The sequence below is a fragment of the Pseudomonas sp. B37(2017) genome, assembly GCF_002112885.1.
In the GTDB taxonomy this organism is placed as follows: Bacteria; Pseudomonadota; Gammaproteobacteria; order Pseudomonadales; family Pseudomonadaceae; genus Aquipseudomonas; species Aquipseudomonas paraglycinae.
The window spans coordinates 1-56,868 of the sequence record NZ_NEIX01000013.1 but is presented as its reverse complement, the minus strand read 5'-3'; the positions used below and the strand labels follow the sequence as shown (position 1 = coordinate 56,868).

Genomic DNA, 56,868 nt, shown 5'->3' with positions numbered 1-56,868 from the left:
GGAGGGCCATCGGTAACTTGATTCGGGTCACTGATTTGCAGTGATCGGGTTTAGTAGCCCGAGGGTTCGCGAGGCGTATTTGCACTCCTGACAGTGAGATATCTCGATATCTGCGCTTGATGGTAGCTGTACGCAGGGCGCTTTCGGGCGCGCCGGTTCGCGTCTCCCCGGTCTACTAACCTGCGTTCAGCTGCCACCCCATCGTTTAGTAGCGATCCGGTGTCGGCTCCATTTCCCGGAGACGAAACATGATTCAATCGACGCCTCATCCGCCGGTCACAGACCCGGCCTCCCCCTACGATTCCATCGACCCCAAAAAACTCAACGAAGCCGCCGAACGCGCCCTCGACCACTACCTCTGCCCCGGCTCCCGCATCATGGCCACGGTCAACGAACCCGACCGCATGTACTTCGCCAATCCCGCCTACAACACCGAATCCCTGCTGGCCAACGCCAGCGAAACCCTCGGCTCCGCCAGCGAAATGCTCAACAACTTCGCCGCCACCCTCGCCCCCGCCGACCGCAAAACCGCGATAGGCATTGCGCAACTGGTGATGCTTGGAGAACTGGCGGTGAATCAGGCGCTGGATCACGTCGAGCCGAAATAATCCGTTCTATCTAAAAAAACCCGCTTCACGGCGGGTTTCTCGAAGTGAAATGTTGTGTTTGCACAACATGAATCTTCAAATGTTGCGGTAGCGGAACATGGACTACGTCCTATTGATCAGCCGTCTAGGTACTCAACTACGTTGGATAATTCTTACCCCACGCAAAAATCACCTCCCGTAAAAATCCGTAGACGGACTCCGTTGCAGCTTACTCATCGTGTTCAACCAGTTCCGCCAAGGATTTGATATCTATCCGGTTATCCACGATATCAAGCGTCATTCCCAGCGCTGTCAAAACCCTGAACACGGTGTATAGGGCCACATTCCCTCCCGCTTCAAGGTCAATAATGGTCTTACGGCTGCACGCCGCTCTCTGCGCCAACAGCGCCTGGGTATAACCCTTCGCACGCCTGTACTGACGGATTCGTTCACCAAACAGCGGCGGGTTGTACAAGATCATCAATGTCACCTATATCGGACTTCAGTAAGCCGTTCCGGCTTTTTGTCCGTTATAGGTGACATCTCACGCAACGTATATATGAGCTAGACATAAAAAACCCAGGCAAAAAGAAACCCGCCTCACGGCGGGTTTCTTTCAAATCAGCTAAACCCCCAGTCTCAATTGACCTTGGCGTTCAACTCACCTTTCAGATAACGCTGATACATGCTTTCCAGCGAGATCGGCTTGATCTTCGAAGCGTTGCCGGCAGTACCGAAAGCCTCGTAACGAGCGATACATACATCGCGCATGGCCTTCACGGTTTCGCCGAAGAATTTACGCGGGTCGAACTCGCTCGGGTTGGTGGCCATCAGGCGACGCATGGCGCCAGTGGATGCTAGACGCAGGTCGGTGTCGATGTTGACCTTGCGCACGCCGTGCTTGATGCCTTCGACGATTTCTTCAACCGGTACGCCGTAGGTTTCTTTGATGTCGCCGCCGTACTGGTTGATGATCGCCAGCCACTCTTGCGGAACCGACGAGGAACCGTGCATCACCAGGTGGGTGTTCGGGATGCGCTTGTGGATTTCCTTGATGCGGTCGATCGCCAGCACGTCACCGGTAGGTGGCTTGGTGAACTTGTAGGCGCCGTGGCTGGTGCCGATGGCGATGGCCAGGGCATCAACCTGAGTCTTCTTGACGAAGTCAGCAGCTTCTTCCGGGTCGGTCAGCATCTGGCTGTGATCCAGAACGCCTTCGGCGCCGATGCCGTCTTCTTCACCGGCCATGCCGGTTTCCAGCGAACCCAGGCAGCCCAGCTCGCCTTCAACCGAAACGCCGCAGGCGTGAGCCATGGCGACGGTTTGTTGGGTAACGCGGACGTTGTATTCGTAGTCGGTCGGGGTCTTGCCGTCTTCGCCGAGGGAGCCGTCCATCATCACCGAGCTGAAGCCCAGCTGGATCGAACGCTGGCAGACGTCAGGGCTGGTGCCGTGGTCCTGGTGCATGCACACCGGAATGTGCGGGAATTCTTCGATTGCCGCCAGGATCAGGTGACGCAGGAACGGGGCGCCGGCGTATTTGCGGGCACCGGCCGAAGCCTGAACGATCACCGGGGAGTCAGTCTTGTCAGCGGCTTCCATGATGGCGCGCATCTGCTCAAGGTTGTTGACGTTGAAGGCTGGAACGCCGTAGCCGAACTCGGCTGCGTGGTCCAGCATCTGGCGCATGCTGATAAGTGCCATTGTGTGTGTCTCTCCCGGTTTGGGTCGTTAATCGTGCCAGCCTGCCGGAGCGGCGGCGGCTATTCAAGTGATTGCAGATCGGGGGTTGAGGCCCGGCCTGGTGATTCGATAAAGCAAATTCTGTTTTATTCGGCTTTGCAGCCCCGGCCGATCAAATCATTGGTGGCGACCCAGTAAACCAGGCCTTCCTCACCTTTCATGTGAAACGCCAGCATGTCATCGCTGTACAACGCGCCCGAGGCGCCCGGCTCTTCTTTCAGGCGATAGACCTGATCGCCGCCGCCCAGACGCACATCGACTTCCTTGCGGGCGGCATCGGTGAAGCGCCACAGCACCTTGGCCTGGCTGTCGCAGGTCCAGGTGGTCCAGTTATCCACAGGGGCGGACGACTGGAACGGGTTCCACTGCGCGCAACCACCCAACAATCCCAGTGCCGCAACGGCGATCAAGCCTTTCATCCGTGTTCCTCGACCGGCAGCGCACGCCGCCGGACTTGAGTAAAGAGTCAGACCGGTCAAGGACAACCATGTTCCTTGGCCGGGGTTTGCGTCTCGTATTTGTCCAGACCGTCCGGACCCGAGCGCTTGTTCAGCACCGGGTTGGTTTCGGCCTGCCAGTCGGCCTGATAGCAGCCTTTCTGTGCCTCGCCGGGTGCCGGTGTCGGCTCGGCCTTCGGGTTACTCCCGCAGGCCGCCAGCGTACCGGTCAGCAGCAACAGCGCTAACGACTTGACCATCTGAACACTCCTTTGCCTGGCCAATCGGGCGGCCTCAGGCCTTGGCCCGGCTTTCCAGGACTTCAACGGCCGGCAGCACCTTGCCTTCGACGAATTCGAGGAACGCGCCACCGCCGGTGGAAATGTAGGAGATCTTTTCTGCCACGCCATATTTATCGATGGCCGCCAGGGTGTCGCCACCGCCGGCAATCGAGAACGCCGCGCTTTCAGCGATGGCCTGTGCCAGCACTTTGGTGCCGTTGCCGAACTGGTCGAATTCGAACACGCCGACCGGGCCGTTCCACAGGATGGTTTTCGACGACTTCAGCAGTTCGGCGAAGTTGGCCGCGGTTTGCGGGCCGATGTCGAGGATCATGTCGTCGGCAGCGACGTCAGCGATCAGCTTCACTGTTGCTTCAGCGCTTTCAGCGAATTCCTTGGCAACCACCACGTCGACCGGCAGCGGCACGCTGACCTTGGCGGCGATGGCGCGAGCGGTGTCCAGCAGGTCCGGCTCGTACAGCGACTTGCCGACCGGGTGACCGGCCGCAGCGAGGAAGGTGTTGGCGATGCCGCCGCCGACGATCAGTTGATCGCAGATCTGGCTCAGGCTGTTCAGCACGTCGAGTTTGGTCGAGACCTTGGAACCGGCAACGATGGCCGCCATCGGCTTGGCCGGGGCGCCCAGGGCTTTGCCCAGTGCGTCCAGCTCAGCAGCCAGCAGCGGGCCGGCAGCGGCGACTTTGGCGAACTTGGCCACGCCGTGGGTCGAGCCTTCGGCGCGGTGAGCAGTACCGAAAGCGTCCATCACGAACACGTCGCACAGGGCGGCGTATTGCTGGGCCAGCTCGTCGGCGTTCTTTTTCTCGCCTTTATTGAAGCGCACGTTTTCGAACAGCACGATGTCGCCGGCCTTGACGTCAACGCCGCTCAGGTAATCAGCCACCAGCGGCACTTCGCGGCCCAGGGCCTTGCTCAGGTAGTCAGCGACAGGCTTGAGGCTGTTCTCGGCGGAGAATTCGCCTTCGGTCGGACGACCCAGGTGCGAGCAGACCATCACGGCCGCGCCTTTTTCCAGGGCCAGCTTGATGGTCGGCAGCGAAGCCAGGATACGCGCATCGCTGGTGACAACACCGTCCTTGACTGGGACGTTGAGGTCTTCGCGGATCAATACGCGCTTACCTTGCAGATCGAGGTCGGACATCTTCAACACGGTCATGGGTCGCACTTCCTACGGTTTTTTTGAAGTCGCTGTTTGCAGATAGTGTTCTGCAACATCCAGCATTCGGTTGGCAAAACCCCATTCGTTGTCGAACCAGGCCAGGATGTTCACCAGCCGAGGGCCGGAAACGCGGGTCTGACTGGCATCGACGATGGCCGAATGTGGGTCATGGTTGAAATCACAACTGGCGTGAGGCAATTCGGTGTAGGCCAACAGACCTTTGAGCGGGCCGCTGGTGGCGGCGTCGCGCAGGATCCGGTTGACCTCGCCGGCGTCGGTGTCGCTCGCGGTCTGCATCGTGATGTCGAGGCAGGACACGTTGACCGTCGGCACGCGTACGGCTTTGGCCTGAATTCGCCCGGCAAGTTCCGGCAGCAGGCGCTCGATACCACGCGCCAGACCGGTGGACACCGGGATCACCGACTGGAACGCCGAACGGGTGCGGCGCAGGTCTTCGTGGTGATAGGCGTCGATCACCGGCTGATCGTTCATCGCCGAGTGAATAGTGGTGATCGACACGTAATCCAGACCGACCGCCTGATCCAGCAGACGCAACAGCGGCACACCGCAGTTGGTGGTGCAGGAGGCGTTGGACACCAGCAGTTCGTCGCCAGTCAGGCAATCCTGATTGACGCCGTAGACGATGGTGGCGTCGACATCCGCCTCGCTGGCCATCGGCTGCGAGAACAGCACACGCGGCGCGCCGGCGTCGAGGAAACGCTGGCCGTCTGCGCGGGTGTGGTAGGCGCCGGAGCATTCGAGCACCAGATCGACGCCCAGCGACGCCCAATCGATGCCTTCGGGGGTGGCACTGCGCAGGACCTTCACGCAGTCGCCATTAATATGCAGACAATCGCCATCGACCTTCACTTCGCCGGGGAACCGGCCGTGAGTGGAGTCGAAGCGTGTCAGGTATTCGATGCTGGCCATGTCGGCCAGATCGTTGATCGCGACAATTTCAAACCCTGCCGCCGAGCCTCGCTCGAACAACGCACGCAAGACGCAACGACCAATCCGGCCGTAGCCGTTGAGTGCAACTTTGTAGGGACGCGGTTGAGGCATGGGGTTCTCGATTACCGTGGTGAATCAGGCAGTGCGATGTTGCCCGAACCACCGCTTTCGCGGGCAAGCCCGCTCCCACAGTGTTCTAGGCTGGTCACACATTTTGTGTACACCAAAGAACCTGTGGGAGCGGGCTTGCCCGCGAAGGCGTCAGTTCAGGCGACACCTTTTCTGGATCAGTCTTCCAGCAGCTCTTCAGCCTGACCCAGGATGTTTTCCAGGGTGAAGCCGAACTCTTCGAACAGTGCCGAAGCCGGAGCCGATTCGCCGTAGGTGGTCATGCCGATCACGCGACCTTCCAGACCCACGTACTTGAACCAGAAGTCGGCGTGGGCCGCTTCGATCGCGATACGCGCGCCAACCTGCAACGGCAGGACCGATTGCTTGTAGCTGGCGTCCTGAGCGTCGAACGCGCTGGTGCATGGCATGGAAACCACGCGTACCTTGCGGCCTTGCTCGGTCAGTTTGTCGTAGGCCTGAACGGCCAGGCCGACTTCCGAACCGGTAGCGATCAGGATCAGCTCAGGCTCGCCTGCGCAGTCCTTCAGCACGTAACCACCACGACGGATGTCGGCGATCTGGCCGGCATCACGGGTTTGGTGCTGCAGGTTCTGACGGGAGAAGATCAGCGCCGACGGGCCGTCCTTGCGCTCCAGGGCGTTTTTCCAGGCCACGGCCGATTCAACGGCATCGGCTGGACGCCAGGTGTCGAGGTTCGGCGTGCTGCGCAGGCTGGTCAGTTGCTCGATCGGCTGGTGCGTCGGGCCGTCTTCGCCCAGACCGATGGAGTCGTGGGTGTAGACGTGGATCACGCGCTGCTTCATCAGAGCGGACATGCGCACTGCGTTGCGGGCGTATTCCATGAACATCAGGAAGGTCGCGCCGTAAGGCACCAGACCGCCGTGCAGGGCAACGCCGTTCATGATCGCGGTCATGCCGAATTCGCGCACGCCGTAGTACATGTAGTTGCCGCTGGCGTCTTCGGCGCTGACGCCTTTGCAGCCTTTCCACAGGGTCAGGTTGGAACCGGCCAGGTCAGCCGAACCGCCCAGCACTTCCGGCAGCAGCGGGCCGAACGCGTTCAGGGCGTTCTGGCTGGCTTTACGGCTGGCGATGGTTTCGCCTTTGGCCGCAACGTCGGCGATGTAAGCGTCAGCCTTCTCGGAGAAGTCGGCCGGCAGCTCGCCGCTCAGGCGACGGATCAGTTCGTTGGCTTCGGTCGGGAACGCGGCGGAGTAGGCAGCGAAACGCTGATCCCACTCGGCTTCGGCGGCGCGGCCTTTTTCCTTGGCATCCCACTCGGCATAGATGTCGGCCGGGATTTCGAACGGGCCGTGGTTCCAGTTCAGCGCCTGACGGGTCAGGGCGATTTCCGCGTCACCCAGCGGGGCGCCGTGGCAATCTTCCTTGCCTTGCTTGTTCGGCGAACCGAAACCGATGGTGGTCTTGCAGCAGATCAGGGTCGGCAGCGGGCTCTTGCGAGCGGTCTCGATGGCGGTCTTGATCTCTTCCGGGTCGTGACCGTCGACGTTGCGAATCACTTGCCAGTTGTACGATTCGAAACGCTTCGGCGTGTCGTCGGTGAACCAGCCTTCGACTTCGCCATCGATGGAGATGCCGTTGTCATCGTAGAAGGCGATCAGCTTGCCCAGACCCAGAGTGCCGGCAAGGGAAGCGACTTCGTGGGAAATGCCTTCCATCATGCAGCCATCACCCAGGAACACGTAGGTGTGGTGGTCGACGATGTTGTGGCCAGGACGGTTGAACTGCGCGCCCAGTACCTTTTCAGCCAGGGCGAAGCCCACAGCGTTGGCCAGACCCTGACCCAGCGGGCCGGTGGTGGTTTCAACGCCCGGGGTGTAACCGAATTCCGGGTGGCCCGGGGTACGGCTGTGCAGTTGACGGAATTGCTTCAGGTCGTCGATCGACAGGTCGTAGCCGGTCAGGTGCAGCAGCGAGTAGATCAACATCGAGCCGTGGCCGTTGGACAGCACGAAGCGGTCACGGTCGGCGAACGATGGATTGCTCGGGTTGTGCTTGAGGTAGTCGCGCCAAAGCACTTCGGCGATATCTGCCATACCCATAGGGGCACCGGGATGGCCGCTGTTGGCTTTTTGCACGGCATCCATGCTGAGGGCACGAATGGCGTTGGCACGCTCACGACGGCTAGGCATCGCTGATCTCCTGGGTGTGAATAGATTGAAACGGAAAAAAGGAGGGCATTTTCCCTCACCCGAGCGCCTCGGGGCAATGACAGATAGTCATCCGGAGGCGTTTTTCCCATGGATAACATCGGTTTCGGTTGGTGAAACCTTTCCGCTGTTCGTTTGTAGAGTTAGCCGGGCGGTGAGAAGTGCAATCGAATGCGCCATCCATCGAGCAATATCAAAACTTTTTGATATAGACCTTGCGATGCTTTCAGGCCGTCACTAGACTGCCAGCCCTATGAACTTACGTGTGCCTTCCATTCGCCATGACGATTGCGACGAGCTGGCGGCCCTGTGCAAGGCCGGCGGCGATCCGCTGCGGCTGAATGTATTGCGCGCCCTGGCCAACGACTCGTTCGGCGTACTGGAACTGGCGCAGATTTTCGATATCGGCCAGTCCGGCATGAGCCATCACCTTAAAGTGCTGGCGCAGGCGGATCTGGTGGCGACTCGCCGTGAAGGCAATGCGGTGTTCTATCGCCGCGCCCTGCCCCACACCGAGTTGCTGGGCGGCAAGTTGCACGCGGCGTTGTTAGAAGAAGTCGACAATCTGGCGCTGCCAGCCGACGTGGAAGCCCGGATCGCACAGGTTCACGGGCAACGCGCGGCCAACAGCCAGGACTTTTTCGCCCGGGTCGCGGAGAAATTCCGCGCCCAGCAGGATTTGATTGCCGGCCTGCCGCAGTACCGTGAAAGCGTGCTGGCCCTGCTCGACAAACTGAATTTCAATGGCGCTGCCACGGCCATTGAAGTCGGCCCCGGCGATGGAGCTTTCCTGCCGGAACTGGCGCGTCGCTTCGGCACCGTAACCGCACTGGACAACAGCGCGGCGATGCTCGAACTGGCCCGCCAGGTATGTGAACGTGAACAGCTGGCTAACGTCAGCCTGCAATTGGCCGATGCATTGAATGGCACAAGCCTTCAGGCCGATTGCGTGGTGTTGAACATGGTGTTGCACCATTTCGCCGCGCCGGCCGAAGCGCTCAAGCACATGGCCAGCCTGCTGCAACCGGGCGGTAGTCTGCTCGTGACAGAGTTATGTAGCCACAACCAGAGTTGGGCCAGGGAGGCCTGCGGTGATCTGTGGTTGGGGTTTGAACAGGACGATCTGGCCCGTTGGGCCACCGCTGCGGGACTCGTTCCCGGGGAAAGCCTCTATGTAGGCTTACGTAATGGTTTCCAGATCCAGGTCCGCCATTTTCAGCGACCGGCTGGCGACACTCACCATCGGTAAATTCAGGAAAACATCGAGATGAGCGAATACTCCCTCTTCACCTCCGAGTCCGTGTCTGAAGGACATCCGGACAAAATCGCCGACCAGATTTCCGATGCAGTGCTGGACGCCATCATCGCCCAGGACAAGCACGCACGCGTTGCGGTGGAAACCCTGGTCAAGACTGGCGTGGCCATCGTTGCCGGTGAAGTGACCACCAGCGCCTGGGTCGACCTGGAGCAGATCGTTCGTGACGTGATCTGCGACATCGGCTACACCAGCTCCGACGTCGGCTTCGACGGCGCGACCTGCGGCGTGATGAACATCATCGGCAAGCAGTCCCCTGACATCAACCAGGGTGTTGACCGTGCCAAGCCTGAAGATCAGGGCGCCGGCGACCAGGGCCTGATGTTCGGCTACGCCAGCAACGAAACCGACGTGCTGATGCCAGCACCGATCACCTTCTCGCACCAGCTGGTGCAGCGTCAGGCCGAAGCCCGTAAATCGGGTCTGCTGCCTTGGCTGCGTCCGGACGCCAAGTCGCAAGTGACTTGCCGTTACGAAGGCGGCAAGGTTGTCGGTATCGACGCCGTGGTTCTGTCGACCCAGCACAACCCTGAAGTGTCGTACAACGACCTGCGCGAAGGCGTGATGGAGCTGATCGTCAAGCACGTGCTGCCTGCCGAACTGCTGAGCAAGGACACCCAGTTCCACATCAACCCGACCGGCCAGTTCATCATTGGCGGCCCGGTAGGTGACTGCGGTCTGACCGGTCGCAAGATCATCGTCGACAGCTACGGCGGCATGGCCCGTCACGGCGGTGGCGCGTTCTCCGGTAAAGATCCATCCAAGGTTGACCGTTCGGCTGCCTACGCTGGCCGTTACGTTGCCAAGAACATCGTGGCTGCCGGCCTGGCCGAGCGTTGCGAGATTCAGGTTTCCTACGCGATCGGTGTGGCCCAGCCTACCTCGATCTCGCTGAACACCTTCGGCACCGGCAAGATCAGCGATGACAAGATCATCAAACTGGTCCGCGAAGTGTTCGACCTGCGTCCATACGCGATCACCACCATGCTCGACCTGCTGCACCCGATGTACCAGGAAACCGCAGCCTACGGCCACTTCGGCCGCGCTCCGCAGACCAAGACCGTTGGCGAAGACACCTTCTCCACCTTCACCTGGGAAAAAACCGACCGCGCCGACGCTCTGCGTTCCGCTGCCGGCCTGTAATTTTCCTGGCGGTACAAGAAGCCCCGCACGGGTTCGCCGTGCGGGGCTTTTTCATGGCCGAAACAACCGGCAAAACAGCCGCCCGGCCCACTTCAAAATCCCGGCTAGCCTTCAAGCATCTCCCTGAGCAAGGACGCTCACAATGCTTGCCACACTGCGCCTGTTTCTGTTTTTCCTGCCGGCTTTTCAACTCAACGCCTTCGCTGCCGACTGCCCCGACTGGACCGCCGCCCGGGCTTCGAGCGAAGTCGCCGCCCTGCAACAACAGATCGATCGCTGGGACGACGCCTATCATCGCGAAGGCCGCTCGGTGATCGCGGATGAGCTCTACGATCAGTCCCGCCTGCGCCTGAACCAATGGCGCCGGTGCTTCAAACTTCACTCACCGCCCGAGCCGTTGCGCACCGCATCCGGCCCGGTTGCGCACCCTGTCGCACACACCGGCCTGGATAAACTTCACGATGCGGCGGACATCGCCACCTGGTTACGCGACCGCCAAAGCGTCTGGGTACAACCCAAGATCGATGGCGTAGCGGTGACCCTGATCTATCGCGACGGTCGACTGCATCAGGCGATCAGTCGCGGGGATGGAGTTCGCGGGCAGGACTGGACGACTTCAGCAAAAAAGATCGGAGCCATTCCGCAACAGCTGACGCAACCGCAGGATCTGCTGGTGCAAGGCGAACTCTATTGGCGCTTGAGCGGACATAAACAAGCACTTGCCGGCAGCGCCAACGCCCGCGCCACCGTGGCCGGGCTGCTGGGGCGCAAGGATCTGGACGCGGAACACGCTGCCGGCATCGGGCTGTTTGTCTGGGACTGGCCGCAAGGGCCGAGCGAATTACCCGAGCGGATCGCCGCTCTGGCGCAATTCGGTTTTCCTACCACGGAGCCCTACACCCAGGCCGTCGCCAGCCTGAACGAAGCGCAACACTGGCGCGATCACTGGTATCGCTCGCCACTGCCATTCGCCACGGACGGCGTGGTCCTGCGTCAGAGCCTGCGGCCACCGGCGGAGCGCTGGCAGGCCCGTCCGCCCTACTGGGCTGTCGCCTGGAAGTACCCTTTCGCCCAGGCGCTGGCCGATGTGCGCAAGGTGAACTTCAAGATCGGCCGCACCGGGCGCATTACACCAGTGCTCGAACTGTCGCCGGTGATGCTCGATGACCGGCAGATCAAACGGGTCAGCGTCAGTTCACTCAGACGCTGGCAGGAACTGGACATTCGCCCCGGCGATCAGGTCGCAATCAGCCTGGCCGGGCTGACGATCCCGCGCCTCGACAGCGTGGTACTGCGCAGTACCGAACGCGCCGATTTGACCATTCCGCTCGCCAGCGACTTTCACGCCCTGAGCTGCTGGCAACCGACGCCGGGCTGCGAAAGCCAGTTCCTCGCGCGCCTGACCTGGCTCAGCGGCAAGCAGGGACTGGCCATGCCCCATGTCGGTCGCGGCACCTGGGAGAAACTTCTGGAAACAGGCCGCCTGAACAGCCTGCTGGATTGGTTGACCCTCGACGGGCCGGAGCTTGCTAACATTGCCGGTCTCGGCGAGCGCAGCAGTGCCCGCCTGCTGCACAGTTTTCACAGCGCCCGCCAACGGCCGTTCCTGCAGTGGCTCAAAGCCCTGGGATTGCCACCGACCGGTCAGGCAACACTCGCCGATTCATGGCAGGCGCTGGCACAACGCAATACCGAACAATGGCAGGCAGAAGCCGGAATCGGCCCGGGCCGCGCGGCGCAATTGAGCGCCTTTTTTCGCGACCCGCAGGTACTGGCCCTGAGTGAAACCCTGCAAGCCGCCGGCGTCGACGGCTTCTGAACACGCGATCCCCGGCCCGCCGGGAACCCAATGTCCGCCGGAGCGCTCCAACAGCGCAGTGCTTCACCGACCCGATTGCTTTTGCACATGGAGCTTTTATGAAATTTCTCGCACCGCTCGCCCTGCTGTCTTTCTGCGCAGTCCTCGCCGCCCCAGTGATGGCCGACGAAGACGCGCCGGGCCTGACCGGTTGTGCCGCCAAGAAGCAGGGCATCATCAACCAGATCGAACAGGCCAAGTCCCGCGGCAACGCCGACCAGCAGGCCGGCCTCGAAACCGCCCTGCGCGAAGTCACCGAACACTGCACCGACGCCGGCCTGAAGAAAGAACGCGAAAACAAGGTGCTCGACGCCAAGCACGAAGTGAGCAAGCGTCAGGCTGATCTGGACAAGGCCATGAAGAAAGGCGATCCGGAGAAGATCGACAAGCGCAAGAACAAGCTCGCCGAATCGCGCAAGGAATTGCAGGACGCGCTGGACGAACTCGACAAGTAAGAAAGCCGGGGATCACAGCCAAAAAAGCCGTGATCCCTCGAACATCAGTGGTCGCGAAACTCTTTGTGGCAGGCACTGCAGGCATCTTCGACTTTCTGCACGGCCGGCCCCAGGTTACTGGCCTTGTAGGGTTGAACCTTGCTGGCGATCACCAGTTCACCGGTGGCCGTTTCAAGGGTGCGGGCCATTTCCTGGAAGCGGGCCTGTTTCTGCCAGACATCGTCCTTGGCGCTGGTGTGATCTTCTTCGCGCACCTGCGGGAAATGCTTCCACGGCTCATGGGACAACGCATCGAGCTTGACCGCACCTTCCGCAAATTTCGGCCCGTCGAAGGCAATGCGTCCGCGCAGCATGCCACCCAGGTCTTCGCCGGTCTTGAGCATCTGCTTGAAGATCGCCTTGCGCTGACCCAGCGGGGAGTTCGGGTCGACACCGCCACAGGCGGACAAGGTCAGACAGGCCAGCAATACAACAGAAATTCTTTTAAGAGTCATGGTGGCTTCAGGTCACGGAAATCGGCGGCCAGTATCCTCGGGTCACCGCCAAACACCAATAGCCCTATTAACAATAAGGGTTGCTTGAGCGCATGGAGCACTTCTGCAACCGGCACAGGAAATTCTCCATGAACAGCCGTTTCAAGGCCTGGCGTCATCCGCTTATCGCTACCCTCCCGCTGCTGGCAATCCTCGCCGGCTGCACCGGTGGCGACAGCGCCAAGCCGAAAACCCACGCCCTGGCCACGTATTCCAGCGCCACCTGGGAAGCCCTGCCGGCAGTGTCCGATAGCGACCTGGTGGCCGGTTTCGGTTCGTGGCGCAGCGCCTGCACCCGGCTCAAGGCTGACCCGGTCTGGGGCGCGACCTGTGCGGCAGCCGCCAACGTGCCGCAAAAAGCCGGCGACATCCGCGCCTTCCTCAAGCAGAACCTCGACGTGTTCGGTCTGCGCGCCGAGAACGACAACCCCAACGGTCTGATCACCGGCTATTACGAACCGGTCTACCCCGGCAGCCTGACGCAAACCGCCACCGCCAACGTGCCGGTGTACGGCGTGCCCGAAGACATGATCATTGTGTCGCTGGACAGCATTTACCCGGAGCTGAAAGGCAAGCGCCTGCGCGGCCGCCTCGAAGGTCGTGTGCTCAAGCCTTACGACGATGCGGCGACCATCGAGAGCCAGGGCGTCAAGGCGCCGGTCGTGGCCTGGCTGACCGACCCGATGAACCTGCAATTTCTGCAGATTCAGGGTTCGGGGCGGATCCAGACCGATGACGGTCGCCAGCTACGCATCGCCTACGCCGACCAGAACGGTCATCCGTACAGGCCGATCGGCCGCTGGCTGGTGGAACAGGGCGAGTTGAAAAAAGAAGAAGTGACCATGGGAGCGATCAGCAACTGGGCCAAGGCCAACCCGTCGCGCATTCCGGAACTGCTGGCGAGCAACCCGAGCTACGTGTTCTTCACCCGCAACCCGGACAGCAACGAAGGCCCGCGCGGCTCGCTGAATGTGCCGCTGACCGCCGGTTACAGCGCGGCGGTGGATCGCAAGGTGATTCCGCTGGGCAGCCTGTTGTGGCTGTCGACCACCCGCCCGGACGGCACGGCACTGGTACGCCCGGTGGCTGCGCAAGACACCGGCGGCGCGATTGCCGGCGAAGTTCGTGCGGATCTGTTCTGGGGCACCGGCGATGCCGCCGGGCAACTGGCCGGCGACATGAAGCAGCAAGGGCAGATCTGGATGCTCTGGCCAAAAGGTGCGGCGTTGCCGCAAGTGCCGCAGGTTGAAGATAAACCCTGACCACGACTTCGGCGGTCAGACCGCCATCGCGAGCAGGCTCGCTCCCACAGGGAAATGAACTCAAGCGTGGGAGCGAGCCTGCTCGCGATGAGGCCAGTAGCAGCGCTCAAGAATCAGACAGACACAAAGAAGAACGAAGCGATCAGCCCCATCCCGACAAACCACACCAGCGATCGCAGAATCGCCCAGTCCGCCAGATAGCAAATGATGTAGAGCAGGCGACTGGTGATGAACAGCACCGCCAGCACGTTGACCGTCACCAGCTCTGCCGTGCCGACCAGGTGCGCAACGATCACCGCCGCCGCAAACGCCGGCGTCACTTCAAAACTGTTCAGTTGCGCCGCATGGGCACGTCGCGCCACGCCGTTCAGGCTTTCGAGAAAATCCCGGGGATCGTGATTGTCGCTCAGCCGATACCCACCGACAGCCTTGGCCACGCCCGTGCACAGATACGGCAGAAAAATCGCAATCAAAACGCACCACAGAGCCACCGTCATAACGCCGTCCTTTTTTCGAGTTATAGAGTTGCCAGGCGGTCAGAACTTCATGACCAGCATGCCGATCAGCACCAGCCCACAGGCTAAGAGCCGCGGCCGGCCGAAAGGTTCTTTCAGGTAACGCATGCCGAACAGCACCACCAGAATCACGCTGATTTCACGCAACGCCGCCGCTTCGGCAATCGAGCCCAACTGCATCGCCCACAGCACCAGAGCGTAGCTGAACAACACGCAGAATCCGACCGCCAGTCCCAGCTTCCATTGCTCTCGCCAGAACAGCATGAACGCCGGACGCTTGGCCACCCACGCCAGCATCGGGAAAGGCCAGGCACTGAGCAGCGTGACCCAGACCAGGTAATCCAGCGGATGCGACCAGCGCCGCAAGGCCTGGCCATCGATGTAGGTGTAGCAACCGATGCACAAGCCGATCAGCGCCACCACCGGCAGCATCGACCACGGCAAGTGTTTCCCGCCGCCGCCCTGCCAGAGCAGGCAAGCCATGCCCAGCGGGATCAACATGATCCCGAAGATCTGCTGGGTGGTCAGCACTTCGCCGGCGAAGATCAGGGTCAGCGCCAGCACCACCAGCGGCGACAATCCGCGCATCAACGGATAGACCAGCCCCAGATCGCCGACCCGATAGGCCTGGATCAGCAAATAACGATAGAGCAGTTCGAACGCCGCCGACGCCAGAATCCACGGCCAGATTTCCGCCGGCGGCAGGCTGATGAAAGGGAACGCCAGCGCGACGAACAACAGCGCCACGGTGTCCATGCAGGCCACCACCAGCAAACGCTCGGCGCTGAACTTGATCAACGTATTCCACGCTGCGTGCAACAGCGCCGCTACCAACACCAGAGCTGTCGCCAGCACGTGCCACTCCTTGATTCTTGTTGTTGAGCCTGAGCCAATTAGTCAGATTATTGATTCGCGATGTGTCAGCAGCTGTTTATACTGCAAGCGACCACGCCGCACTCAGTTGCGCACAGATAAATTCCAATAATTCCTGCCTGCCCCGTTCTCGTCCGAGACCGGTCGCCGGCCTGCGTATGCCTGATCAAAGCGTCAAGACTACCGACAGAGACCTTGCGCATGCCACTCGCCTTGCTTGCACTCGCTGTTGCCGCTTTCGGCATCGGCACCACTGAATTCGTCATCATGGGTCTGCTGCCCGATGTCGCCCGCGACCTCGCAGTGAGCATTCCCCACGCCGGCCTGTTGATCACCGGCTACGCCCTGGGCGTGGTGTTCGGTGCGCCGATCCTGGCGATCGGCACCGCCAACATGCCGCGCAAGGCCACGCTGCTGGGCATGACGCTGATGTTCATCCTCGGCAACGTGCTGTGCGCACTGGCGCCGAACTACGCAACGCTGATGGCGGCGCGGGTGGTCACCGCGCTGTGCCACGGCGCGTTCTTCGGCATCGGTTCGGTGGTGGCCGCCGGGCTGGTCGCGCCGAACAAGCGGGCGCAGGCGATTGCGATGATGTTCACCGGCCTGACCCTGGCCAACGTGCTCGGCGTGCCGCTGGGCACTGCGCTCGGCCAGTACGCCGGCTGGCGTTCGACCTTCTGGGCGGTCTCGGTGATTGGTGTGATCGCCGCCCTCGCCCAATGGCTGTGGTTGCCGAAACACATCCCGATGGACAAGGCCAACCTCGCCAGCGAGTTCAAGGTGCTGGGCAAGGTCAACGTGTTGCTGGCGCTGGGAATGAGCGTGCTGGCCTCCACCAGTCTGTTCAGCGTGTTCACCTACATCGCGCCGATTCTGCAGGACATCACCGGCGTCAGCCCTCACGGCGTGACGGTGATGCTGCTGTTGTTCGGCGTCGGCCTGACCGGCGGCAGCATGCTCGGCGGGCGCCTGGCCGACAGCCGCCTGTTGCCTTCGCTGGTGGGTGTCGCACTGGCGGTGGTGTTGATTCTGGCGGCGTTCAGCCAGACCAGCCGCTCGGTGGTTCCGGCGGCGATCACGCTGGTGCTGTGGGGGATTTTTGCCTTCGCCCTGTGCCCGATCCTGCAACTGCTGATCATCGATCAGGCGCATGAAGCACCGAACCTCGGTTCTACCCTGAACCAGAGCGCGTTCAACCTCGGCAATGCCGCCGGCGCGTGGATCGGCGGATTGGTGGTAGCCAGCGGCGCGGACCTGGCGGACTTGCCGTGGACCGGCGCGCTGGTGGGCGTGCTGACCGTGCTGACGGCGCTGTTTTTCATCTACCTGCAACGTCGGGGTGTCGCTGCGGTCAATGTGTCCGGCTGATTTTCCCGGGGGACACAATTGTGTCCCCACCCGGCGTCAGCCCATCCAACCCTTGCGTCCATGAATGGGCGCGCTGTCTTTCACCCCCCATCCAAAGGACCCCGGATGCTTGAACTCGTCGCCGCTTTCATCTGCCTCACCACCCTCCTCACCTTCGTGAATTTCCGCTTCATCGGCCTGCCCCCGACCATCGGCGTGATGGTTACCGCACTGATGTTTTCCCTGTTGCTGCAAGGCCTGAGCCTGCTCGGTTACCCCGGCCTCGAAGAGCGTGTACAGCAACTGATCGGCCAGATCGACTTCGGCGATCTGCTGATGAACTGGATGCTGTCGTTCCTGCTGTTCGCCGGCGCCTTGCACGTCAACCTGAACGACCTGCGCAGCTACCGCTGGCCCATCGGCCTGCTGGCGACCTTCGGCGTACTGATCGCCACCGCCGTGATCGGCAGCCTCGCCTATTACATTTTTGCCCTGTTCGGCTGGCACGTGAGCTTCCTCTACTGCCTGTTGTTCGGCGCGCTGATTTCCCCGACCGACCCGATTGCGGTACTCGGCGTGCTGCGTACGGCCAACGCCTCGAAGCCGCTGAAGACCACCATCGTCGGCGAATCGCTGTTCAACGACGGCACCGCCGTGGTGGTGTTCACCGTGCTGCTGGGCATCGCGCAACTGGGCGAAACACCGACCGTCGGCGCCACGGCGATGCTGTTCGTCCACGAGGCGGTGGGCGGCGTGCTGTTCGGCGGGCTGATCGGTTATCTGGTGTACCTGATGATCAAGAGCATCGAGCAGCACCAGATCGAAGTCATGCTGACCCTGGCGCTGGTGATCGGCGGTTCGGCAATGGCCACCGAGCTGCACGTCTCGGCGCCGATTGCGATGGTGGTCGCCGGTCTGATCATCGGCAACCTCGGTCGCAACTTGGCGATGAACGACATGACGCGCAAATACCTGGACGGTTTCTGGGAATTGCTCGACGACATGCTCAACGCCCTGCTGTTCGCGCTGATAGGCATGGAGCTGTTGCTGCTGCCGTTCAACTGGCTGCACGTGGCGGCGGCGAGTCTGCTGGCCCTGGCGATTCTGCTGTCGCGACTGCTCACCGTGGCCCCGGCCATCGTCCTGCTGCGGCGCTGGCGCACGGTGCCGCGCGGCACCATTCGCATCCTGACCTGGGGCGGATTGCGCGGCGGTGTTTCGGTGGCACTGGCCCTGGCCCTGCCGTTGGGCCCGGAGCGCGATCTGCTGCTGAGCATCACCTACATCGTGGTGCTGTCGTCGATCCTGTTGCAGGGCCTGACCATCGGCAAACTGGTCAAGCACGCAACGCGCGACGAGCCGGCGAGCGCTGCCGAGCCCGTGCAGCACTGATCATTTTTTGATCTGCTGCGGATCGGGTTTTTCAACCTGGTCCGCAGACTCTTTCGGAGCGCCGCTTTCACTGCGGATCTGCGCATGACTGATCAGGGCGAAGATGAAACTGCCGCCGATGATGTTTCCCGCCAGGGTCGGCCCGGCAAACACCGCCCAGAAATCACTCCACGGCAACTCGCCGGCAAACACCAGATACGACACCTCCGCCGACCCCACCACGATGTGAGTGAAATCGCCCAGTGCCATCAGATAGGTGATGAGGATGATGATCCACATCTTCGCGCTTTCCATGGACGGGATCATCCAGACCATGGTGGCGATCATCCAGCCCGAGACGATGCCCTTGGCGAACATCTGACTCGCGTGGTTCTCCATGACCTTGCGGCCGATTTCGAGGAAGGCCTCGTCGGTCTTGCTGTCGAAGATCGGCAGTTCGAGCATCACGTACGCCACCAGAATCGTCCCGCACAGGTTGCCGAACAGCACCACCGTCCAGAGCCGGATCAGCCGGCCGAAATTGCGGATCGTCGGTTTGGTCATCACCGGCAGCACGGCGGTCAGGGTGTTTTCGGTGAACAGTTGCTGGCGGGCGAGGATCACCGCGAGAAAACCTGCGCAGTAACCGAAGCTGGCGATCACCTTGAATTCGTCGCCCTCGGGCAGACGCGAGTTGAGCAGACCCATGCCCATCAGCGACAGGCCCATGGTCAGCCCGGCCGCCAGCGCCGACCACCACAGCGCGGCGATGCTGCGCTCCAGTTCCTGGTCGCCCTGTTTGCGGATGATTTCATGCAGGACCGCCGCCCGGGGCGGCTGGTTTTTCTCGACTTCGTGTTGTTCCTTGGCCGAGAGGTCGGGGGTCTTGCCGTCTGTTGGCGTGGTCATGGCGGGAAACCGGTGGCGGGGTCATAAGGCTACGACACGCGCCGCTCGGCTTCCGTTCGCCGGGTGGTGCGATTACTCGGTAACGGGTGTTTCATCCTTGAACTGGTCTTTGACGTACTTGATCTCGGTCCGCCCGTGCGGGGCCGGCAGGCCGTCTTCGCCGAGGTTGACGAAGACCATCTTCTCGACGGTCAGGATGCTCTTGCGGGTGATCTTGTTGCGCACTTCGCAGGTCAGGGTGATCGAGGTGCGGCCGAACTCGGTGGCGGTGATGCCCAGTTCGATGATGTCGCCCTGGCGCGAGGCGCTGACGAAGTTGATCTCGGAAATGTACTTGGTCACCACGCGCTGGTTGCCCAGTTGAACGATGGCGTAGATCGCCGCTTCTTCGTCGATCCAGCGCAGCAGGCTGCCGCCGAACAGGGTGCCGTTGGGGTTGAGGTCTTCGGGTTTTACCCACTTGCGGGTGTGGAAATTCATCTTCACTCCTGAGCGTCTTGCCGAATGATGGCGCCATCTTGGCAGACTGAGCGGTCATGCTCCATGAGGCTTCTACTATGGTCGCGATTAGCGATCTTCATCTGGCCGACAGAAACCCTTTGGAAGATCAGTCTAGACGGCTATAATCGCCCCCGTTTCAAAACGGTAACCTTCACTTGTTACCGTTTTCCCGCCACCTGTCCGAGGGGCGCTGCAGCAGGTTCAACCTGTCAGGCTCGGATGGGGCGTTGACCGGCTCAGGCCGGACACTAAACGCACAACGGCGCCCATTCGCATACATTACGAATGGAGGCTCTTCATGAGCGCTGTTATCACGCCTGCAGATTTTAACGATTACAAAGTTGCCGACATGTCCCTGGCTGCCTGGGGCCGTCGCGAAACCATCATCGCCGAGTCGGAAATGCCGGCCCTGATGGGTCTGCGTCGCAAGTACGCTTCCGAGCAGCCTTTGAAAGGCGCAAAAATCCTCGGCTGCATCCACATGACCATTCAGACCGCCGTGCTGATCGAAACCCTGGTTGCCCTGGGTGCCGAAGTGCGCTGGTCGTCCTGCAACATCTTCTCGACTCAGGACCAGGCCGCTGCTTCCATCGCTGCTGCCGGCATCCCGGTTTTCGCCTGGAAAGGCGAGACTGAAGAAGAGTACGAGTGGTGCCTGGAGCAAACCATCCTGAAAGATGGCCAGCCATGGGACGCCAACATGATCCTCGACGACGGCGGCGACCTGACCCAGCTGCTGCACGACAAATACCCACAGGTTCTGGATCGCGTTCACGGCGTGACCGAAGAAACCACCACCGGCGTACACCGTCTGCTGGACATGCTGGCCAAAGGCGAGCTGAAAATCCCGGCCATCAACGTCAACGACTCGGTGACCAAGTCCAAGAACGACAACAAGTACGGCTGCCGTCACAGCCTGAACGACGCCATCAAGCGCGGCACCGACCACCTGCTGTCCGGCAAGCAAGCGCTGGTCATCGGTTACGGTGACGTGGGCAAGGGCTCGGCCCAGTCCCTGCGTCAGGAAGGCATGATCGTTAAAGTCTCTGAAGTCGACCCGATCTGCGCCATGCAAGCCTGCATGGACGGTTTCGAACTGGTTTCGCCGTTCATCGACGGTATCAACGACGGCACCGAAGCAAGCATCGACAAAGCGCTGCTGGGCAAGATCGACCTGATCGTGACCACCACCGGCAACGTCAACGTTTGCGATGCAAACATGCTCAAAGCCCTGAAGAAGCGCGCCGTTGTCTGCAACATCGGTCACTTCGACAACGAAATCGACACCGCTTTCATGCGCAAGAACTGGGCATGGGAAGAAGTGAAGCCACAGGTACACAAGATCCACCGTACCGGCCCGGGCGCTTTCGACGCTCAGAACGACGACTACCTGATCCTGCTGGCCGAAGGCCGTCTGGTGAACCTGGGCAACGCCACCGGTCACCCAAGCCGCATCATGGACGGTTCGTTCGCCAACCAGGTTCTGGCGCAGATCTTCCTGTTCGGCCAGAAGTACGCCGACCTGTCGCCAGCCCAGAAAGCCGAGCGCCTGACCGTTGAAGTACTGCCGAAGAAACTCGACGAAGAAGTGGCCCTGGAAATGGTTCGCGGCTTCGGCGGCGTGGTCACTCAACTGACCAAGCAACAGGCTGACTACATCGGCGTGACCGTCGAAGGCCCGTTCAAGCCGCACGCTTACCGCTACTAAGAGCAGCTGCGAGCTTCAAGCTTCAAGCGGCAAGCAAGGCCACAAGCCGAGCTTGCCGCGCGAAGCCCGAAAGCTCTGCCCCTATTTGTCAAAACAGTGTCAGGCCGCAAGCTTCAGGCACAAGAGACCAGCGCACCTCCGCTGCTCTTGCAGCTTGAAGCTTGCAGCTTGTAGCTGGAGGTCCCCTCCATGTCCCAAGACCGTCGCTACAGCTTCGAGTTCTTCCCGACCAAGACCGATGCTGGGCATGAAAAACTGCTCGCCACTGCCCGTCAGTTGGCCACTTACAACCCTGATTTCTTTTCCTGCACCTACGGCGCGGGCGGCTCGACCCGTGACCGCACGCTGAACACCGTGTTGCAGCTGGAAAGCGAAGTCAAAATCCCCGCCGCCCCGCACCTGTCGTGCGTCGGCGACAGCAAGGACGACCTGCGCGGCCTGCTGAACGAGTACAAGGCTGCCGGCATCAAGCGCATCGTCGCCCTGCGCGGTGACCTGCCATCCGGCATGGGCATGACCAGCGGCGAGCTGCGTCACGCCAATGAACTGGTTGAATTCATTCGTGAAGAAACCGGCAATCATTTCCACATCGAAGTTGCCGCTTACCCGGAGATGCATCCGCAAGCGCGCAATTACGAAGACGATCTCGCCAACTTCGTGCGCAAGGCCCGTGCCGGCGCCGACAGCGCGATCACCCAGTACTTCTTCAACGCCGACAGCTACTTCTACTTTGTCGACCGTTTGCAGGCGCTGGGCGTGGACATTCCGGTCGTGCCGGGGATCATGCCGATCACCAACTACAGCAAGCTCGCGCGCTTCTCCGATGCCTGCGGTGCGGAAATCCCGCGCTGGATCCGCAAGCAGCTGGAAGCCTACGGCGATGACAGCCAAAGCATTCAGCGCTTTGGCGAACAGGTCGTCAGCGAGATGTGCGAACGCCTGCTGCAAGGCGGCGCGCCTGGCCTGCACTTCTATTCCATGAACCAGGCCGAACCGAGCCTGGCGATCTGGAACAACCTGAAGCTGCCGCGCTAAAAAGACGTCACCGTAAGACCAGAAGATCGCAGCCGCGACAACGCCAACAGCGTTTTCGCCGCTGCGATCTTTTGCTTTTAACGCCCGAAACAGAGCTTCTACGGCCAGTTTCTGGCTCTTTGCCGTTTCTCGTCGTAATCTCAAGCCATGCCTTTGATCACGCAGTTATTCGCCGTGCTGGTTTTTGCTTGCCTGAGCTTTGCGGCTCGGGGCGAGAAGCTGCGTATCGTCACCGAACCGTGGGCGCCGTACGTCTATGAACAGGGCGGCAAGAACCTCGGTCTGGACTACGAAACCACCGCCATCGTGTTCAAGCGCCTGGGCATCGAAGTCGAATGGCAGTTCCTGCCGTGGAAACGCTGCCTGTCGATGCTCGAAACCGGCCAGGCCGACGGCGCGCTGGACATCTTTCACAGCGATGAACGCGACGTCACTCTGCTCTACCCGAGCGAACCGTTGTCGGACGTCGAGTTCGTGATGTTCTACGCCAACGAGCGACCACACCCTTTTAGTAGCCTGGAAGACCTCAAAGGCCTGACCGTCGGCACCTCGCCGGGCTATCTGTACAGCCCGGACTTTCGCGAATCGACCCTGTTCACTCGGGAACCGGCACCGACCCACGAAGCCAACTTCGGCAAACTGGTGCGCGGGCGCATCGACCTGCTGATCACCGATCGCCGCGTGGGTCAGCATTTGCTTGATGAACTGGGCATTCGCGACAAGATCACGGAAAACCCCACGGTCATCAGCCGCCAGAGCCAGTTTCTGGCCGTGCGGCGCAATGCCGGGATGGATCTGCTGGTGCAGCGCTTCGGCGCCGAACTCAAGCGTTTCAAGCGCGAACCGGCCTATGCCGAGCTCAGCGCCCGCTACGGCGCGGCCCCCGCCCTGACGGCGCCGCTGGGCAACGCCACCGCCAGCGGCAAAACCGTTGAGCAGCAGGAAAGCGGCGCGCAGTGATTGCTCTGTTATACTCCGGCGTTCCCGCCAGGCTCACGCCCGGACGCCCGGAACCGTAACAGGCCTCCCGACCCGCTACAGCGCAGCTTTTCAGCCCGCGCGAGCGCTCCGGACGTGCCTTCGGAACCGCAGCAGGACCGGACGGGATTGCGTCCTCTTAAACGCCATTCGCGCCAGGCAAGACTCCCATTGGGCCAAGCCCTAACTGAAACAGGATTACTCATGTCCTTTGCTTCCCTCGGTCTCTCCGAGGCTTTGGTCCGCGCTATCGAAGATGCGGGCTATACCGAGCCTACTCCGGTGCAACAGCGGGCCATTCCCGCCGTGTTGCAAGGTCGCGACCTGATGGTTGCGGCACAGACAGGTACCGGTAAAACCGGCGGTTTCGCCCTTCCGATCCTGGAGCGGCTGTTCCCCAACGGCCACCCGGACAAATCCCAGCGTCACGGCCCGCGTCAGCCGCGCGTGCTGGTCCTGACCCCGACCCGCGAACTCGCGGCCCAGGTTCACGACAGCTTCAAGATCTACGCCCGCGACCTGAAATTCGTCAGTGCCTGCATCTTCGGCGGCGTCGGCATGAACCCACAGGTTCAGGCCATGTCCCGTGGCGTGGACGTCCTCGTTGCCTGCCCGGGTCGTCTGCTCGACCTGTGCGGCCAGGGCAGCGTCGATCTGTCCCACGTTGAAATCCTCGTGCTCGACGAAGCTGACCGCATGCTCGACATGGGCTTCGTCCACGACGTGAAGAAAGTCCTCGCGCGCCTGCCGGCCAAGCGTCAGAACCTGCTGTTCTCGGCGACCTTCTCCAAAGACATCACCGACCTTGCCGGCAAGCTGCTGCACAACCCGGAACGCATCGAAGTGACGCCGCCGAACACCACGGTCGAGCGCATCGAACAACGCGTGTTCCGTCTGCCGGCCAGCCACAAGCGTGCGCTGCTGGCCCACCTGATCACCGCCGGCGCGTGGGAACAGGTGCTGGTGTTCACCCGCACCAAGCACGGCGCCAACCGTCTGGCCGAGTACCTGGACAAACACGGCCTGCCGGCTGTGGCGATCCACGGCAACAAGAGCCAGAACGCCCGCACCAAAGCTTTGGTCGACTTCAAGGCCGGTGAAGTGCGCATTCTGGTAGCGACCGATATCGCCGCCCGTGGCCTGGACATCGACCAGTTGCCACACGTGGTCAACTTCGAACTGCCGAACGTCGATGAAGACTACGTGCACCGTATCGGCCGTACCGGCCGGGCAGGTCGTTCGGGCGAGGCGATCTCGCTGGTCGCACCGGACGAAGAAAAACTGCTGAAAAGCATCGAGCGCATGACCAAGCAGAAAATCGCCGACGGCGACCTGATGGGCTTCGATGCCAGCACCATCGAGGCCGAGAAGCCGGAAGCCCGTGAGCGTCCGGACATGCGCAACCCGCGCAATGCCCGTGGCCCACGCGGCGACGGCCCGAATGGCGGCGGTGGCGGCGGTCGTAAAGACAAGGGCAAAGACAAGGGCAAGGAAAAACCGGCCGGTGAGCGTGGCGAGCGTCCAGCCCGTCAACAAAAGCCGCGTGAAGGCACTCCGGCCCGCGAACAGCGCCAGCCAAGCCAGCCGCCACGCGCCGCAGCTGACCGTGCTCCGGACGAGTTCCTCGACGACGATATCGATAACTTCGGTAACCGCGTTGATTACGTGCCGAAGCAGGCTCCGGCCGGTGGTCGCAACCGTCGCCCGGGCGCTCCGGCGCAAGGCGCAGGTTCGGGCGCAACACGCGGCAGTCAGCCACAAGGTCGCCAGAACGGTCCGCGCAACAGCAACGGTTCGAGCACCGGCACTCCGCCAGGCAAGCGCAGCGGCCCACGCAACGGTGCCCCGCGTGACGGTCAGGGTCGTCGCGATGAAAACCCGCGCAACCGCCGCCCGGCCCGTGACGATCAGCAACGCGCTGAACCGGCCGTGCAGAACCCGCGCAGCAGCGGACCGAAGATCATGCACAAGGAGTCGAAAGCCGACCGCTTCCCGACGCCTGAGCAGCTGGATCAACTGCCAAGCCGCCCACGCGGTGAAAAACCGGCCTTGCTGACCCGCAATCGCTGAGTTTTCCACTGCAATGAAAAATGCCCCGGCCTGAAAACCGGGGCATTTTTTTTGCGCGCCGCCGAGACGAGAATTACGGCAGGCCATAAAAAACGCCCCCGGTCGCAAGACCGGGGGCGTTTTTGTGTGGCCGGCGAAAATTACTTCGCTTTCACACCTTCAAACGAAACGTACAGCTCGACCGCGTCGGACTTCGGACCCAGGTCTTTCTGCTTGCCGAAATCGGAACGCTTGATGGTGGTGGTGCCTTCGAAGCCGGCACGGTAGCCGCCCCATGGATCCTTGCCTTCGCCCAGGAAGGTAGCCTTCACGACCACTGGCTTGGTAACGCCCAGGATGGTCAGGTCGCCGGTCACGTCAGCGGTGTTGGCACCGGTGGACTTGACGCTGGTGGAGACGAAGGTTGCCTTGGCGAACTTGCCTGCGTTCAGGAAGTCAGCGCTGGCGATGTGCTTGTCGCGCTCGGCGTGGTTGGTGAACACGCTGGCGGTGTTCACGTTGAACTCGATCTTGCTGTCTTCAGGCTTGGCAGCGTCGAAGCTGAACTTGCCATCGATGTCCTTGAAGGTACCGGTGATGAAGCTGTAGCCCAGGTGGCTGATCTTGAAGTCGACGAAGGCGTGCTGGCCTTCTTTATCAACCACGTAGTCAGCGGCCATCACGTTGGCGGACAGGACGGCAGAGCCGATTGCCAGAGCGGCCAGAGTCTTTTTCAACATGCTTTGTTTTCCTTTGGAGTCGAGGTTGAACATCAGGCTTTGCGTCCCAGCATTCGTGTCAGGGTCGCATCACGATCGATAAAGTGGTGCTTCAATGCTGCCAACGCATGAAGGCCGGAAAAAATTACCAGCGCCCATGCCAGCCAGAGATGAATCACACCGGCGGTATCTGCCTGATCCGGTAGTCCGGAAACCAGTGCAGGAACTTCAAACAGGCCAAACACCGGGATCCCGACACCGTCTGCGGTGGAAATCAGGTAACCGGCAATCATCACGGCGAACAGCGCAAGGTACAGAAACCCATGGCCGAATTTGGCGCCGATGCGGGTCATGCGGCTGTAGCTTTGCAGCGTTGGCGGTGGTGGGCTGACAAAGCGCCACAACACCCGCAACACCATCACACCCAGCAGCACCAGACCGATGCTCTTGTGCAGATCCGGCGCGTCTTTGCGCCAGGTGCTGTAGTAATCCAGCCCCACCATCCACAGACCCAGCGCGAACAGCCCGAAGACCACCAGCGCCACGCCCCAGTGCATGAAGATGCTGACCCAACCGTAGCGCGAAGAAGAGTTACGTAGCTGCATTGCCCAAATCCTGTGAGAACTGCGAACCAAGACTAGCGAGTTATCTATCGAATTAAAGCGGAAAATTTCGCTTTGAAATATCGAGAAATACGATCAAGAGTCTTGAACAGGGGAGTTAAGGAAAGATTAAAGACGATTTTGTGTCGCGATGTCAGGCGCAGGTTGCGCGAAATCTGCTGAGCTCGTAGGGGCCGCGCTCGGGGCAAGACCGTTTTCTCTGAAGGGGCAATGACAAGGAAAAAATTGTTTCAGCCAAGCAATATGTATAGCCACTTGTGTATTTCACCTTGATTGAATGGGTGCTCGATAACTCCTCTCAAAGGTGGAAAACATGGCTATTCGTTACATCCCATTTCAAGCAATTGGATCACCCGTATTACCGCCCAATCAGACTATGTCGCCCGGACAGTTTCTGACATCCGAGAACGGACGATTCCGCTTGATATTGCAAGCCGACGGCAACTTGTTAATCAAGGATGGAGAGGCTGTAATCTGGATCGCAGATGCGCACCAAGCTCATAGCATTACTTTGCATCAGAAAAAAATGCGTGAGCCCCTGCAGTTTGTGATCAGCAATAACGGTTTTCTTTATGATGCTTCGAGAAAACGATTATGGATTGCCGAAAGTACACACAGCATCGACAAATCGCTTTGGTACAACACTTGTCTGGTCATTCAGAACGATGGAAATCTGGTGATTTATGACCAACGCACGGGAGGCGTGCGCTGGGCGCGCTTCGGCTTCGTTCCTGGCCGCCTCCCGAAGCCAAAACCAAGATGGCTGAGAAAACTGCCGGACGGGATAGAAGTTTATGAATGGACGTTTTCCTGAATGGTTTCTCCAACCGTGGCAAGAAAACCCGGCTTCAAGAACTTTTGAACAACGGTGGTGGATCGAGACAGTCGGGCTTATATGGATCTATCCGACACTTATGGGCCAACTCTGAATCATGGCCTTTAAGTACCAACCGACCATCCACACAGCCGGACAATGCTACCAACATAGCAATCAGAACCACTGCTTTCATATCGCCCTCCAAATTTATTGAAGAACATAGAATCAAGCTGAAGCGCCCTCAATCGCCTCTTTCCTGTATTTCTGTGGGAAGCATCCGATAGATCGACGATGTATGTAGGACTGTGGTGTCCTTCAAAAACCGGCCAAAGATTCAGATATAAAAAAACGCGGCCATTGAGCCGCGTTTTTTTTAAGCCTGAAGGTTACTGAGCCTTCGTCTCGGTGGTTGCCGCCGGTTTGGCCGCTGACTTCTTCGCCGGTTCAGCTTTTTTCGCCGCAGGTTTCGCTGCAGGTTTTTTCGCTTCGGTCTTGGCCGCCGGTTTCTTCGCTGCTGGTTTGGCAGCCGCTTTCTTGGCTGGCTCGGCTTTTACCGGAGCTGCTGGCTTCGGTGCTTCCACCGGGGCTGGCGCAGGGGCCGGGGTCGGTGCAGGCGCTGGGGCGGCTGGAGCAGGTGCCGGCTCTGGCGCTTTCACTGGCTCTGGTTTCTTGTCGTCGTCCGAACCGCCGAACAGGTTGGTGAAGAAGTTGCCTTTCTTCGCCGCCACGGCTGCACCCGCTGCACCTGCCGCTGCGGCGGTGGCTGCTGCCGGGCCGACTTTGGCCGGTTCGAAGGATTTGCCCGCCGCCAGGTCTTCAACCTGACTGGCCGCGCGCTGGCCGGTGCGCAGTGCGCCTTCCAGAGTGCCCGGGTACAAGGTGTCGGTGTGTTCGCCGGCAAACGCTACGCGTTGCAGCGGACGCTCCCACAGACGCCAGTATTTGCTGATCTGGCCAGGACCGAAGGCGAGGTAAGAACCGCCGGTCGATGGATCGGTGCTGTAGCGACGGATTTCATAGCCGGTGAACGAGCCACGGGCCTGTGGATAAAACGCGTGCAGACGAATCAGCACCTGATCGACCATCTGCTTGTCGCCGAAGGCCTGCATGACGCGGGCGTTGTCGCCGGACAGGTTGATCACCACGTTCGCGCCGCCCTTCAGGGCTGGCTCGATCCACAACATGCCAAGACCGGTGTTGCTGTAGATCTCGCCGGACATCCGCGCCTTGCTTTCCCACACAGGCGTCTTGAACTTCAGCATGATCTGGTCGCGCCAGCCATAGTTGGTGCCCTTGATCGCAGCCAGGTGCTGGGCATCCAGCGCCGGGGTCAGCTGAATCTTGTTGAGGGCGCGCAATGGCACCGCCAGCACGACGTAGTCTGCCGAATAGCCCACGCTGCCGACCTTGACGGTCACGCCGTCCTTGTCCTGGGTGATGGCGGACACCGGCGAATCGGTCTTGATGGTTTTCAGCTGTTTGACGAAGGCCTGGGCCAGCACCGGGCTGCCACCGACCAGTCGCGAAGCGCGCAGGTCACGGTCGGACACGCCGCGATACACCCGGCTCTGCTGCGCGAAGTACAGCAGCGACAGGCGCGAAGGCTCGTCGTAGTGGGTGCGGATGTCCTGGTTGATCAGCTGACGCGCGGTGGCCGGCAGGTTCTGCTTGTCGAGCCAGCTCGAAACGTTGATCTGGTCCAGGGCGTGCAGGGTGTTGGTCGCGGCCGGGTTCTGCGGGTCGTCGATCGAACGCGCCAGATCGTCACGGGTTTTCTCGTAGCGCTTCAGCGCTTCGGCCGTAGCAGGCTGTTTGGTGGTCAGGTCGGCGGCGGAGAAATACTCGCCGTCGATCAGGTAACCCGGAGTCCGTACGAATTCAGGCGCTGGCGTGGTGTTCAACTTGAAGGTCGATACGTACTTGTTCAGCACCGGTTGAGTTTTGTCGTTGCCGATCCACTCGCTGGTGGCCATGCCCGAGCGACCGCCCAGGCTCGGCTTGGCTTCCAGCAGCGTGACCTGCCAGCCCTTGTTCTGCAGTTCGTAAGCCGCCGTCAGGCCCGACAGGCCGCCGCCGATCACGATTGCGGTTTTATCCTTGGCCAGCGCCGTAACGCTAAACAGCCCCAACACCACTAGCGCACAGGCGCGCAGCCAACCGACAGACATTCAGCGAACTCCGGAAAAACACGTAGGAAAATGCAGTTTTGCGGGTCAGACGACCCAAAGAACCGCGAAGAATACGTCAGCCATCAAAACGCCGCCAGCGACGTCTATCGGCCCATACAAAGTAGCTCAATCGACACAATGGGTTGTCCCGGCGCGACGCATTGCATAGGCTTGCGCGATTGTTTGCCCGCGCCTGACGCGAGCCGCCTCGAGGAGACTGAACATGGGCCTGAACAACCAGTGGATGCAACGCGATCTCGCGGTGCTGTGGCATCCCTGCACCCAGATGAAAGACCACGAACAGCTGCCGCTGATCCCGATCAAGCGCGGTGAAGGCGTCTGGCTGGAAGACTTCGAAGGCAAGCGTTATCTGGACGCGGTCAGCTCCTGGTGGGTCAACGTGTTCGGCCATGCCAACCCTCGCATCAACCAGCGCATCAAGGATCAGGTCGATCAGCTGGAACACGTGATTCTGGCCGGCTTCAGCCATCAGCCGGTGATCGAGCTGTCCGAGCGTCTGGTGAAGATGACGCCGGAAGGCCTGAACCGGGTGTTCTACGCCGATAACGGTTCGTCCTGCATCGAAGTCGCGCTGAAAATGAGCTTTCACTACTGGCTCAACCGCGGCCAGCCGAACAAGAAGCGCTTCGTCACCCTGACCAACAGCTACCACGGCGAGACCATGGCGGCGATGTCGGTCGGTGACGTGCCGCTGTTCACCGAAACCTATAAAGCCCTGCTGATGGACACCATCAAGGTGCCGAGCCCGGATTGCTACCTGCGCCCGCAGGGCATGAGCTGGGAAGAACACTCGCGCAACATGTTCGCGGCGATGGAGCAGACCCTGGCCGAGAACCACGAGAGCGTCGCGGCCGTGATCGTCGAGCCGCTTATCCAGGGCGCCGGCGGCATGCGCATGTACCACCCGGTCTATCTCAAGCTGCTGCGCGAGGCCTGCGACCGTTACGGCGTGCACCTGATTCACGACGAAATCGCCGTCGGCTTCGGCCGCACCGGGACGATGTTCGCCTGCGAACAGGCCGGCATCCGTCCGGACTTCCTGTGCCTGTCGAAAGCCCTGACCGGCGGTTATCTGCCGTTGGCCGCGTGCCTGACCACCGACGAGGTGTACAGCGCGTTCTACGACGATTATCCGACCCTGCGCGCCTTCCTGCATTCGCACAGCTACACCGGCAACCCGCTGGCGTGTGCGGCGGCATTGGCGACCCTGGATATTTTCGAGCAGGACAACGTGATCGAAAACAACCGGGCGCTGGCCCAGCGCATGGCTTCAGCCACGGCGCATCTGGTGGATCATCCGAATGTCTCGGAAGTCCGTCAGACCGGCATGGTGCTGGCGATCGAGATGGTCAAGGACAAAGCCACGAAAGAGGCTTATCCGTGGCAGGAACGTCGCGGCCTGAAGGTGTTCCAGCATGCGCTGGAGCGTGGCGCATTGCTGCGCCCGTTGGGCAGCGTGGTGTATTTCCTGCCGCCGTACGTGATCACCCCGGAGCAGATCGACTTCCTAGCCGAAGTCGCCAGCGAAGGCATCGACATTGCCACTCGTGACAGCGTCAGCGTGGCGGTGCCGAAGGATTTCCATCCCGGGTTCCGTGATCCGGGCTAAGCACGACTCGTACTCGTTCCCACGTCGAGGCGTCGAACCGTCTGCGTGGGAATGCAGCCCGGGACGCTCCGCGTCCCAAAAGCGGACGCAGAGCGTCCAACGAGGCATTCCCACGCAGAGCGTGGGAACGATCTACTTAAAGAGAACCACCATGAGACTGTCCCGCTTCTTTATCGACGCCCCGCTCAGCACCGGCGAACACGAACTGCCGGAAGCCCAGGCGCATTACATCAGCCGCGTGCTGCGCATGGCCGAGGGCGATGCGGTACAGATGTTCGACGGTTCCGGCCACGAATTTCGCGGATCGCTGGTGGAAGTCGGCAAGAAACGCGTGGTGGTGCAGATCGACGAGCAGTTCGCCGGTCAGGTCGAATCGCCGCTGCAAATCCACCTCGGCCAGGGCCTGTCCCGGGGCGAGCGGATGGACTGGGCAATCCAGAAAGCCACCGAACTGGGCGTGACCGAAATCACCCCGATCTTCAGCGAGCGCTGCGAAGTCCGCCTCAAGGACGAACGCGCCGACAAACGCCTGCTGCACTGGCGCCAGGTGGCAATCAGCGCCTGCGAGCAATGCGGTCGTTCGCGGGTGCCGGTGATTCATCCACCGGTGCTGCTGGCCGACTGGCTGAAGCAGACCGAAGCCGAACTGAAACTGGTGCTGCACCCGGTCGCCGAGCCGCTGGTCAGCCATGCCAAACCATCGACCCTGGCGTTCCTGATCGGCCCGGAAGGCGGCTTGTCCGACGCCGAAGTCGAGCAAGCCAAGGCCAGCGGCTTCCACGCCGCCCGCCTCGGCCCGCGCGTGCTGCGCACCGAGACTGCGCCGGTTGTGGCGCTGGCGGTGGCGCAGCAACTGTGGGGTGATTTCTAACGCGTCACTGCACCGGATCACTGATCGGTCTGGCGATGATTGCCTTGAGTTCGCTGGTCATCGGGAACTCAAGGTTCAAGCCTTTCGGCGGAATCGGCTGTTCGAACCACTTGCGGTAGATGCCGTTGATCTCCCCCGAGCTGTACAGGTCGGCCAGCACACCGTTGACCAGCGCGAGGAACTGCGGATCATCCTTGCGCACCATGCAGCTGTAGATTTCCCGCGATTGCTCCTCTCCCACCACGACCCAATTATGCGGATCGCGCGCCTTGGCCCGCTCGCCGTAAAGCAGCGCATCGTCCATGTAAAACGCCGCCGCACGCCCTGATTGCAGCATCTGGAATGCCTCGCCGTGATCCTTGGCGCTGATGACGAACATGTTCAGTTTATGGTCGAGGTTGTAGTTCTTCAGATAGCGCTCGTTGGTGGTGCCGGCGGTGGTCACCACGTTCTTGCCGCGCAGGTCATCGAAGCTGTGGATGCCACTGTCCTTGGCGGTCAGCAGTTGACCTTTGACGTAGATGAAACCGTAGGAGAACGCGACCTGCTTCTGCCGTTCGGCGGTTACCCCGGTGGAACCGCATTCAAGGTCGACCGTGCCGTTCTGCACCAGCGGAATCCGCGTCTGCGACGTCACCAGGTTGTACTTCACCTTCAGTTCCGGCAGCGCCAGTTGCTGCTTGATGCGCTCGACGATCTTGTCCGCCAGTTCCACCGAATACCCCATTGGCTGGCCCGTGTGATCGCCCACATACGAGAACGGCACCGACGCATCGCGATAACCCAGGGTGATGCTGTTGGTGCTGGCGATCTTGCCGAGCGTACCGGTCAGCGGCACTTCATTGGCCTGCGCCTGAGCGCCGAAAACCAGCGCCAGAGTGCAGCCGAGCAACGTGATTTTTTGCATTGTTATTCTCCGTTGTGGGTGGGGTGTTTTAGCAGAAACCGTCACGCCGCACGGGGATTGAACCCGTGCAGATCAATGGATGTGCGCTGCTCGCCAATCAGTTCGCTGAGCAACTGCCCGCTGCCACAGGCCAGGGTGAAACCCAGCGCACCATGGCCGAGGTTGAGCCACAGATTGCGATACGCCGTGGCGCCCAGCAGTGGAACGCCGGTGGGCGTGGCCGGGCGCATGCCGGCCCATTCGACGGCCGCATCGTAGTTGCCGGCGTCGGGAAAGGTGTCTCGGGCCTGGCGCTTGATCAGCGCCAGTCGCTCGGGATCCACCGCCGGGTCGAAACCGACGATGTCGACCATCGCCGCTACGCGCAGTTGTTCGCCGATACGCGCGTAGACGATCTTGCGGTCGTAGTCAGTGATGCTCACGTCCGGCGCTCGGTGCCCGTTACCGATCGGCACGGTCAGGCTGTAGCCCTTCAGCGGATACAGCGGCAGGCGCAGGCCGGGCAGCGCCAGCAACGGGCTGCGATGGCCGGCGGCGATCACCAGTTGTTCAACCGGCAGGGTTTCGTCGCCAAGCTCAATCGCCGTGACCGCGCCGTGGCTGTGACGAATGCCGGTAACCGCCTGACCGAGACGAAACTCGCAACGGCCCGACGCCTTCAAGCGCGCCGCCAACTGTTGGCAGAAACCGTGACAGTCGCCGACTTCTTCATCCGGCGTGTAGATCGCGCCTACAAACGGCGCATCGGCCAGTGCCGGTTCCAGTTGCGCACATTCGGTGGCGGACAACACCTGCTGTTGCTGCGGATCGGCGAGGCCTTTGCGTGCATGCTCGAAGCTGGCGGCATTGCGGAAGGTCACCAGTTTGCCGTTGCGCCGCCAGTTGAAACCGACCAGTCCGTCGTCCTCGCGCCAGCGTTTCAGCGTGCTCTGGCTGAACAGCGCCAGACGCAACAGATGCGCGGCGTTTTCGCGGTTGACCGAGGTGCGGCACGCGGCGAGAAACGAGGCCATCCAGCGCCACTGAGCCGGGTCCAGGCGCGGGCGCAGCTTGAGCGGTGAATCGCCGCGCAGCATCCAGCCGATCGCCTGCAACGGCACGCCGGCATCGGCCAGCGGCGCAACGTAGCGGTAGGACAACTGGCCGCCGTTGGCGAAACTGGTTTCGCTGCCCAGCGCCTGCCGCGCCTCGACCACTGTCACTTCGAAACCGTCGCGCACCAGCGCCCAGGCCGTTGCCAACCCGATCACGCCGCCGCCGATGATGCACACACGCTGAGTCATGTCCGTCCTTAATCGTTCTTGAAGACGAGGCCGAGGTTAGGGTGAGGTGACAGGCGCCGAACAATGAATAAAGATGCCAAACCTATAAACAAAGGTTATGGGATCGTCATGCGCCTTCGTCATATCGAGATTTTCCAGGCCATCCGCCAGACCGGCTCGATCAGCGCCGCTGCGCAGTTGCTGCACGTCTCGCAACCGGCGGTGACCAAGGTGCTGCAGCACGCCGAGCAGCAATTGGGCTTTCCATTGTTTCTGCGGGTGCGCGGCAAGTTGCAGGCGACCCCGGAAGCGCTGGAGCTGGAACGCGAAGTCGACAAGGTCACGGAAAGCCTGCAAGGCGTGCGGCGTCTGGCCCAGAGCCTGCGCCGCGAACCCGGCCACAGCCTGCGAATCGGCGCGACCCCGGCGCTGGCGCTGTCGTTGCTGCCGCCGGCGATCCAGCAGTGGACGGCGCAATTCCCGGACATCGCCTGCGAACTGTCGAGCGCCCACAGCCGCGAGCTGATGCAGAACCTGCTGATGCGCGAAGTGGACGTGGCCCTGACGTTGCAGTTGCCGGATCATCCGGGGCTGAAGGCCCAGGCATTGGCTTCGGGGGTACTGGTGGCGCTGGCGCCGAAAGGTTACTGGCCGGAGGACGATGCCGGTCAGCCGTTGCCGCTGATGGCGTTGGCGGGAGCGCCGCTGATCGGGCTGTCCAGCGCCGATCCACTGGCTGCCCGGCTCGACAGTTATCTCGAAGCGGTCGAGCCACCGCCCCGTGTGCGGATCGCCGTGCAAACGTATTCGCTGGCGCGTGCAATGGTGGAGTCCGGCGCCGGGGTGGCGGTGATCGACCCGTTCACCGCCCTCGGTGCCTCACCGACCAGCACCGTGATTCGCCCACTCGCCCCACCGCTGCCGATCACGCTGTACGCGGTGACTCGCGCCACCGAACCACCGCCACATACCCTCGGCGACCTGTTGCAGATATTCAGCAGCCGCGCACAGATACAACTGCAAACCTTGGTCCCCTGTGGGAGCGAGCTTGCTCGCGATAGCGGTGTAACAGTCAACAAAGATGCCGATTGAAATGACGCCTTCGCGAGCAAGCTCGCTCCCACAGGAGTTGCGATTAAAGGACGTAAAACAGAATCGCCACAAAGTGCAGCAAACTCCCGGCGATCACAAACAGATGCCAGATCCCGTGGGCATGCCGCAGGCGATGGTCGAGGGCAAAAAAGATAATCCCCACGGTGTACAACACGCCTCCCGACGCCAGCCAGGCAAACCCCGCCGTCCCCAGCGCAGCGATCAGCGGCTTGACCGCCACCAGCACGATCCAGCCCATCACCGCGTAGATCACGATCGACAGGATCCGCGCCTCGGAGCGCGGCTTGATCTCTTGCAGGATGCCGATCAGCGCCAGCCCCCAGACAATCCCGAACAGCGTCCAGCCCCACGGCCCGCGCAGGGTCACTAAACAGAACGGCGTATAACTGCCGGCGATCAGCAGGTAGATCGAAAAGTGATCGACCTTCTTCATGATCGCTTTCTTGCGCCCGCGCACGCTGTGGTACACGGTCGATGCGCTGTAGAGCACCAGCAAGGTGAAGGCATAAATCGCCACGCTGACGATCTTCCACGGGCTGCCGTCGAGGCTGGCAATCACCAGCATCCAGACGCCCCCGACAAACGCCGCTACCGCCCCGACCAGATGCGTCCAGGCGTTCAGTTTTTCTCCGTGATACATGTGTCGCACACCTCGATTTCATTACCGCAGCGCGCAAGGCTCGGGCCTTGAGCGTAAAAGCGCAATGTTTCCGTTCAACGCGGGCCTGCACCTGCCCTGATATTTGGGCACAATCGACCGATACCAAGAAGAGTCCGCGCCATGCTGATCGACGAAGAATTGACCCTGAAGAAACTCGAGGTGTTCCTCGCCTTCATGCGTACCGGCAACCTCGCCCGCGCCGCCGCCGAGTTGCAGACCAGCAACGTCAGCGTGCACCGCGCGATCCATTCGCTGGAAAGCGCCCTGCGCTGCCCGTTGTTCAAACACGAAGGACGCAACCTGACGCCGCTGGAGAGTGCCTACGTGCTCGAAGAGCGGGCGCAGAAACTGATTCAGGACGTGGTCGAAAGCGTGCGCCTGACCCGCGAAGCCGCCGGGTTCTCGGCCGAGCGCTTCAAGCTAGGCTCGCTGTATTCGCTGACGGTGAAAACCGTGCCGCAGCTGATCATGGGTTTGAAGATCCGCCGCAGCGAACTCAACATCGACCTGATCCTCGGCTCGAACATCGACCTGCTCTACAAGCTGAAGAACATGGAAGTCGACGCGATCCTGGTGTCGCTGGACGACACCGTCAACGACCCGGACTGCGAACAGATTCCGCTGTTTTCCGACGACATCTTCCTCGCTACGCCAGCCGATTCGCGCTTCGCCCAGCGCAGCGAAGTGGATCTGGCAGAGGTACGCGATGAGACCTTTATTACCCTGACCCAAGGCTTCGCCACCCATCAGGATGGTATCCGGGTGTTCAGGCAGGCGGGGTTCGAGCCGAAGGTGGCGATGCAGGTCAACGACATCTTCACCCTGCTGAGCATGGTCAGCTCCGGGGTCGGTTATGCGTTGCTGCCGGGGAGGATTGCGGCGGTGTACGAGAACCGGGTGAAGCTGATTCCGTTGCAGGAGAAGTACCGGTTGCAGCAGCACATCGGGGTGGTGTTTTTGAAGGCAAAAGAGCGGGATCCGAATTTGCTGGCATTGCTGGCGGAGTGCCGGATGTATGCCAATCGCCAGACCACCTAACGATCGTTCCCACGCTCTGCGTGGGAATGCCTCAATGGACGCTCTGCGTCCGCTTTTGGGACGCGGAGCGTCCCGGGCTGCATTCCCACGCAGAGCGTGGGAACGATCAACGATCTGTTAGCCAACGATTCCGCGAACAATGAAGAACAGCAGCGATGGACCCAGCAAGCACCCAAGCCCGGTGTGGAAGGTCGCGGTCAAAGCGCCATAAGGCACCAACCGCCGATCCGTCGCCGCCAGCCCCGCCGTCACACCACTTACCGTACCGGCCAGCCCGCCGAACACCATCGCCGAGCGCGGGTTATCCAGGCCCATCCAACGCGCCGCCACCGGCGTGCCGACCATCACCAGAATCGCCTTGATCAACCCGGTGGCAATCGACAACGCCATCACATCCGACGTCGCGCCAATCGCCGCACCCGTCACCGGCCCGACAATGTAAGTCACCGCACCCGCGCCGATGGTAGTCATGCTCACCGCATCGCGATAACCGAACGCGTAGGCCATGCACGCGCCGACAATGAACGGCAGGATCGTGCCCAGCAGCAGCGCAATCACGCCGATCATCCCGGCCTTCTTCGCCTCGGTCGCCTGCACCTCAAACGCCGTGGCAACGATCGCAAAGTCCCGCAGCATCGCGCCGCCCATCAGCCCGATGCCGGAGAACAGCGTCAGGTCCGCCAGGCCCTTCTGCCCGCCCGTCATCGTGCCGCCGACCCAGGCCAGCACCAGGCCGATGACGATGGCAATCGCCGAGCCGTGAATCCGCCCGAAGGTCAGGCGTTTGGAGAGGATCACCGAGACCCACATGATCACGCCGACGAAGGCGAACGCGGTGATCAGACCGTTGTGTTCCAGACCTTTTTCAATGAGATCCCACATATCAGCGACCTCCTACCGGTGTGCCGACCGGGGAGATTTCCGCCGGTTCGTCGGGCAAAGGCTCGCCCTTGTGGGTGCGGCTGATCAGGGCAATCGTGCAGCCACAGACCACCACCGAACCGATCGCCGCCAGCACCGCCACCGGGCCGCCGTGCAGGGCGGTGACGACGTTCTGTTGCGCGGCCATCGCCACCACCACGGGAATGTACATGGCGCCCCAGAAGCCGACGCCCATCTCGCACTCCTTGGTCATGCCGCCGCGCTTCTGCATCCACAACCGCGCGCAGATCAACAGGATCATGGCGATGCCGACCCCGCCGACGTTGGATTTGACCCCCAGCAGCACGCCGAGCAGGTCACCCATGATCACCCCTGACAGCGTACAGATCGCCAGCAGCGCCACACCGTAAATAATCATTGTTGTAGTCCTCAAAGTGCATCGTCGAATGTTGTTTTTGTTGTTCGAAGCCTGAGTCGGTGATTTAGGGTCGTCGGCCCTCCTCTTCACGCAACAGCGCCTGCAAGGTGTCGAGCCGGGCACTGTCGAAGGCAGTGACGGTGCCCTGTTCGAACACCCGGCGCGCCAGCCCGGTCAACACCGCACCGGGCGGCAGTTCGATCTGTAGACGAACGCCGCGCTCGTAAGCGCTTTGCACGGTGCCGCGCCAGTCCACCACGCGGCACATGTTGAAGGCGAGGTCGTCGCGCAGTGCTTCTACCTGGGTCACAGGCCTTGCGCGGCTGCCGCTCAGGTAAGCGATTTTCGGTGTTTTCAGTTCTACCCTGGCGAACGCTTCGGCGAGCGTTTGCGCAGGCTCGTCCAGCAACGGACAGTGCGACGGCACGCTGACCGCCAGACGTTTTGCCAGCCCGGCGCCACGACTGCGCGCCAGCTCGGCGACCGCTTGCATCGCCTGGTCGCTGCCGGCAATCACCACCTGGTTATCGGCGTTGATGTTGGCCAGGTACACCGGTGTTTCTGCGCTGTGTACCTGCGCCAGCAGCGTTTCGACTGTGGATAATTGCAGGCCGATGATCGCGGTCATGCCGAAGCCCTGTGGATAAGCCTGCTGCATCAACTCGCCACGCAGACTGACCAGATGCAACGCATCGCTGAAACTCAACGCTCCGGCGACCACCGCTGCCGGGTAGGCACCGATGGACAGACCTGCGACGTAATCCGCGGCAAGTCCGTCCTGCAACAATTGCCGCGAGGCTGCGACTCCGGCGATCAGCAGGCAGAGCTGAACCGCCCGTGTGCTGCGCAACGCTTCGCTGGAATCCAGCCGCAAGACATCTTCACCGAGGCTATCGCTGGCCTCGATCAGCGTTTCCCGAGGCAAACGCTGGAGCATGCCGGGCTGCTGCGCGCCCTGACCGGGAAACACCAGCAGACTGCTCACGCTGCCTGCTCCTGCGGGTTCCACGGATCAGACACCAGACAGACTTCATGGGCGTTTTTCAGCAGCACCCGCAGAGCATTTCCGGCCCATTCGCGCAGGGCGACGGCACCGAACGGCGTCTGCAATTGCAGATCGACCCGGCAGATCGCCTGATCGAAAACCGCCACCAGTTTGCGTGCCTGATTACGGGTGATGAGTTGCGGTGTACGCAGGATCAAATCGAGATCGCTGGCTTGGTGCATCGCCGTAAATCCACTGGCCAATTCAAACCCGACGCTGCCACTGACGCCCCAGATCCAGCCGCAATCATCGAGTACCGGCCGCAGTTGCCGCAGCGCGTGCATGACCGGCAGATCACGCTCGCTCTCGACCTGACAAAGCGCTTCCGGGCTGACCCGACAGGCAATCGAATCGATCGCCATGAACGCCGCCAAGCGCTGCTCGCGCAACCGACCGCGCACGCCCACCGCCACGAACCCGTCTTCACTCAACGCCCGCCGCACCACCACCGGTTGCCCGGCAGCCAGCGAATCAATCGCCCACTGCGGCGCATCCGCCGGCAACTGCGCCGGCGTCATGCCCCACAGCAGGTCGTGGGCCAGAGGCGTGTTCACCACTGCGCCCTCAGCAGTTCCCGTACGCGGCTGGACGCTTCACGATTTTTCGCGCCGAGACGATTGCTCAGATCAGTCGACGAAATATCGCCGATGGCTTGCTTCAGGCATTCGCTTACTCGCGCCAGATCCTCCGCCGTCGGCTGCTCGATCTGCTGCACCGACAGGGTTTCCCAGAGCAACCCGAGGCTGGCATAGCTGTCGATGTCATACGCCATCGGCGGCACGCTGGACGCCAGGGCTTCCAGTTCTTCGACGCTGCGCAAGGTCACCCGCGCCGCCGACGCCTTACCCATCGCATGCACCATCACCCCCGGATCACGCAGGGCAATCAAGCGATTGGCCTGATAACCGTGAGCGAGAAACGCCCCGGACATGGCCTTGCCCACCAGCAGCGCAATCACCGGATGCCCGGCCAGACGGGCGCGGGCATAAGCGTCCGCCGCACCGGCCAGAGCCTGATGAATGCCGAGGGCTTCTTCGCGGCGACCGTAGGCCTGGCTCGGCACATCGACGATGGCGATCAGTGGGCGCTTTTGCGTTTTGTCTCGGTCGGCGGTGATCGCATCATCCACCGCCTTGGCCAGACCCCAGCCTTCGAGCAAACCGACTTCGCCGTTGCGAGCGCGGGGGAAACGGTTTTGCGGATCGGCGACCACCGCGATAAAGCGCCCGAGCTCACCGTCAGCGACCTTCAGCGATGCCGGCAAACCCTGAACGGCATTCGCCCCAGCGCTCAAGGCGTTGAACCAGTTCAAACCGCGCACGGAATAACCACTCATGAGCGCTCTCCTTGATACAGATCGCGAACCACCGAAGGCTCTATTTGCTTGTCAGTGTCCAGGCTCGTCAGGCGTTGCAGGAACCACTCGGCCCGCTGACTGCGCGGTTGCGCCGGCAAGCCTTGTTGCAACAATTCGCCGACCTGTTGGCGAATCTGCGCCACGTCATCGGCGACGTAACGGTCCACCAGACCACTGGCAAACCGTTGCTCGCCGCCGGTCAGGCTCCAGATGAAGGGCCGGTCGCGGGAGTCGTATTCCTCGATCCCGGCTTCCTGCTCGATCACCTGCGGGCCGTTCAGGCCGAGGCGCGCCTCCTGGGTCACCAGCAAATAGCTGCACAGCGCGGCGGCAATCGACATCCCGCCAAAGCAGCCGACGCTGCCGGCCACCACGCCGACCACCGGCTGGTACTGCTGCAAATCGACAATCGCCGCGTGGATGTCGGCAATCGCCGCCAGCCCGAGGTTGGCTTCCTGCAAGCGCACACCGCCGGTTTCCAGCAGCAGGATGGCGCGGGTCGGAATGCCTTTGCGGTTGTCCTCGGCGGCCAGTTCCAGCGCGCCGGCGATTTTCGCGCCGCCGACTTCACCGAGACTGCCGCCCTGAAACGCACCTTCGATGGCCGCGATCACCACCGGCAAACCGTCGAGATTGCCCTTGGCGATCACCACGCCGTCATCGGCTTGCGGCACCACGCCCTGGCGTTCGAGCCATGGCGACATGACGCGTTGAAACGGGTCGAGCAGTTCGCGGAAGGTGCCGGCGTCGAGCAAGGCTTTCGCCCGCTGCCGGGCGCCGAGTTCGACGAACGAATGTTTGTGTAGAAGCGCTGAGGCGTCAGTCATGGCCGATCTCCTCGAAGCCTTGTTCCAGACGCAGACGCACCACGCCCGGGGTCGCGCCGAAGTCGTGAATATCGATGGCCATCGCCGGTGGCGTGGTGCCGTCGAACATCCGCGCGAACAGATGCTGCCAGCGCTGCTGCGCACCATTGACAGAGGTCTGCACGCTGATTGTCAGCTTGCCGGCCAGGCCCGGTTCGATCAGCACTTCCAGATCGCCCGAGCCGACACAACCGACCAGCGCCCGACCGCGCGGCGGCTGCCCGGCGGGGAATTCAAAGGATAAGGTTTCCATCAAAACGCTCCCTGAAGGATGCCGTCGCGCTCGATTCGATCAAGCAGCAGAGTGGCGGCGAGCAAGTCGGCGGCACCACCGGGCGAGGCATTCAATGCGATGAGTTGTTGATCCAGTTCGTGCAGGCGGCGGCGACCGGTGAGGCTGGCGCTGCCACCGGCGTCGAGCACTGCCTGGGCGCCGTGCTGCATAGCGTGCAGACCCTGTTCGCCGGCGCGGTACAGCACGCAGGTGTCGGCGAGGTCGGTCATGATCGCCAGCAAGCCATCGAGCCGGGCGTTCTGTTCGCCATGGCCGGCGGCGCGGCTGCGTTTGAGCTGCGGCAGGCCGCGTTGCACCACGGACGGGAAGCCGAGTTGCGCTTCTTCCCGGGCACCGCGAGCGCCGTAGCGTTGGGCGACTTGGGCGCCGTGGCTCAGCGGACGCGGCGCATAACGGTCATCGAGCAACGCCAGACGCGCAGCGCGCAGGGTGACGGCTCCAGCGCTGGTGGATTTGGTGTCCAGCCCAGCAGCCGTGACCAGCAGGCCCAGCGCCCAGATCGCCCCGCGATGGGTGTTCACGCCGTGGGTGGTGGCGAGCATCGCTTGCTCGCCTTCCCTTCCGATGCGGCCGATGGCTTCGCGCAGCGGCAAGCCGATCTCGCCGAATTCGAGCGCGGCTTCGGCCATTTCCTTGAACGCCGGCCACAACGCCAGTGCCGAAGCGTGCATCAATCCCAGGTGCAGATCGGTGTGCGCACCGTTGCCACGTCGGTCCACCAGCGCCGGTTTTGGTGACAGGTCGGCTTCGTCGATCAGCGCGTCCACGGCCAGATCCGCCAGCCGTTCCGCGAGGGTGATGGTTTTCGGTTGCAGGTTGAGTGCGTGCATTACCAGCTCCTGAACTTGGCGGGCGGGTTGTAGAGGCCGCCGGACCACTCGACCAGATCGGCCACGCTCTTCGCCGCGAGCAATTCGCGGGTGGCGTCGGTGCGGCGGATGCCAAGGTCTTCGGGCAAGGCGATCAGGCCTTCGCGGCGCATGCGTTCGGTGTCTTTCGGGTTGTGGCGCAGGCCGATGGCGGTGACGCCGGCGACTGCAGCGATCATCGCCTGACGCTCTTCCAGCGAACGCGCCTTGTACAGGTAGGCGATGCCCTCTTCGGTGAGCAGGTGAGTAACGTCGTCGCCGTAGATCATGATCGGCGCCAGCGGCATCCCGCTTTTCTTCGCCACCTCCACTGCGTCTAGGGTTTCGACGAAGGTCGGTTTGCCGCCCTCCTGGAACGTTTCGACCATTTGCACCACGAGTTTCTTGCCGCGTTCGAGCATCGGTTGCTGCGAGTCGTCGAGGCGCATGTCGAGCCAGGCCGGAGTGCCGTGACGCCGACCGCGTGGGTCGTGCCCCATGTTCGGTGCGCCGCCGAAACCGGCGAGGCGACCTCGGGTGACGGTGGAGGAATGACCATCGCCATCGACTTGCAGGGTCGCGCCGATGAACAGGTCCACCGCGTATTGCCCGGCCAGTTGGCAGAACATCCGGTTGGAACGCAGCGAGCCGTCACGCCCGGTGAAGAACACATCGGGGCGAGCGGCGATGTAGTTTTCCATGCCCAGTTCGGTGCCGAAGCAATGCACGCTTTCGACCCAGCCGCTTTCAATCGCCGGGATCAGCGTCGGGTGCGGGTTGAGCGTCCAGTTGCGGCAGATCTTGCCCTTGAGGCCGAGGGATTCGCCGTAAGTCGGCAGGATCAGTTCAATGGCCGCGGTGTTGAAACCGATGCCGTGGTTCAGCGACTGCACGTTGTGTTTTTCGTAGATCCCGCGGATCGCCATCATCGCCATCAGCACGTGCACAGGCTTGATGTGGCGGGGGTCGCGGGTGAACAGCGGTTCGATGTAGAACGGCTTGTCCGCGACCACCACGAAATCCACCCACGATGCGGGGATGTCCACACGAGGCAGTTCGCTGACGTCGTCCACCAGTTGGTTGACCTGGACGATGACGATGCCGTCGCTGAAAGCGGCCGGTTCGATCAGCGCCGGGGTGTCTTCGGTGCTCGGGCCGGTGTAGATGTTGCCGGCACGGTCGGCCATGAACCCGGCCGAGAGCACGACGTTGGGGATCAGGTCCACCACCAGCCGGGCGTAGAGTTCGATGTAGGTGTGGATCGCACCGACTTCCAGCAGACCGTCTTCTAGCAACTGGCTGATGCGCAGGCTCTGGGTGCCGGCGAAGGAGAAATCGAGCTTGCGGGCGATGCCGCGTTCGAACAGGTCCAGATGCTCGGAGCGACCGACACTGGGCATGATCATGTGCAGGTCGTGGAGCTTTTCAGGATCGGCCTTGGCCAGAGCGCGCGAGAGGAAATCCGCCTGCTTCTGGTTGTTGCCCTCCAGCACCACACGGTCGCCGGGCAAGATCAGCGCCTCAAGCGCGGCGACGATTTTGTCGGTGGGCAACACCGCACCGTCGGCCAGCCCGCGCACCTTGTCGAGGCGCCGCTGCTTCTCGTCACGCCGCCGCGTCCAGCGCGAGTCGGGGGAAATGGTTGTTGTCATGCTCACTCCACGGGGTTCGCTGTCGTGGAGCTACCTTAGGAGTGTGATCGAGGGGCATCAATCAAGCGCAGTGGCGAACCGTTACGGTGAGCGTAACGATCAGTGGACAAGCCCCGCATCCACCAACAATGTTTCCAGCGCCAACAAATCCGGCACCTTCGCCACCTGCTCCCCCACCTGCACCGCCGCCTGCTCCAGCGCACACAGCGGCACGTCGACATAACTCAACTGGCTGTCGAGCTTGTACGAGCGCGGAATCCCCTGAACCAGCAGTGCGATGAACTTCAATTCCGGCCGCCCGCCGAGGGCGTTGAGGATGACGATCCGTGCCCGTTCGCCGATGACGATCTTGTTGCCGCACGCCGACTCGAAACTCAGAAGCGGAATCTGCCGTTCGCGCCAGGTCACCCGACCGAGATACCACGGCGGCGTGTCGAGATCGAAGGCGCTCGACTGGTAGTCGATCAGCTCGGCGACGGCGACGTTGGGCAGGATCAGGTTGCGATCCGCCAGCGGCAGCAGCAGCCCGGTGAGCTGACTGGCGCGTTGATTGTGCTGGCGTTCATGCATGTTTTTTGCTCCACAGGGCGATGCTTTCGAGCAGCACCGATTCCTGGTACGGCTTGCCGAGGTAGTCGTTGACGCCGATGGCCATTGCGCGGTCGCGGTGTTTCTGGCCGGTGCGCGAGGTGATCATGATGATCGGCAGGTGTTGCAGGCGTTCGTCGTGGCGTACCTGGGTCGCCACTTCGAAGCCGTCCATGCGCGGCATTTCGATGTCGAGCAGCATCAGGTCCGGCATGTGTTCTTCCAGCAGCAACATCGCATCGACCCCGTCCTTGGCGGTCAGCACGTTCATGCCGTGGCGTTCGAGCAGACGGCTGGTAACCTTGCGCACCGTCACCGAGTCGTCGACCACCATCACCAGCAACGGCTTGTGCGGTTCGCTCTCGATTTCATGGCCGGCCGGACGCTGCGGCAACCGCGCCTGCATCGCGCGGATCGGCGCCAGCAGGTCGAGAATCAGCACCACCCGGCCATCGCCGAGAATCGTCGCTCCGGACACCCCCTGCACCGACGCGAACTGCGGGCCGAGGCTCTTGACTACGATTTCGCGGGTGCCGGCCATCGTGTCGACCTGCACCGCGATGTGCCGGTCATTGCACTGCACCAGCAAGACCGGCACCGGCAGGCTCTGGCCGGACAGTTTTGGCCGTGGCGCGGTTTTCAACAACTCGCCGAGGTAGCACAGCTCATAACGCTGGCCGCCGTACTGATAACTCGGCGGATCGAGACGGAAATGCCCGTCCAGTTCGTTCGGCAGCACACGGACGATGCCGTCGATGGTGTTCAACGGAATCGCGTACTGATCCTCGCCGCACTGCACCATCAGCGCACGGTTGACCGACACGGTGAACGGCAAGCGAATCCGGAAGTGCACGCCCTGCCCCGGCACCGAATCGATGCTCATGGTGCCGCCCAGTTGCCGGACTTCTTCGTGCACCACGTCCATGCCCACGCCGCGCCCGGAAATCTGGGTGATTTTCTCGGCCGTGGAAAAGCCTGGCTGGAGGATGAACTGCAACACCTCGCGGTCGCTGATGTCGGCGTCCGGCGCCAGCAGACCGCGCTTGATCGCCTTGCGCCGCACGGCATCCAGCGGCACGCCGGCGCCATCGTCGCGGATGTCGAACACGATGTCGCCGCCCTCGCGGGACAGGTCGAGGCTGATCTGCCCCTGCGCCGGTTTGCCCGCCGCCAGCCGGACTTCGGCGGACTCCAGACCATGGTCGACGGCATTGCGCAGCATGTGTTCCAGCGGTGCGGCCATGCGTTCGAGGACGTTGCGGTCCATCTCGCCTTCGGCGTTGCCGACGCTGAATGCCACGTCCTTGCCCAACTCTTCGGCGACCTGCCGGACGATGCGTTTCAAACGCGGCAACATGCGCTCGAACGGCACCATGCGCGTGCGCATCAGGCCTTCCTGCAATTCGGTGTTGATCCGCCCCTGCTGCTGCAACAGGTTCTCGGCGTCGTGGGTACGCCGGTCGAGGGTTTCCTTCAGATCCAGCAAGTCGGAAGCGGATTCGAACAGCGCCCGTGACAACTGCTGCAACTGCGAATGGCGGTCCATTTCCAGCGGGTCGAAATCTTCGTAGCCGAGGCGTTCGGCGTCCACTTGCTGACGGCTGAGGATCCGTCCCTGAGTTTCGGTGTCGAGCCGGCGCAACTGGTCGCGCATCCGCTCGATGGTGGTTTCCATCTCGTGCAGGGCGGTCTGCGCATCGCTGACTTGCTGTTCGATACGCCCACGGAAAATCGAGGTTTCGCCGGCGAGATTGACCAGGTCATCCAGCAACTCGGCGGAGACCTTGACCATGTCTGCCCCGGCCTCGGGCGCCGGGGCAGCAGGCTCGACCTTGACCGCCACCGGCGGCACGGGCGCCGGGGTTTGCACGACCAGCGGATGGCTGAAATTCTGGATCGCGCTGATCAACCGGTCTGCCGGTGGGCACGGCTGGCCGGCGCGCACCGCGTCGAGCATCTGCGCCAAGCGGTCCTGGCCGCGCTGCAACAGCGCGAACAGTTCGGCGCTGCCTTGCAGGGTGCCGGCGGACAAGCTTTCGTAAAGGTATTCCAGCTCGTGGGCGAGGTCGCCAATCGGGCCGATTTCCACCATCCGCGCGCCGCCCTTGAGGGTATGCAGGTCACGCAGCAGGGTTTCCACTTCCTGGCGATTGCCGGGCTCGGCCTGCCAGCGCAGCAGCGCGGCACCGGAGTTTTCGATGATGTCGAAACCTTCTTCGAGGAAGATTTCCAGCAGCTCTGGATCGTGCCCCGGGCCGTCCTGCGCGACACTGGTTGGCGGCGTTTCAGGATTGGCGGCCGAGCCCTGACGGAACCGGCGGATCGCCTCGATCAGATCCTGCGCCGGATCCAGCGGCTGGTGCCGGTGCAAATGTTCGAGAAACTGTGCCAGACGCTCGTGGCTCTGGCGTAGCAATCGGTCGAGGGCTTCGCTGTGGCTGTAACGACGATCCACCAGCCCTTCGTAAAGGCCTTCCAACTCATGGGCCAGATCGCCGACCGCTGCCACCTCGGCCATCCGCGCGCCGCCCTTGAGCGTGTGCAAATCCCGTTGCAGCGACGACAGCGGTGCGCCGTTTTCCGGATCCTTCAGCCAGCGCTGCAAGGCTTGGCCGGCGCTGTCGAGAATGTCCACCGCCTCTTCGAGGAATATCTCGACGATCTCGTCGTCCGGCCCGCTGTCGACGCTGTGTTGTTGCAGTTCGGCGGTGGCGCTGCCCAGTTCGCGGATGCTCAGGGTGCGGCTGCCGTCGCTGCGGATCAGGCCCATGGCCGACGGATCGAGGCTTTCGTCGAGCAGTTCGTGCAAGGCGCGGATGCGTTGCGGTTGCGGGGTGATTTCCTGGCCGGCGGCCAGTTCGTCGAGCATGTTGATCAACGCTTCGTGGGCCTGCTGCGCTTCATGGAAAAACCGCTCGCTGACCGCCAGGCTGCTTTCTTCGACGGCGCCGTACAGGTCGAGCAAGGCTTCGCACAGCACATCCACCGGCAGCAGATCTGCCAGGTGTGCGCCTTCGCCCAGGGTGGTCAGCTCATCCAGCAGCGCGCTGAGTTCCTGACGTTCGCCGGGGTGCTGCTGCCAGCGCTGCAAGAGGTTTTCGGCGTCGAGCAGGATGTCCATGCCCTGGGCCAGGAAGTTGTTGATCAGTTGCGGATCGCGCTTGACCCGCAACGCGCTGCTGGGGGCTTGGAGGATCGATTCCAGGCGCTCGCCGAGCAGGGTTTCAGTACGTTTGATCAGCGACTGCGCGCCGACAATCGGCGCCAGCGGATCGTGTTTGAGCTGACGCAGACCGACGCGGAACAGGCCCTCGGCCTCCAGCAGCAGTTCCACTTCGTCGAGGTCCAGCGCCAGTTGATGGGCCTTGAATTCCCGGGCGAGTTTGTCGAGCGGCGCCGCCAGTTCGGCAATCGGCGAAACCCCCGCCATCGATGCGCTGCCCTTGAGCGTGTGCAGCGCGCGCTGCAACTCGTCGCTGGCCTGCAACGGCACATGCTCGGCGGCCTGATCGAGAAAACGGTTGAGACTGGCGAGGTGGGTCTCGGCTTCGTTGCGGAAAATCTCCAGCAACAGCGGATCGAGAGCCGCGACGTCTTCCACGTCTTCGGCCGGCAGCGGCGTGTCGCCCTTGGCCAGCGCATGGGCGCGAGCCGCCAGTTGATCGACATCGTGGCGTTGGCGCTGGCCGTTGGTGGCGAATTCGGCGATCAGATCCGGCAACAGCAGCAGGGTGTCGGCCAGCAACTGGCGCACCGCCGGGCCGGGTTCGACGCTGTGTTCCAGCACGCGGTTGAGCAGGTTTTCTACTGCCCAGGCCAGCTCGCCGAGGACCAGCGCGCGCACCATCCGGCCGCTGCCCTTGAGGGTGTGGAAGGCGCGGCGCAGTTCACTCAGGGCGGCGCGGTCATCGGGCTCGGCAGACCAGCGCGGCAGGTATTCGCTTAGTACTTCGAGCACTTCCCCGGTCTCTTCGAGGAACACTTCGCGCAGCTCGTCATCCACCGGTTCTTCATCGGCCGGTGGCGGCAGCAGGCTGCCCGGCGTGGTCAAGGCCGGCGGGTTGACCGCCGACACCGGGCTGGCCAGCACTTCGGCCAACGACTGCACGATCTGCGGGTCGTCCAGTTCCTGCAAATCCTGCATCACCAGCGCTTCGCTGGGGCTGAGCACGTCGTCGAGCACCGGCACATGCGGCTCGCCGGGCTGTTCGTCAGGAAAGAAACCGAGACTGGCGAGGCTTTTCTGCGCGATATCCAGCAAGTGTTCGCTCGGTGCCTGCGGGTCGTCGGTCAGGCGTTCGAGGTAATACTCGAGGCTGGTGATGGCGTCGGCGAGGCTGTCGAGTTGCTGCCAACCCGGCTCGTGGAGGTCGAGCAACAGATGCTCGCGGATAAATCCGTTGCAGGCTTCGAGCAGGCTTGCCGCACGCGCCAGCGGGATCATCGCCAGCGCGCCGCGCACCTGGGTCAGCAGCGCCGGCAGGCTTTGCAGTTGCTGGCGATCCCAGTCGGCGTCGATGTAGTCGACGATCATGTCCTTGGCCTGTTGCAAGCAGATGCGCGCTTCCTTGATCACGATCTGATGAATCTGCGTCAGGTCGGTGGTCGGCAGGCGCGAGTCCTCGGGGCTTTCCGGTTCCACCGTGCCGACCATCCCGGCCAGCGTCGCTTCGACGTAGAGCAAGGCGCCGGCGACGTCCATCAGCGTGGCGTCGCTCGGCTCACGCTGACCCTGCGCAAGGCTGAGCACCACCGCCAGTTGATCGATGATCACCTTGCGTGGCTGGCCGAAACCGAGCACCGCCAGGGTGTCGGCGATCTGCCGCAGCGGCGCCAGCAGGCTGTCCAGATCCGAGGCGTGCTGGCGATCGCTGCGCACGAACAGGTCGAGGCGTTCCTTGACCCGCACCAGTTCTTCGCACAGCGCCGCGAGCACTGAGCGCATGGCATCGCGATCGGGGCCGGCCAGGCGCGCGCGTTCTTCGTCGACCATCGCGCTGTCGGGCAGCGCGTCGTCCAGGGAGTAGCGATCTTTCATGGTCAGCATCTGCCCGGTGGGATGTTCGGCTTTGGCGATATAAAACAGCAGGCTTTTCAGCAGTTCAGGCGGTGGCGGCTGGTTGAGGCCGGGCATGCCCTGTTCGAGCAGGCGCTTGAGTTCCTTGTCGGCGTCCTTGAACAGACTGCGCAGGGCCGGGCTGTTGGCGATCCGCCCTTCGCGCATGCCCTCGACCAACGCCGAGGCGACCTGCCACAACGGGCTCAGCGGCGAGTTACCGCTGAGTGCTTCAAGCCTGGTAAAGACTTTGGCCAGATAACCGAGGTGCGTCTGGTCGTCCTGCTCGCGGAGCAATCCGACCAGCGCCATTTGCAGCATCTGGCGCAATTTGCGCAGCACGTTCGGCAGCTCCGCCGGTTCCAGCAGCGCCAGGGTTTCCTCGCCCAACGGCGCCAGTTCGGGCAACTGCGGGCTGAACAGGCTGGTTTCCGACAACAGGCTTTCGCCCCGGGCGCTGCGCAAGTCGTTGATCAGCGGCAGCACCACCAGCGGCAGATCACGGCGGGCGCCCTGCACGCGGTCGAGGTAGATCGGCAACTGACCCAGCGCCTGCAACAGCAAGTGCAGCGCTTCGTCGCGGTGGCTGACGCGGTCGTTCTGCAACGCTTCGACCAGGTGTTCCATTTCTTCGGCGAGCAATGCCGCGCCGTAGAACTCGACCATCTGCAGGCTGCCGTGCACCTGATGGATGCAGGCCAGGCATTCGTCCAGCCCGGGCACCGACTGCGGATCGTCGAGCACGGCTTCGATGGCCTGATGCGCCTGCCTCAGCGTCTCGGCTATTTCACCCTTGACCCATTCGAGGGCCACGTAGTCGTGCCGGTCACCCATAACCACTCCGCTCGACATGGACTCGCCCGCAGGCCTCACGCCTTGTCCGCGACGGGCGCAGGCGCCGCCGGCAAGGTGAACCCGGACACCGAGCGACGCAACTGGCTGGCCATTTTCGCCAGGTTGCCGATGCTCTCGGCGGTGGCCGTGGAGCCGGACGAGGTCTGCGAGGTGATCTGCTGGATCACGTTCATCGTCAGGGAAATCTGCCCGGCCGAAGACGTCTGCTGCTGCGCCGCGTTGGAAATGCTCTGGATCAGCGCCGCAAGGGTCTTGGACACGCCTTCGATTTCTTCCAGGGCCACACCGGCATCCTGCGCCAGCCGCGCGCCGCGCACCACTTCGGTGGTGGTCTGCTCCATGGAAATCACGGCTTCGTTGGTGTCGGTCTGGATCGCCCGCACCAGCGTTTCGATCTGCCGGGTCGCGGCGGACGAACGCTCGGCCAACCGCTGCACTTCATCGGCCACCACGGCAAAACCGCGCCCGGCATCACCGGCCATCGACGCCTGAATTGCCGCGTTGAGGGCGAGGATGTTGGTCTGGTCGGCAATGTCATCGATCAGGCTGACGATGTCGCCGATTTCCTGGGACGACTCGCCCAGACGCTTGATGCGCTTGGCGGTGTCCTGGATCTGTTCGCGAATGTTGTCCATGCCGTGGATGGTGTTGTGCACCACCTCGTTGCCCTTGTTGGCGATCTCCACCGACCGCTCGGCCACCGCGGAAGATTCGGCAGCGTTGGCCGACACCTGATCGATGGACTGGGCCATGTCGCTGATCGCGGTCGAGGCTTCGGAAATCTGCTGGGCCTGATGCTCCGAGGCCTGGGCCAGATGCATGGCGGTGGCCTGGGTTTCCTGCACCGCAGCGGCGACCTGGCCGGCGGTGAGGTTGATGGTGGCGACCAGATCGCGCAGTTGGTCGACGGAATAGTTGATCGAGTCGGCGATGGTCCCGGTGAAGTCTTCGGTCACCGAGGCGGTCACGGTCAGGTCGCCGTCGGCGAGGTCTTCGATCTCGTCGAGCAGGCGCATGATCGCGTTCTGGTTGCGCTCGTTCTTCTCTGCGGTTTCGCGCAACTGACGGTTGGTTTCCCGGACCATGACCATGCCGATCAGGATGATCGAAGCCAGCGCCAACAGGCCCAGCACATAACCGCCAATGGTGTCGGTATTGCGCCCGCCGGCGAGGTTTTCGAAACGGCTGGCCAGGTGCGAGGCTTCGTCAAGCAGGGTCTGCGACAGGCTGAAGATATTGGTGGCCGACTCACGGACCTTGAACAGCTCAGGCGAGGTTTCGAGGATTTCATCCACGGAACCTGAGACGAACTGGAACAGTTCGGAAATTTCGCTCAGACGCGCACGGGCGTCGCGGTCTTCGACCTGGCTGACTTTCAGCGCCGGGTTGCCTTGCAACATGCCGTTGAGCACCTGGCCGAAGCGTGCGGCATCGCGACCGAAGGCGTCGGCGGCCTGCTGGGAGTTTTCATCGCCCGAGAGCACGGTGTTCACCGCGCCGAGAATCCGCTCGGCCAGCAGCGACTGACGCTGGGCCATCGCCACCTGCGCCGCCGGCGCACCGCGTTGCAGGAGAATCTCCACGACCTTTTCGTATTCGATCTGCAACTGCGGCACGGTTTCGGCCAGGGTCGCGGCCACCTGATGCAGGGACAGCACGGTCTGTTCGCTGGAGAGAATCGCGTCGGTGTTTTTCAGCAGGCGTTCCCAGTCCAGCTGCACGGCGCGCATTTCCGGGCGCACGGTGGACGGCGCCGGCGGCAGGCCGGTGGCCGGGTCACCTTTCTTGAGGTAACCCCAGCGCTGGGCGAAGTCGTTGCGCGCATCGCTCAACAGTTTGAACGCGGCGGCCTTGCCGGCGGCGGCTTCGGTGGCGTTCTTGGCGATCCGCTGCGACAGCACCCGCAGCTCGCCGGCGTGGCCGATGTACTGCTTGTCGTAGTTGGCCTGGGTGTTGAGGTAAGCGAAGTTGGCGAACAGCAGCATGATGAACACGATCAGTGCGATGAACAGCACGATGATCTGCGAGCGGCTGCGCGAGCCTTCTGCGGGCTTGCCTGTTTTTGCTTTGATCATCGGTCCTCGCCTGTTAAACCGCGACGTGCATGAAACTCGGTGACTGCGCCAGCGCAAACAGGCTGAACACCCGCCAGTTCTGCTCGCGCCGGAAATAACCCTTGATGAACTCGCCCTTGGAGCCTTGCCGTTTACTGATCGAGACGGATTCGAAGCTGTCCTGCTCGAAGTGCTGCAAGCCGAAGACTTCATCGACCAGCAATCCGGCAAACACGTCCTGATGCTCTACCACCAATACCCGCCGCTGTTTGCGCATCGGTGACAGCTCATGGCCGAAAAAGCCGCACAGATCCATGACCGGCAACAGCCGCCCGCGCAGATTGGCCACACCCTTGACCCACGGCTTGACGCCCGGCAACTGGGTGACGCGCAGTTCGGGCAGCACTTCGCTGACTTCGCCCATCGGCGTGACGTACCAGTGCTCGCCCAGACGAAAGCCGATGCCGCTCCAGCGATCCTGGCGCGCCGGTTGCGACGGCAGGTCCGCCGCCAGCAGGCGACAGCGCTGGTCGATCTGCCACAACAGCTCGAACGCGGTCAGCGATTCGCTCATGGCGGCGCGATCAACCGGCCAGCACGTTGTTCAGGGTCTTGATCAGCGTGTCTTCGTCGACCGGTTTGGTCAGGTAGTCCTTGGCGCCCTGGCGGGTGCCCCAGACCTTGTCGGTTTCCTGATCCTTGGTGGTGATGATGATCACCGGGATGTGGCTGGTTTCCGCATCCTTGGTCAACTGACGGGTGGCCTGGAAGCCGTTGAGGCCGGGCATGACGATGTCCATCAGCACCGCGTCGGGTTTTTCCTGGCGGGCCAGGGCCACGCCGTCGGCGCCGTTTTCGGCTTTCAGCACTTCGTGCCCGTGTTTTTCCAGCATGCCGGTGAGTTTGTACATTTCGGTCGGCGAATCATCGACGATCAGGATACGTGCCATGGTCTTCCCCATTTTTCTTGTCGACACCGGGCCCGCTGGCCGAGCGTCTCTGTGCGTGTCTTACTGCGGCAAAGCGGCAGCGAAGCCCGGAACATGGGCCGAAATCGCGTCGAGCAGTTCTTCCTTGCTGAAAGGTTTGGTCAAAAATTGATCGGAACCGACAATCCGCCCCTTGGCCTTGTCGAACAGCCCGTCCCGGGACGACAGCATGATCACCGGCGTGCCCTTGAACGCATTGTTGTTCTTGATTAAAGCGCAGGTCTGATAACCATCCAGACGCGGCATCATGATGTCGACAAAGATGATCCCGGGGTGGTGGTCGGCGATCTTCGCCAGGGCGTCAAAACCGTCGATCGCGGTGATGACTTCGCACCCTGCATTTTTCAACAGGGTCTCGGCGGTGCGACGAATCGTTTTCGAGTCGTCGATCACCATGACCTTCAAGGCGCTGGACTGCTGTTCCATAAGGGGGCTCTACCGTCGCCTTTGCGAATCAATTTGTCCGTTTTGCGATGACTGATGGCTGGAAACCCTTGATGCTCAAGGGCCAGCACGGCTGGGAGCCTTTTTAGCACAGTCTCCAGACGCAATCTATCGACGGGTTTTTCCTTGACCGAAAACCCGCCCGGCGCCACTCTGGCGGCACTTTTTTCATACCGATCCGGTAGCCAATTTTCGAGGAAAACCCAATGAGCGTTCGCGTCGGGATTGTCATGGACCCTATCGCCAGCATTTCCTATAAAAAGGATAGCTCGCTGGCCATGCTGCTGGCGGCGCAGAAGCGCGGCTGGGAACTGTTCTATATGGAACAGAAAGACCTTTATCAGGGTGAAGGCCAGGCACGGGCGCGGATGAAGCCGCTGAAAGTCTTCGCCAACCCGGAAAAATGGTTCGAACTGGGCACCGAACAGGATTCGCTGCTGAGCGACCTGAACGTGATCCTGATGCGCAAGGATCCGCCGTTCGACATGGAGTTCGTCTACTCCACCTACCTGCTCGAACAGGCCGAGTCCGCCGGGGTGCTGGTGGTCAACAAGCCGCAGAGCCTGCGCGACTGCAACGAAAAGCTGTTCGCCACGCTGTTCCCGCAGTGCACGCCGCCGACCGTGGTCAGCCGCCGCGCCGACGTGCTGCGTGAATTCGCCGCTAAACATGGCGACGTGATCCTCAAGCCGCTGGACGGCATGGGCGGCACCTCGATTTTCCGTCACCGCGCCGGCGATCCGAACCTGTCGGTGATCCTGGAAACCCTGACCGCCCTCGGTGCCCAGCAGATCATGGGGCAGGCCTACCTGCCAGCGATCAAGGACGGCGACAAGCGCATCCTGATGATCGACGGCGAGCCGGTGGATTACTGCCTGGCGCGGATTCCGGCCCAAGGCGAAACCCGTGGCAACCTCGCGGCCGGCGGCCGTGGCGAAGCTCGCCCGCTGACCGACAAGGATCGCTGGATCGCCGCCCAGGTTGGCCCGACCTTGCGCGAAAAAGGCCTGCTGTTCGTCGGCCTGGACGTGATCGGCGAGCACCTGACCGAAATCAACGTCACCAGCCCGACCTGCATCCGCGAAATCGACAATGCCTTCGGCACCGACATCGGCGGCCTGCTGATGGATGCCATCGAGAAAAAGCTGCAAGCTTGATGTGCATCACATGCAGCCTGTCGCTTGATGCTTGAAGCTAAAGGCGTGAAACCAACATTGCGTTATCATGCGCGGCCTGTGAAAAACGCGATGTTGGTTTTCTTGTCATGACACTTCCGTCCGATCTGCCCGCTGAACTCGCCCATAAAGGCGTGCGCCCGGTCGATCGCCTCGGATTTACCCTGTTTCTCGCAGCGCTGATCCATCTGGCGCTGCTGCTCGGCGTGGGTTTCACCATGGTCGAGCCCAAGCAGATCAGCAAAACCCTGGAAATCACCCTCGCCACCTTCAAGAGCGAAAAGAAGCCGGCGAAGGCCGATTTCCTCGCCCAGGAAAACCAGGAAGGCAGCGGCACCCTCGACAAGAAGGCGATCCCCAAGACCACCGAAGTCGCGCCGTTCCAGGACAATCAGGTCAAGAAAGTCACCCCGCCGCCGGCCGCCAAGCCGGAAGTGCAGGAAGCGGCGCCCAAGGCGGCCGTGACCACCGTCGCGCCGAAACCGAAAAAGGCGCCGACCAAGAAAGAAGAAGCCAAGAACGAGACCAAACCGACGGTCGACGCCCCGACCTTCGACAGCTCGCAGCTCTCCAGCGACATCGCCAGCCTTGAAGCCGAACTGGCCAACGAACAACAGCTGTACGCCAAGCGCCCGCGCATCCACCGCCTCAGCGCCGCCTCGACCATGCGCGACAAGGGCGCCTGGTACAAGGACGAGTGGCGCAAGAAGGTCGAGCGCATCGGCAACCTCAATTACCCCGACGAAGCCCGGCGCAAGCAGATCTACGGCAATCTGCGCCTGATGGTGTCGATCAACCGCGACGGCTCGCTGTATGAAGTGCTGGTGCTGGAGTCTTCCGGCCAGCCACTGCTGGATCAGGCGGCGCAGCGGATCGTGCGTCTGGCGGCACCGTTTGCACCGTTTACCGGGGACCTGTCGGACATCGACCGTCTGGAAATCATCCGCACCTGGAAATTCGCCCGCGGTGACAAGCTCTCGAGCAACTGACACACCGCAGACCCCCTGTGGGAGCGGGCTTGCTCGCGAAGAGGTCGGCCCATGCACCATATAGGTTGCCTGACCTGACGCCTTCGTCGGATCGCCGCCCGGAGCTAGCCCGCTTGTATGTTTAGACTTGAAGGGGTGGGCGGGACTAAAAGCTCGATTCCGACTCTAGCCAGTACGGACCGTGGGAGACTTCTCGTCCCGCCCTTTCT

52 protein-coding genes and 1 riboswitch are annotated in these 56,868 nt (G+C 62.1%); of the genes, 19 read left to right on the top strand and 33 right to left on the bottom strand.

From position 1 onward, the window contains the following. The first annotated feature begins 248 nt into the window (after nt 1-248). Complete coding sequence (locus tag CAF90_RS25595) at nt 249-608, top strand: DUF6124 family protein (protein WP_085608894.1); 360 nt, start codon at nt 249-251, stop codon at nt 606-608. Between the two features lie 208 nt (nt 609-816). Here the strand turns inward: CAF90_RS25595 and CAF90_RS25590 are convergent, their stop codons facing one another. The 7 genes from CAF90_RS25590 to tkt all read right to left on the bottom strand — a co-directional run bounded on the left by CAF90_RS25590 (nt 817) and on the right by tkt (nt 7,464). After that, nucleotides 817-1,068, bottom strand: coding sequence for a helix-turn-helix transcriptional regulator (locus CAF90_RS25590; RefSeq protein ID WP_085608893.1), 252 nt, complete (start codon nt 1,066-1,068; stop codon nt 817-819). Between the two features lie 158 nt (nt 1,069-1,226). Then, a complete protein-coding gene (fba, locus tag CAF90_RS25585; RefSeq protein WP_007959708.1) occupies nt 1,227-2,291 on the bottom strand; it encodes a class II fructose-bisphosphate aldolase in 1,065 nt (354 codons plus the stop codon). A 125-nt stretch (nt 2,292-2,416) separates the two neighbouring features. After that, nucleotides 2,417-2,749: an MliC family protein gene (locus CAF90_RS25580; protein ID WP_007959707.1), complete on the bottom strand. Its 333-nt coding sequence runs from the start codon at nt 2,747-2,749 to the stop codon at nt 2,417-2,419. Between the two features lie 56 nt (nt 2,750-2,805). Beyond that, nucleotides 2,806-3,027 (bottom strand): hypothetical protein, encoded by a 222-nt coding sequence (locus tag CAF90_RS25575; protein ID WP_007959706.1) that lies wholly within the window; start codon nt 3,025-3,027, stop codon nt 2,806-2,808. 34 nt (nt 3,028-3,061) lie between these two features. After that, on the bottom strand, nt 3,062-4,225 hold the full coding sequence (locus tag CAF90_RS25570; RefSeq protein WP_085608892.1) for a phosphoglycerate kinase: 1,164 nt from the start codon (nt 4,223-4,225) through the stop codon (nt 3,062-3,064). 12 nt (nt 4,226-4,237) lie between these two features. Beyond that, nucleotides 4,238-5,290, bottom strand: coding sequence for an erythrose-4-phosphate dehydrogenase (gene epd / locus CAF90_RS25565; protein WP_007959703.1), 1,053 nt, complete (start codon nt 5,288-5,290; stop codon nt 4,238-4,240). A gap of 176 nt (nt 5,291-5,466) precedes the next feature. Further along, nucleotides 5,467-7,464 (bottom strand): transketolase, encoded by a 1,998-nt coding sequence (tkt, locus tag CAF90_RS25560; protein WP_085608891.1) that lies wholly within the window; start codon nt 7,462-7,464, stop codon nt 5,467-5,469. Nucleotides 7,465-7,735: 271 nt separating this feature from the next. Here tkt and CAF90_RS25555 point away from each other — a divergent pair, with 271 nt between their 5' ends. From CAF90_RS25555 to CAF90_RS25540, 4 genes are all read left to right on the top strand, one after another. Further along, nucleotides 7,736-8,731 carry a metalloregulator ArsR/SmtB family transcription factor gene (locus tag CAF90_RS25555; RefSeq protein ID WP_085608890.1) on the top strand — a complete coding sequence of 332 codons (996 nt, stop codon included), beginning with the start codon at nt 7,736-7,738 and terminating at the stop codon, nt 8,729-8,731. A gap of 18 nt (nt 8,732-8,749) precedes the next feature. Continuing rightward, complete coding sequence (gene metK, locus CAF90_RS25550; RefSeq protein WP_011336330.1) at nt 8,750-9,940, top strand: methionine adenosyltransferase; 1,191 nt, start codon at nt 8,750-8,752, stop codon at nt 9,938-9,940. Nucleotides 9,941-10,082: 142 nt separating this feature from the next. Beyond that, a complete protein-coding gene (ligB, locus tag CAF90_RS25545; protein WP_085608889.1) occupies nt 10,083-11,759 on the top strand; it encodes an NAD-dependent DNA ligase LigB in 1,677 nt (558 codons plus the stop codon). 98 nt (nt 11,760-11,857) lie between these two features. After that, nucleotides 11,858-12,253, top strand: a complete 396-nt coding sequence (locus CAF90_RS25540; protein WP_007959697.1) for a DUF1090 domain-containing protein — start codon at nt 11,858-11,860, stop codon at nt 12,251-12,253. Nucleotides 12,254-12,297: 44 nt separating this feature from the next. Here the strand turns inward: CAF90_RS25540 and CAF90_RS25535 are convergent, their stop codons facing one another. Beyond that, nucleotides 12,298-12,747 carry a cytochrome c gene (locus tag CAF90_RS25535; protein ID WP_085608888.1) on the bottom strand — a complete coding sequence of 150 codons (450 nt, stop codon included), beginning with the start codon at nt 12,745-12,747 and terminating at the stop codon, nt 12,298-12,300. A 128-nt stretch (nt 12,748-12,875) separates the two neighbouring features. Between CAF90_RS25535 and CAF90_RS25530 the strand changes: the two genes are divergently transcribed. Continuing rightward, the gene (locus CAF90_RS25530) at nt 12,876-14,048 is read left to right on the top strand and encodes a murein transglycosylase A (RefSeq protein WP_085608887.1); all 1,173 of its coding nucleotides are present in this window, start codon (nt 12,876-12,878) and stop codon (nt 14,046-14,048) included. A gap of 113 nt (nt 14,049-14,161) precedes the next feature. On the opposite strand, the gene CAF90_RS25525 is transcribed toward CAF90_RS25530, so the two are convergent. Both CAF90_RS25525 and CAF90_RS25520 read right to left on the bottom strand, forming a co-directional pair. Continuing rightward, entirely contained in the window at nt 14,162-14,545 is a 384-nt protein-coding gene (locus CAF90_RS25525; RefSeq protein ID WP_007959694.1) for an MAPEG family protein, read from the bottom strand. Nucleotides 14,546-14,584: 39 nt separating this feature from the next. Then, a complete protein-coding gene (locus CAF90_RS25520; protein WP_085608886.1) occupies nt 14,585-15,418 on the bottom strand; it encodes an EamA family transporter in 834 nt (277 codons plus the stop codon). A 219-nt stretch (nt 15,419-15,637) separates the two neighbouring features. Here CAF90_RS25520 and CAF90_RS25515 point away from each other — a divergent pair, with 219 nt between their 5' ends. Together CAF90_RS25515 and CAF90_RS25510 are read left to right on the top strand one after the other, a co-directional pair. Next, complete coding sequence (locus tag CAF90_RS25515) at nt 15,638-16,807, top strand: MFS transporter (protein WP_085608885.1); 1,170 nt, start codon at nt 15,638-15,640, stop codon at nt 16,805-16,807. Between the two features lie 105 nt (nt 16,808-16,912). Beyond that, nucleotides 16,913-18,178 carry a sodium:proton antiporter gene (locus CAF90_RS25510; RefSeq protein ID WP_085608884.1) on the top strand — a complete coding sequence of 422 codons (1,266 nt, stop codon included), beginning with the start codon at nt 16,913-16,915 and terminating at the stop codon, nt 18,176-18,178. Here CAF90_RS25510 and CAF90_RS25505 read toward each other — a convergent pair whose 3' ends face one another. Together CAF90_RS25505 and CAF90_RS25500 are read right to left on the bottom strand one after the other, a co-directional pair. Continuing rightward, the gene (locus CAF90_RS25505) at nt 18,179-19,066 is read right to left on the bottom strand and encodes a formate/nitrite transporter family protein (RefSeq protein WP_085608883.1); all 888 of its coding nucleotides are present in this window, start codon (nt 19,064-19,066) and stop codon (nt 18,179-18,181) included. A 72-nt stretch (nt 19,067-19,138) separates the two neighbouring features. Further along, the gene (locus tag CAF90_RS25500; protein WP_007959686.1) at nt 19,139-19,546 is read right to left on the bottom strand and encodes an acyl-CoA thioesterase; all 408 of its coding nucleotides are present in this window, start codon (nt 19,544-19,546) and stop codon (nt 19,139-19,141) included. A gap of 197 nt (nt 19,547-19,743) precedes the next feature. Continuing rightward, nucleotides 19,744-19,842, top strand: a riboswitch (S-adenosyl-L-homocysteine riboswitch). A 23-nt stretch (nt 19,843-19,865) separates the two neighbouring features. Here CAF90_RS25500 and ahcY point away from each other — a divergent pair. The 4 genes from ahcY to CAF90_RS25480 all read left to right on the top strand — a co-directional run bounded on the left by ahcY (nt 19,866) and on the right by CAF90_RS25480 (nt 25,358). Continuing rightward, nucleotides 19,866-21,275 carry an adenosylhomocysteinase gene (ahcY, locus tag CAF90_RS25495; RefSeq protein WP_007959684.1) on the top strand — a complete coding sequence of 470 codons (1,410 nt, stop codon included), beginning with the start codon at nt 19,866-19,868 and terminating at the stop codon, nt 21,273-21,275. A 189-nt stretch (nt 21,276-21,464) separates the two neighbouring features. Continuing rightward, nucleotides 21,465-22,310 (top strand): methylenetetrahydrofolate reductase [NAD(P)H], encoded by an 846-nt coding sequence (gene metF, locus CAF90_RS25490; RefSeq protein ID WP_085608882.1) that lies wholly within the window; start codon nt 21,465-21,467, stop codon nt 22,308-22,310. Between the two features lie 147 nt (nt 22,311-22,457). Continuing rightward, on the top strand, nt 22,458-23,270 hold the full coding sequence (locus CAF90_RS25485; RefSeq protein WP_085608881.1) for an ABC transporter substrate-binding protein: 813 nt from the start codon (nt 22,458-22,460) through the stop codon (nt 23,268-23,270). A gap of 222 nt (nt 23,271-23,492) precedes the next feature. Beyond that, entirely contained in the window at nt 23,493-25,358 is a 1,866-nt protein-coding gene (locus CAF90_RS25480; protein WP_085608880.1) for a DEAD/DEAH box helicase, read from the top strand. Between the two features lie 140 nt (nt 25,359-25,498). Here CAF90_RS25480 and CAF90_RS25475 read toward each other — a convergent pair whose 3' ends face one another. Continuing rightward, nucleotides 25,499-26,077, bottom strand: coding sequence for a YceI family protein (locus CAF90_RS25475; protein ID WP_085608928.1), 579 nt, complete (start codon nt 26,075-26,077; stop codon nt 25,499-25,501). 32 nt (nt 26,078-26,109) lie between these two features. Beyond that, nucleotides 26,110-26,661 (bottom strand): cytochrome b, encoded by a 552-nt coding sequence (locus tag CAF90_RS25470; protein WP_007959675.1) that lies wholly within the window; start codon nt 26,659-26,661, stop codon nt 26,110-26,112. A 331-nt stretch (nt 26,662-26,992) separates the two neighbouring features. On the opposite strand from CAF90_RS25470, the gene CAF90_RS25465 reads away from it, so the two are divergent. Further along, entirely contained in the window at nt 26,993-27,493 is a 501-nt protein-coding gene (locus CAF90_RS25465; RefSeq protein ID WP_085608879.1) for a hypothetical protein, read from the top strand. Nucleotides 27,494-27,882: 389 nt separating this feature from the next. On the opposite strand, the gene CAF90_RS25460 is transcribed toward CAF90_RS25465, so the two are convergent. Beyond that, nucleotides 27,883-29,664 (bottom strand): flavin monoamine oxidase family protein, encoded by a 1,782-nt coding sequence (locus CAF90_RS25460; protein WP_085608878.1) that lies wholly within the window; start codon nt 29,662-29,664, stop codon nt 27,883-27,885. 223 nt (nt 29,665-29,887) lie between these two features. Between CAF90_RS25460 and CAF90_RS25455 the strand changes: the two genes are divergently transcribed. Beyond that, complete coding sequence (locus CAF90_RS25455; RefSeq protein ID WP_085608877.1) at nt 29,888-31,294, top strand: adenosylmethionine--8-amino-7-oxononanoate transaminase; 1,407 nt, start codon at nt 29,888-29,890, stop codon at nt 31,292-31,294. 151 nt (nt 31,295-31,445) lie between these two features. After that, the gene (locus CAF90_RS25445; RefSeq protein ID WP_085608875.1) at nt 31,446-32,165 is read left to right on the top strand and encodes a 16S rRNA (uracil(1498)-N(3))-methyltransferase; all 720 of its coding nucleotides are present in this window, start codon (nt 31,446-31,448) and stop codon (nt 32,163-32,165) included. A 4-nt stretch (nt 32,166-32,169) separates the two neighbouring features. On the opposite strand, the gene CAF90_RS25440 is transcribed toward CAF90_RS25445, so the two are convergent. Both CAF90_RS25440 and CAF90_RS25435 read right to left on the bottom strand, forming a co-directional pair. Then, a complete protein-coding gene (locus tag CAF90_RS25440; RefSeq protein ID WP_085608874.1) occupies nt 32,170-33,072 on the bottom strand; it encodes a transporter substrate-binding domain-containing protein in 903 nt (300 codons plus the stop codon). A 41-nt stretch (nt 33,073-33,113) separates the two neighbouring features. After that, on the bottom strand, nt 33,114-34,355 hold the full coding sequence (locus CAF90_RS25435; RefSeq protein WP_085608873.1) for a D-amino acid dehydrogenase: 1,242 nt from the start codon (nt 34,353-34,355) through the stop codon (nt 33,114-33,116). A gap of 108 nt (nt 34,356-34,463) precedes the next feature. Here CAF90_RS25435 and CAF90_RS25430 point away from each other — a divergent pair, with 108 nt between their 5' ends. Beyond that, nucleotides 34,464-35,426: a LysR family transcriptional regulator gene (locus CAF90_RS25430; protein WP_085608927.1), complete on the top strand. Its 963-nt coding sequence runs from the start codon at nt 34,464-34,466 to the stop codon at nt 35,424-35,426. 43 nt (nt 35,427-35,469) lie between these two features. Here the strand turns inward: CAF90_RS25430 and CAF90_RS25425 are convergent, their stop codons facing one another. Then, nucleotides 35,470-36,087, bottom strand: a complete 618-nt coding sequence (locus CAF90_RS25425) for a hemolysin III family protein (protein WP_011336351.1) — start codon at nt 36,085-36,087, stop codon at nt 35,470-35,472. Nucleotides 36,088-36,228: 141 nt separating this feature from the next. On the opposite strand from CAF90_RS25425, the gene CAF90_RS25420 reads away from it, so the two are divergent. Continuing rightward, complete coding sequence (locus CAF90_RS25420; protein WP_074690186.1) at nt 36,229-37,146, top strand: LysR substrate-binding domain-containing protein; 918 nt, start codon at nt 36,229-36,231, stop codon at nt 37,144-37,146. Between the two features lie 117 nt (nt 37,147-37,263). Here CAF90_RS25420 and madM read toward each other — a convergent pair whose 3' ends face one another. The 15 genes from madM to pilG all read right to left on the bottom strand — a co-directional run bounded on the left by madM (nt 37,264) and on the right by pilG (nt 54,477). Beyond that, nucleotides 37,264-38,028 (bottom strand): malonate transporter subunit MadM, encoded by a 765-nt coding sequence (madM, locus tag CAF90_RS25415; RefSeq protein WP_007953314.1) that lies wholly within the window; start codon nt 38,026-38,028, stop codon nt 37,264-37,266. A 1-nt stretch (nt 38,029) separates the two neighbouring features. Beyond that, nucleotides 38,030-38,446, bottom strand: coding sequence for a malonate transporter subunit MadL (gene madL / locus CAF90_RS25410; RefSeq protein ID WP_085608872.1), 417 nt, complete (start codon nt 38,444-38,446; stop codon nt 38,030-38,032). Between the two features lie 64 nt (nt 38,447-38,510). Further along, complete coding sequence (gene mdcH, locus CAF90_RS25405; protein WP_085608871.1) at nt 38,511-39,431, bottom strand: malonate decarboxylase subunit epsilon; 921 nt, start codon at nt 39,429-39,431, stop codon at nt 38,511-38,513. Beyond that, entirely contained in the window at nt 39,428-40,048 is a 621-nt protein-coding gene (locus CAF90_RS25400) for a malonate decarboxylase holo-ACP synthase (protein ID WP_085608870.1), read from the bottom strand. The genes mdcH and CAF90_RS25400 overlap by 4 nt, the downstream gene beginning before the upstream one ends. Then, complete coding sequence (gene mdcE, locus CAF90_RS25395; protein ID WP_085608869.1) at nt 40,042-40,827, bottom strand: biotin-independent malonate decarboxylase subunit gamma; 786 nt, start codon at nt 40,825-40,827, stop codon at nt 40,042-40,044. Before mdcE ends, CAF90_RS25400 begins: the two co-directional genes overlap by 7 nt. Continuing rightward, the gene (locus CAF90_RS25390) at nt 40,824-41,675 is read right to left on the bottom strand and encodes a biotin-independent malonate decarboxylase subunit beta (protein WP_085608868.1); all 852 of its coding nucleotides are present in this window, start codon (nt 41,673-41,675) and stop codon (nt 40,824-40,826) included. The genes mdcE and CAF90_RS25390 overlap by 4 nt, the downstream gene beginning before the upstream one ends. Then, a complete protein-coding gene (locus CAF90_RS25385) occupies nt 41,668-41,967 on the bottom strand; it encodes a malonate decarboxylase subunit delta (RefSeq protein WP_085608867.1) in 300 nt (99 codons plus the stop codon). Before CAF90_RS25385 ends, CAF90_RS25390 begins: the two co-directional genes overlap by 8 nt. Next, nucleotides 41,967-42,839, bottom strand: coding sequence for a triphosphoribosyl-dephospho-CoA synthase (locus CAF90_RS25380; RefSeq protein WP_085608866.1), 873 nt, complete (start codon nt 42,837-42,839; stop codon nt 41,967-41,969). Before CAF90_RS25380 ends, CAF90_RS25385 begins: the two co-directional genes overlap by 1 nt. Continuing rightward, nucleotides 42,839-44,509, bottom strand: coding sequence for a malonate decarboxylase subunit alpha (gene mdcA, locus CAF90_RS25375; protein WP_085608865.1), 1,671 nt, complete (start codon nt 44,507-44,509; stop codon nt 42,839-42,841). Before mdcA ends, CAF90_RS25380 begins: the two co-directional genes overlap by 1 nt. Nucleotides 44,510-44,608: 99 nt before the next feature. Continuing rightward, nucleotides 44,609-45,079, bottom strand: coding sequence for a chemotaxis protein CheW (locus CAF90_RS25370; protein ID WP_085608864.1), 471 nt, complete (start codon nt 45,077-45,079; stop codon nt 44,609-44,611). Then, nucleotides 45,072-50,987: an Hpt domain-containing protein gene (locus CAF90_RS25365; RefSeq protein ID WP_085608863.1), complete on the bottom strand. Its 5,916-nt coding sequence runs from the start codon at nt 50,985-50,987 to the stop codon at nt 45,072-45,074. The genes CAF90_RS25370 and CAF90_RS25365 overlap by 8 nt, the downstream gene beginning before the upstream one ends. Before the next feature lie 35 nt (nt 50,988-51,022). Next, entirely contained in the window at nt 51,023-53,083 is a 2,061-nt protein-coding gene (locus tag CAF90_RS25360) for a methyl-accepting chemotaxis protein (RefSeq protein WP_085608862.1), read from the bottom strand. Nucleotides 53,084-53,096: 13 nt separating this feature from the next. Further along, nucleotides 53,097-53,636 (bottom strand): chemotaxis protein CheW, encoded by a 540-nt coding sequence (locus tag CAF90_RS25355; protein WP_007953327.1) that lies wholly within the window; start codon nt 53,634-53,636, stop codon nt 53,097-53,099. A 10-nt stretch (nt 53,637-53,646) separates the two neighbouring features. Then, nucleotides 53,647-54,012 (bottom strand): twitching motility response regulator PilH, encoded by a 366-nt coding sequence (gene pilH, locus CAF90_RS25350; protein ID WP_007953328.1) that lies wholly within the window; start codon nt 54,010-54,012, stop codon nt 53,647-53,649. A gap of 60 nt (nt 54,013-54,072) precedes the next feature. Further along, nucleotides 54,073-54,477: a twitching motility response regulator PilG gene (gene pilG / locus CAF90_RS25345; RefSeq protein ID WP_007953330.1), complete on the bottom strand. Its 405-nt coding sequence runs from the start codon at nt 54,475-54,477 to the stop codon at nt 54,073-54,075. Nucleotides 54,478-54,701: 224 nt separating this feature from the next. Between pilG and gshB the strand changes: the two genes are divergently transcribed. Together gshB and CAF90_RS25335 are read left to right on the top strand one after the other, a co-directional pair. Further along, complete coding sequence (gene gshB / locus CAF90_RS25340) at nt 54,702-55,652, top strand: glutathione synthase (RefSeq protein ID WP_007953331.1); 951 nt, start codon at nt 54,702-54,704, stop codon at nt 55,650-55,652. Nucleotides 55,653-55,759: 107 nt separating this feature from the next. Continuing rightward, entirely contained in the window at nt 55,760-56,659 is a 900-nt protein-coding gene (locus CAF90_RS25335) for an energy transducer TonB (RefSeq protein WP_085608861.1), read from the top strand. The last annotated feature ends 209 nt before the right edge of the window (nt 56,660-56,868 follow it).

Bases quoted from the DNA above. Each gene is read 5' to 3' on its own strand.
- CAF90_RS25380 (WP_085608866.1), bottom strand. From the start codon at position 42,839: ATGCACGCACTCAACCTGCAACCGAAAACCATCACCCTCGCGGAACGG.
- CAF90_RS25590 (WP_085608893.1), bottom strand. From the start codon at position 1,068: ATGATCTTGTACAACCCGCCGCTGTTTGGTGAACGAATCCGTCAGTAC.
- metF (WP_085608882.1), top strand. From the start codon at position 21,465: ATGTCCCAAGACCGTCGCTACAGCTTCGAGTTCTTCCCGACCAAGACC.
- CAF90_RS25430 (WP_085608927.1), top strand. From the start codon at position 34,464: ATGCGCCTTCGTCATATCGAGATTTTCCAGGCCATCCGCCAGACCGGC.
- pilH (WP_007953328.1), bottom strand. From the start codon at position 54,012: ATGGCACGTATCCTGATCGTCGATGATTCGCCGACCGAAATGTACAAA.
- mdcA (WP_085608865.1), bottom strand. From the start codon at position 44,509: ATGACAACAACCATTTCCCCCGACTCGCGCTGGACGCGGCGGCGTGAC.
- CAF90_RS25435 (WP_085608873.1), bottom strand. From the start codon at position 34,355: ATGACTCAGCGTGTGTGCATCATCGGCGGCGGCGTGATCGGGTTGGCA.
- CAF90_RS25580 (WP_007959707.1), bottom strand. From the start codon at position 2,749: ATGAAAGGCTTGATCGCCGTTGCGGCACTGGGATTGTTGGGTGGTTGC.
- CAF90_RS25370 (WP_085608864.1), bottom strand. From the start codon at position 45,079: ATGCATGAACGCCAGCACAATCAACGCGCCAGTCAGCTCACCGGGCTG.
- CAF90_RS25525 (WP_007959694.1), bottom strand. From the start codon at position 14,545: ATGACGGTGGCTCTGTGGTGCGTTTTGATTGCGATTTTTCTGCCGTAT.
- CAF90_RS25470 (WP_007959675.1), bottom strand. From the start codon at position 26,661: ATGCAGCTACGTAACTCTTCTTCGCGCTACGGTTGGGTCAGCATCTTC.
- CAF90_RS25510 (WP_085608884.1), top strand. From the start codon at position 16,913: ATGCTTGAACTCGTCGCCGCTTTCATCTGCCTCACCACCCTCCTCACC.
- madM (WP_007953314.1), bottom strand. From the start codon at position 38,028: ATGTGGGATCTCATTGAAAAAGGTCTGGAACACAACGGTCTGATCACC.
- CAF90_RS25540 (WP_007959697.1), top strand. From the start codon at position 11,858: ATGAAATTTCTCGCACCGCTCGCCCTGCTGTCTTTCTGCGCAGTCCTC.
- CAF90_RS25385 (WP_085608867.1), bottom strand. From the start codon at position 41,967: ATGGAAACCTTATCCTTTGAATTCCCCGCCGGGCAGCCGCCGCGCGGT.
- madL (WP_085608872.1), bottom strand. From the start codon at position 38,446: ATGATTATTTACGGTGTGGCGCTGCTGGCGATCTGTACGCTGTCAGGG.
- ligB (WP_085608889.1), top strand. From the start codon at position 10,083: ATGCTTGCCACACTGCGCCTGTTTCTGTTTTTCCTGCCGGCTTTTCAA.
- epd (WP_007959703.1), bottom strand. From the start codon at position 5,290: ATGCCTCAACCGCGTCCCTACAAAGTTGCACTCAACGGCTACGGCCGG.
- CAF90_RS25530 (WP_085608887.1), top strand. From the start codon at position 12,876: ATGAACAGCCGTTTCAAGGCCTGGCGTCATCCGCTTATCGCTACCCTC.
- fba (WP_007959708.1), bottom strand. From the start codon at position 2,291: ATGGCACTTATCAGCATGCGCCAGATGCTGGACCACGCAGCCGAGTTC.
- CAF90_RS25365 (WP_085608863.1), bottom strand. From the start codon at position 50,987: ATGGGTGACCGGCACGACTACGTGGCCCTCGAATGGGTCAAGGGTGAA.
- CAF90_RS25360 (WP_085608862.1), bottom strand. From the start codon at position 53,083: ATGATCAAAGCAAAAACAGGCAAGCCCGCAGAAGGCTCGCGCAGCCGC.
- ahcY (WP_007959684.1), top strand. From the start codon at position 19,866: ATGAGCGCTGTTATCACGCCTGCAGATTTTAACGATTACAAAGTTGCC.
- CAF90_RS25440 (WP_085608874.1), bottom strand. From the start codon at position 33,072: ATGCAAAAAATCACGTTGCTCGGCTGCACTCTGGCGCTGGTTTTCGGC.
- CAF90_RS25535 (WP_085608888.1), bottom strand. From the start codon at position 12,747: ATGACTCTTAAAAGAATTTCTGTTGTATTGCTGGCCTGTCTGACCTTG.
- gshB (WP_007953331.1), top strand. From the start codon at position 54,702: ATGAGCGTTCGCGTCGGGATTGTCATGGACCCTATCGCCAGCATTTCC.
- CAF90_RS25570 (WP_085608892.1), bottom strand. From the start codon at position 4,225: ATGACCGTGTTGAAGATGTCCGACCTCGATCTGCAAGGTAAGCGCGTA.
- CAF90_RS25500 (WP_007959686.1), bottom strand. From the start codon at position 19,546: ATGAATTTCCACACCCGCAAGTGGGTAAAACCCGAAGACCTCAACCCC.
- CAF90_RS25515 (WP_085608885.1), top strand. From the start codon at position 15,638: ATGCCACTCGCCTTGCTTGCACTCGCTGTTGCCGCTTTCGGCATCGGC.
- CAF90_RS25355 (WP_007953327.1), bottom strand. From the start codon at position 53,636: ATGAGCGAATCGCTGACCGCGTTCGAGCTGTTGTGGCAGATCGACCAG.
- CAF90_RS25575 (WP_007959706.1), bottom strand. From the start codon at position 3,027: ATGGTCAAGTCGTTAGCGCTGTTGCTGCTGACCGGTACGCTGGCGGCC.
- CAF90_RS25445 (WP_085608875.1), top strand. From the start codon at position 31,446: ATGAGACTGTCCCGCTTCTTTATCGACGCCCCGCTCAGCACCGGCGAA.
- CAF90_RS25595 (WP_085608894.1), top strand. From the start codon at position 249: ATGATTCAATCGACGCCTCATCCGCCGGTCACAGACCCGGCCTCCCCC.
- CAF90_RS25420 (WP_074690186.1), top strand. From the start codon at position 36,229: ATGCTGATCGACGAAGAATTGACCCTGAAGAAACTCGAGGTGTTCCTC.
- mdcE (WP_085608869.1), bottom strand. From the start codon at position 40,827: ATGAGTGGTTATTCCGTGCGCGGTTTGAACTGGTTCAACGCCTTGAGC.
- CAF90_RS25335 (WP_085608861.1), top strand. From the start codon at position 55,760: ATGACACTTCCGTCCGATCTGCCCGCTGAACTCGCCCATAAAGGCGTG.
- CAF90_RS25480 (WP_085608880.1), top strand. From the start codon at position 23,493: ATGTCCTTTGCTTCCCTCGGTCTCTCCGAGGCTTTGGTCCGCGCTATC.
- pilG (WP_007953330.1), bottom strand. From the start codon at position 54,477: ATGGAACAGCAGTCCAGCGCCTTGAAGGTCATGGTGATCGACGACTCG.
- CAF90_RS25390 (WP_085608868.1), bottom strand. From the start codon at position 41,675: ATGACTGACGCCTCAGCGCTTCTACACAAACATTCGTTCGTCGAACTC.
- CAF90_RS25465 (WP_085608879.1), top strand. From the start codon at position 26,993: ATGGCTATTCGTTACATCCCATTTCAAGCAATTGGATCACCCGTATTA.
- CAF90_RS25455 (WP_085608877.1), top strand. From the start codon at position 29,888: ATGGGCCTGAACAACCAGTGGATGCAACGCGATCTCGCGGTGCTGTGG.
- CAF90_RS25555 (WP_085608890.1), top strand. From the start codon at position 7,736: ATGAACTTACGTGTGCCTTCCATTCGCCATGACGATTGCGACGAGCTG.
- CAF90_RS25460 (WP_085608878.1), bottom strand. From the start codon at position 29,664: ATGTCTGTCGGTTGGCTGCGCGCCTGTGCGCTAGTGGTGTTGGGGCTG.
- CAF90_RS25475 (WP_085608928.1), bottom strand. From the start codon at position 26,077: ATGTTGAAAAAGACTCTGGCCGCTCTGGCAATCGGCTCTGCCGTCCTG.
- CAF90_RS25485 (WP_085608881.1), top strand. From the start codon at position 22,458: ATGCCTTTGATCACGCAGTTATTCGCCGTGCTGGTTTTTGCTTGCCTG.
- CAF90_RS25425 (WP_011336351.1), bottom strand. From the start codon at position 36,087: ATGTATCACGGAGAAAAACTGAACGCCTGGACGCATCTGGTCGGGGCG.
- CAF90_RS25505 (WP_085608883.1), bottom strand. From the start codon at position 19,066: ATGACCACGCCAACAGACGGCAAGACCCCCGACCTCTCGGCCAAGGAA.
- metK (WP_011336330.1), top strand. From the start codon at position 8,750: ATGAGCGAATACTCCCTCTTCACCTCCGAGTCCGTGTCTGAAGGACAT.
- tkt (WP_085608891.1), bottom strand. From the start codon at position 7,464: ATGCCTAGCCGTCGTGAGCGTGCCAACGCCATTCGTGCCCTCAGCATG.